Raw genomic sequence first — 56,740 nt, 5'->3', positions numbered from 1 at the left:
GGTCGACCATCATCCACGGCGTCTTGTGCTTGGTCACGGCGCTCCAGCCCCGGTGGTAGATGCCTCGGTTTCCGAACATCTCGAAGTACTGGAGGTCATGGCGCTCGGGCTCGTCCGCGGCGTTGAAGCTGTACATCATGCTGGTGCCCTCGATGGGCGCCTGCAGCACGCCGTTGACGATCGTGGGCATCGGGAGCCCGGCAGCCTCGAGGATCGTCGGGGCGACGTCGATCACGTGCGTGAACTGCGAGCGCAAGCCGCCACGCTCCTCGATGCCGTGGGGCCAGTGCACGATGGTGCCGTTGCGGGTGCCGCCCCAGTGTGAGGCGACCTGCTTGGTCCACTGGAGCGGCGAGTTCATCGCCCAGGCCCAACCCACCGAGTAGTGGTTGTAGGAGTCGGGGGAGCCGAAGTCTGCCATCTTGCTCACCATGAACTCGGGGGTCTCGACGGCGGCCATGCCGTTGAAGTTGGCCATCTCGTTGAAGGCCCCGTTCATGGTGCCCTCGGCGGACGCCCCGTTGTCGCCGATGATGTAGTAGACGAGCGTGTCGTCGAGGATCTCGAGGTCGGCAAGCGCGTCGATGAGCCGGCCCACGTGATGGTCGGTCTGCTCGAGGAACCCGGCGTACACCTCCATCTGACGGGCGAGCACCGGCTTGAGCTCGTCCGGCATGTCGTCCCAGGCAGTGATCTCGCTGTGCCGCGCCGTGAGCTCGGTGTCGTCGGGTACGACGCCGAGCTCCTTCTGCCGCGCCAGCGTGCGCTCGCGGAGCACGTCCCAGCCGTCGTCGAACCGGCCGGCGTACTTGTCCGCCCACTCCAAGGGGACGTGGTGCGGAGCGTGTGTGGCTCCCGGGGCGAAGTAGACGAAGAACGGCTTGTCCGGCATCAGCGCCTTCTGCTGCCGCACCCAGCCGATCGCGTGGTCGGTGAGGTCATCGGTGAGGTGGTAGCCCTCCTCGGCGGTCGCGGGGGGCTCGACGGCCGTGGTGCCGTTGTAGAGCGAGGGATCCCACTGGTTGTTCTCACCGCCGATGAAGCCGTAGAACGTCTCGAAGCCTCCGCCACCGGAGGGCCAGGCGTCGAACGGCCCCATCGGGGAGGACTGCCAGACCGGCACCTCGTGGCACTTGCCGAACTGTGCGGTCGAGTACCCGTTGAGCTTCAGTGTGGTCGCGACCGGCGCCATGGTGTTCGGTCGGAGCGAGCTCATGCCCGGCGCGGACGTGGCGGTCTCGGTGATGCTGCCCATCCCGGCCGAGTGGTGGTTCCGCCCGGTCAGCAGCGCCTGCCGTGTCGGTGCGCACAGGGCGGTCGTGTGGAACCGGTTGTAGCGCAGCCCCCCGGTCGCAAGCCGCTCGGCGGTGGGGGTCTGGCAGGGCCCGCCGAAGGCGGACGAAGCCCCGAAGCCCACGTCGTCCAGCAGCACCACCAGGACGTTGGGCGCACCCTCGGGCGGAAGCAGCGGCTCGATCGGAGGGAAGGCCGTGTCCGGGTCCTTCGCGTCGTACGTCGTCAGACCTGCCGCAGGGCGGTGAGGAATGGGCAGAACTCCGCGGGTGTGCCGGTCTACGCTCATGTGCTGCCCTTCCGATCGTGGGACATGTGCCCGTTCCGCGCGCGTCCGGGACGCTTTTCGACGCTAGGGCGGCACCTGTGCGTCGGGCATCACCCGTCTCGGACGAGGCGGCTCCTCCGTTACACAGCGGAGGTCGACGTCCGAGACGCATGACCTCTGGTGACCACCAGGGCGAGCGTGTTCAGCACACTGATCAGGAACGCGGCCACGATCGTCTGAATCAGACCACCGACGTCCAGGAACGTCGTGAGGCCGGCGGTGAGCGCCAACAGGATTCCGTTCACGACCAGGGAGAAGAGCCCGAACGTCATCACGGTCAGCGGAAGCGTCAGCAATCGCAGAAGCGGGCCGACCAGCACGTTGACCAGCCCGAAGACCGCTGCCGCGACCAACAGTCCGAACACGCCACCACTGATGTCGACGTCCGGCACGATCCACGCTACGACCGCCAGGACGACCGCCAGCAGGGCCCATCGGATGACGAGCCTCATGTCCGCTTCCCGGCCGGGGTGTGCCGGCCTGAGGCTCGCAGCTCCGCGGCGTAGAAGTCCAAGGCGGTCCTGGTCTTGGTCTGTTGCTGACCCGACGTGTCGACTCCCTTGTCCTCGAGGAACCGCCGGATGTCGACGGCGACCATGAGAGCCTCCTCCGGCGTCGCCTTCGTGGAGAGCTCCAGGATGCGCGCGCCGTCCGGGTACAGCCACATCTCCACCACGATGCGGCGGGAGTACGTCGCCGGCGGAAGCTTGAGCTTGAGCACGAAGATCGGCCCCAGGACGGACAGGTCATCGATCCGCAGCCCGCTCGGTGCGTGAGCCTCGAAGAAGCTCTGCTGGCCCGCCGAGAACAGCTTGCTCAGCCGCTTCGCACCGGACACGCTCTTCAGGACAGCATCAGCCTTGACCGTGGACTTCAGGGATGCGGAGCACACGTAGCCCCCGGGCATCGCGTCCACCTCGACCCCGAACATCGGCGAGCGACGTAGGTCCTGAGGGATCTTCTCGGCCACGACCGGTCGCAGCTTGACCACCGAGTCGGCATCGCGGCCCTGGATCCTCCGGACGCGTGCGACGACACCCGCCTCGTTGAGGGCCAGGTCCGGGGTGTCGAAGAAGAACACCTGCCGGATCTGAGCCTGCAGCGGGTCCATCCCCAAGGCCCCGACCGTCGATCTGTGGGACTCCTCGGGCACGGTCAGCTTCAGCTCCACGCTGTCGGCGCCCTTCATCAGCTCCAACAACCGGACCAGGTCGTCACCGACGATTCGCTCGCTCATGCGGTCGACCTTGCGTCAGACACCGGATTCCCCTTCCAGGCCGGGACGCGAGCAGTCAATGCTTCGAACACCGGACCTGCATCATCCCCACAGGGTGACCGGGCTCGGGTTCACCCGCATCGGAGGATGCTCCCGACACGCAACGCGGGAAACGTGGCGGCATGGTGCATCCCCGCTCCGCCTGGTCCCTCACCGCTGCGGTCGTCCTGATGGCGTCGTTCACGGTCTCGGGGTGTGGTGGGAACAGCAAGCCGGCGATCTGCTCCGATGTCGACTCGCTCAAGTCCTCCATCACCGAGCTGAGGGACGTGAAGCTCGAGGCCGGCGCACTGGCGACCCTCCAGTCCGACCTCACCAACGTGCAGACCGACCTGAGCAAGGTCAAGAGCGAGGCCAAGACCCAGTACGCAGCCGAGATCAGCTCGGTCGACCAAGCGGCCGCGTCGCTCAGCGCCAGCCTCAAGACCGCGTCGACGACCCCGTCGGTGGCGGCCCTGGCAGCGGTTGCTACCGACGTCAGCGCGCTCGGGGCCTCACTCTCGGCCCTTCAGGACGCCGTCAGCAGCACCTGTTGAGGTCGGCATCCATCGCGTTCTGCTACCGGTTCGTGACCGGGTCCGCCCAGGCGGTGGGAACGTCGCCACCGCCCTCGTGAGAGATCCGCGAGCCGAACTCGACGTAGCCCGCGTGGGAGAAGAACTTCCCGGCGACCAGGGTCTCCCCCATGCGAAAGGTGGTCGCCCGCTGGATGAGGCCCGGCGGCACGAAGGAGAAGACGTCACCGAGATAGTCGAGATCGGCCTCGGAGTTCATCCGCATGAGGAGCAGGTTGTCGCACTGGGACAGCACCTCCTCGTTGACCTTCTGCGGACGCTGTGTCGACGTCAGCAGGTAGAGACCGAACTTTCGTCCTTCCGCGGCGATCAGCGCAGCATGGTCCGTTGCCAGAGCCGTCATCGCGTCTCCCGGTGTCCGCGGGCAGACATTGTGCGCTTCGTCGATGACGACCAGGCACGGTTCACGTCGTGTGCGGGTCCGCCACAGAGTCGAGAGAACGGTCTCGGCGATGAGTCGCTGCTCCATGATGCTGTCCAGCGAGCCCAGGTCGACCACGAGGCATCGCGAGGTCGGTTCCTCCAACTCCTCGACCAGCGACCTCCCCTGCCCGCCGCTCCAGATCGACCAGTTCATCACGCCCAGGTTGGCTGCCCGCAACCCGAGTTGGCGCACATCGGGATTGGCCGAAGACACCAGCTCGTCGAGGCCGGTGATCAGCGGCCGGTCCTCGTGGCCCGCGGCCAACAAGGCCGAGAGTGCCGCGTGCTCCTCGCGGTCGAGGATCGGGTCGAGGCCGAGAAGGGCTGCCTGGGCGGCTGCCTCGACCTCCGCGAACCGCAGGCGAAGAGGCTGCGCCGCGTCCGGGTGGTTCTGCCACACCGCTACGTCGCCGGCGGCGGAGGCGTAGCGGGCCGCGAGGTTCGCGTCTTGGTGGTCTCGCACGTCCGACAGTCGGACATAGTCGGAATTGGGGTCGAGAATCACCATGCGCAGACTCGTCTCCATCAGGAGTTGCTCCAGCACGAGCCCCAGGGAGTACGTCTTGCCGGAGCCGGACTGTCCGCACATGAAGGTGTGCCGGTTGAATCCCCCAGCATCGAGCGCTGCGGTGACCCCGGGAGCGAGCAGCAGCTCACCGATCGTCAAAGCGGAGCGAGCAGGTCGCACGCGCACCATCCAGGCGTCGACCTCCTCATGGGTCGCCGGCCGGACCGACGCGTCGTGGAAGGTCCGGTTCGGCCCGTCCAGGACGATCCCCTCACCCCGTGCGCCCCGGACCTGGGTGACCGTGGAGCCGCGTGAGAGGAAGTCGGGAGCCGGCATGGAGTCGGGACGCAGCGTCAGGACCTGGCCCAGGCACGTGGGTCCGTCGCCCTCGATGACGACGTAGCCACCCGCCTGCAAGGCGAGCCCGTGCAGGGAGGCCTGGAGCGTGAAGCGGCGACCGTCCACCGACGTGGCCAACGGGAGCACCCCCCGTTCCAGCTCCTCGCGACGGGCCCGGTACTCGCTCAGGCGGTCGGTCAGGGACCCGGCCCCCGATTCAGGGCCGGCCACAGAACCTGATGATCCAGCGGACACCTGCACGCTCCTGGCATGTCTGGCGCACCGACGCCTCGAGATTCACGCTCAGGCGACCGGGGACACGACGGATGAAGACCGTCGACATCCTCGGCCGACCGGTTTCATCGCACGTCGTCCGGGCCGGGTGAAGTGCGCTCCCCCGTGCCCCGACTACGGCTTGGCCGCCCGTACGTCGTGGATCTCCTTGGTCCGCATGATGCGCCAGACGAGATAGGCGATGGCGCCGGTGATCAGCGGTAGGCCCCAGGTCAGTGCTCGGTACACCAGCACTCCGGCGAAGACCGTGTCGTGGGACGCCTCGCCGAGCACCGCCACGTAGATCGCGGTGTAGACCACCTCGGCGACGCCGACCGCACCGGGAGTGATCGGCACGATCGTGAGCACGCGGCCGACGGAGTACAAGAACAGGCCCAAGGACACCGGCATGAGCGCCTCCTCGACCCCACAGGCCCACAGGCAGCCGACCAGCAGGAATCCGTTGAGGAGGTAGCCGCCGCCGATACAGCTGCCGATGACTCCGGCATTCCCGCGGAGCTGGGTCAGGGTGGCGGCCCGGAGCGTGCGGGTCTGCTCGGGCCAGGTGGTGATCTGCTCCTTGCCGAGCGCACGTCGTACCGGGTTGACGCATCGCTCGCCCGCGCGGCCGAACCAGCCGGCCAGTCGTTCACTACGGGCCACGGCAGAGACCAGGATCACCGTCACGGCGCTGATCACCAAGGTCACCACCCCGATCAGCCACACATGGTCGCTGTCCTGCTTGGCCGGCTGGCCGAGGGCCACCCAGACCAGGAGCAGAAGGCCGGGAGCAGCGAAGACCAACGCATCCGTGATCACGCTGACACTGACCGTGGCGGCGGCGAACCGCTCGGTGCTGACGCCCCAGCTGCGGAGTACGACGTACTGGGTCGCGGTGCCGGAAGGACCGGGAATGACGTTGCTCACCGCCGACGACGACTCGCGCGCGATCAGCGAGCGGAAGAAGGAGAGGCCCGGGATGACGGGCGGGTACGCCGCGGCCAGCAGCACCCTGATGACGAGAGCAGCGAGGAGGAGCAGCAGGAACGTGGCGATCGACATCGATCGGATCGCCTCCCACACGCCGTCGAGGCTGCCCAACGCGGGGATGATCACAAGGAACAGCAGGACCAGCAGCCCGCCGGACAGCGCAGCGCTGAGCACCTTCATCAGCACGGACCTGGGTCCGGGGGCGGCCCCCAGCGCCTCGGCCGGCAGAGCCGCAGAGGCGCTCGTCTTCGGGTGCCGGTCGTCGTCGGTCATGGTCGCAGGCTAAACGGCGTTCTGTGGGTCACGCCTCACTCGTCCGGGATGGTCACGATCTCCACGACCTTGATGCCGAGCGAGTTGAGGAGGTTCAGGACTCCCTGCAGCTCCTCCTGATCGGTCAGGTCGCCGGTGAGCGTCGTCGTCGCACGTTGCGTCTTGGGCGTCAGGTGCGGGAACGCTGCGACGAGATCGTCGGAGAGCTCGGCGTCGACCCGGATCATCATCCGTGTCATCACGGTGTCACCTGCGCACGTCGTACACGCGCGTGACGTGTTCGATCTGCCGTGTGCGCACGGACGAGGTTGCCGTCCACCGATCACTCCCAGCACCACTCTTGCGGTCACGGCACACTAGGCGGTGCCTCGCTCGGCGTGCTCACCGGAAACGGGGGAACCCCCTTCCGGCCCGACGTTCCTAGGGTGCGCGAGACGCGATCCGGAGGTGGTGTCGGTGGCGAGACGCCCGTTCACCGTTTCCGGGTGAGTACGTCGTCCCGCCCAGGTGGGATCGTGGCTGTCGGGAGGTCTTCACGGCCTGCGCAACCGCCGGGCCGAACGCGTCCGTCAGGAGAGAGCCATGCCCTCGGTAACCGTCTGGCTCTTCCCGACGGCGTTCGGTGCGGAGACCGGTGAGGTCCACCTGACCGGGCTCGTGCAGCGCGGGGCACTCGTCGTGCACGACGCGGCGGCGATCAGCTGGGTGCCGAGCGACCCCGAGCCACGGGTACGCCAGCTCAAGCACCTCACGGCGCGGGCGGCTGGGAAGGGCGCGATGTTGGGTGCGGCCGTCGGCCTCCTGCTGCTCAACCCGGTCGCCGGGGCGGCTGTGGGCGCGGCCGCCGGGGCCGGGGCCCGACGACTGCGCGACGCCGGGATCAGTGACGACTTCGTCGCCGAGGTCCGCGCGGCCGTGAAACCGGGTACCTCGGCCCTGTTCGTGATGTCGAGCGGGGCCGATGCGACGCAGCTCGCTCCGATCCTCGACCGGTCCGAGGGCGTCCTGATCCGCGCTGAGCTCTCCGACGAGGGCAAGGCGGTCCTGGAGGAGCTGGGTCGGTCCTTGCCCGAGGACGCCGACTGACGCCCCCGGGTCTCAACAGACCTGGCCTTCATCCGTTCCGGGTGACCCGCGCACCGGCGGACGGCCTTAGCGTTGCACGGTGCGACGAGACGACGCCGGGGTCCATTTCCTCCCGGACGCCGGCGACACGAGTGGAGGGAACACATGAGCAACACCTCACCCGGAACGGGCTACCGCGACACCCCAGGCGTGTTCGCGTACGGGATCACCACCTTCGCCGGGATCCTGCTGGCGATCACCTCCGTCTTCCAGATCCTCGAGGGCATTGCCGCAGCGGCCAACGACACGGTCTACGTCCGGGGGTTGGACTACACCTACAAGTTCGATGTGACGGCCTGGGGCTGGTTCCACATCATCATCGGAGCCATCGGCCTCGCCACCGGTATCGGCGTGGTGGTGGGCCAGACCTGGGCCCGGCTGGTCGGCATCGCGATCGCCGGACTGGCCATGATCACCAACTTCATGTTCATCCCGTACTACCCCTTCTGGTCGATCGCCATCATCGCCTTCGACGTGTTCGTGATCTGGGCGCTGTGCTCGCAGATCAAGTACGACGACTAGGACGACGACCCGGACGCCACCGTCTCGAGGGCCTCGTGAACCTCACCCGTCACGGGTGAGGTAGATCGACGCTGTCCGCTTCTACAGTCGGAGACGGAGACGGACACGGGGGACGGACCTCGGTCGAGGACGCGCCCAGAGACCAGGTGTCCGCACGGAGGTAGAACGGGCTCGGTCTGGCCCGTCCACCCGTGCGCCCTGGCGAACGGGGAGGGTGACGTGACGGGTCCGAGAACAGCCCGACCGGGCCTGGTCGGGCTGGAGCACGAGGCACTGCTGGACGTCCCCCGGCTGCCCCGTGTGTACGTGCCGCGGACCCAGCTGTGGCAGCGGCTCGACGAGGCGACAGACAACCCGTTGACCCTGCTCGTCGGGCCGATGGGCTCGGGGAAGACGCTCGGTGTCAGTGGGTGGGTCCGGCTCGGACGAACGCCTCTGGATCCGGACGACAGGGATGACGCGGTCTGGCTCCACGCTGAGCAGGACCTGGGTCCGGACGATCTCGGCCGGGTGCTCGACCGCGCCGACGGGCGCCGGACTCCGCCCCTGGTCATCGTCGATGACGCCCACCTCCTGCCGGCGGCCACGCTGCGCTACGTCGACAGCCGGCTCGACGCACAGCCCGAGACCATGCGGCTGCTGCTCGTCTCGCGGTGGGATCTCCCGGTCACCCGGCTCGGTCCCGAGCTGCTCGGACATCTCACGGTCCTCCGGGGCGAGATCCTGCGCCTGACCGAGCCGGAGTCAGCGGTCCTCGTCGCCGAGCACTCACGCAGCGACTCGGCCGAGGTGGCCCGCATCATCATGGCCCGGACCGAGGGCTGGTGCGGGGCCACGGTGCTCGCGGCCCGCGCGGTGGGGAACTCCTCGGACCGTCTCGCCGCGGCGAGGCAGTTCGAGACGCAGGATCTGGTCGCGACCGACCGGGTGGCGTCCGAGGTGTTTGCGGCCTTGCAGCCTCGCGAGCGGCATCTGCTGCTCACCGTGGCCGGCAACGACGTCGTGACCGTGGAGACGGCCGCCCACCTCTCGCACGACGCGGGCGCCGGCCAGGTGCTCTCCGGGCTCGAGACCACCGGACTGCTCGTGACCCACCTCGGCGCCTCGCCCCACCAGCGCGACGAGGACGAGATCGAGATCGCCGGATCGCGAGACCGCTATCGCATCCATCCGCTGATGGCAGAGGTGGTACGTCGCCGCATTCTCGCCGGTGGGATCGAGGTGGACCGGGCGAAGTCGGCCGTCCTGCGGGCGGTCCGGCTGGACATCGCGCGAGGCGAGGCACGGCCCGCCTTCCGCCGGCTGATCGCGCTGAACCTTCCGGAGCACGCGGCGGCCCTGGTCGCCAGCGACGGACACTCGCTCCTCATGCACGGCGACCACGCGGCCCTGCGCGGGTTCGCCCGGCGGTTCCCTCAGACGGTCGACGCCCATCCGGGCGTGTGGTTCTGCCTGGCCCTCGAGAGATGGTTCAACTCCGACATCGAGGGCGCCATCACCTGGCTCGACCGCCTGCTGCGTGACCTGCCGAACGAGGCCCGGAGCGGCGGTGAGTTCGAGGCCCAGATCGCCTGCGTCCGGATGATGCGAGGGAGGCTCGGCCTCGAGTCGCTCGACGCCGCCGTCGATGACGCCGAGGGTGTCGTGAGTGGCGAGGTCGGCCTGGGTCCGCCACGCCTGGCCCTCCTCCACCTGCTCCATGAGCTCGGGCTGAACCAGACCTGGCTGGGCAGGCTCGATGCGGCCGAGGAGAGCCTGACCGACGCCGTACGGCTCAGCCAGGCGTGGAACATGCCCGTGCACGCGATCACGGCGATGTCCCACCTGGCCCTGGTTTTCTTCCTCCAGGGCAAGGAGTCGCAGAGCCTGCGGCTGGCCACCACGGCGCTGGAGGAAGTCGAGCAGGGTGTCCCGTGGCGGCCCGTGCTGGCCGAGCACCGGGCCCTTCTCGTCGGTCAGCTCGCGAGGTTCTCCGCACTCCCCTTCCCCCAGACGATCGAGGACCTGCCGCACACCACCGAGCAGGTGCACCCGTCCGACCTCAGCGTGAAGTTCTGGACCCGGATGCGCGACGCACGCCTCGCCCTGATGGACGGAGCGGTGATGGCGGCCGAGCGGATCATCTCAGAACCCGTCGAGACGCCGCACCCCCCGCCGTACCTGCGCGCCGTCCTGTATGTCGAGCGCGGTTTCCTCACGGCTCTGGCCGGCGACCACCACGGTCTTCTGGGCCTGGCCACGTCCCTCGACGACCTCGGGTGGCCCGGCGAAGGGGAGCTGCTTCGTGGGCTCGCTGCCGACCTGGGCGGTGACCAACGCACAGCAGCCCAGCACTTCGCCGACGCGGCCGCGCACGTCCGACTGGTCCAGCCGCCCTGCCGGGCGCTGGCTCTCGTCTGCGAGGCGCAGCTGCGCGACGCGCTCGGGGAACACGCCGCGGCCCTGGACCTCCTCCGGACTGCGGTCGTGGTCACGGAGGTGCGCGGCAACGCGGTGCCGTTCCTGGGCTGGACCCGGCAGGGCACGTCGATGCACGTCCTGCTCGAAGGACTGCAGAAGGAGAGCGCCGACCCGTGGGTCGACCAGCTGGTCGAAGCCACCCGCGGCCTGCCGGGCATGAGCGAGGTCCTCGGGCCGTGGACGGCGACGGTCGAGGAACGCCAGGTCGTCCCCGACACCGCCGTGCGCCCGGCGCTGAGTCCCCGCGAGCGCGACGTCCTCCGCGGGCTGGCGCGCGGGGCGACGTACGCCGACATCGCGGCCGCGTTGTACCTGTCGGAGAACACGGTCAAGACCCACGTCTCCAGCCTGTACGGGAAGCTCGGAGTCAGGCGTCGCAGCGACGCCCTTGCCGTGGCGCGCACCCTCGACCTGCTCTGAGGGGAGGGGGGTCGACCCTAGTGGTGCTCACGGCGGCTCGCGGCCCTCGACGCGGCCGTTCTCTTGACTCGTGCGGTGAGCGTGCTGGCCGCGGCGGTGACCACCACGACGTCGAACACCATCTGCACGAGCACGACTCCCCGGGCCAGCTGCCCTTCCGCGTGCACGTCGCCGTACCCGATCGTCAGCATGGTGGACATGGTGAAGTAGAGCGCGTCCAACCTGGTGTGGAGCCCCGAGATCTCACCGGGTTCATGCAGTTCGAGCGCGTAGAAGCCGAGCGCGAAGACCAGGACGCCGACCGCCAGAGCCAGCACCAACCCGTCGACGCGGTGGTCGTCCACGAAGAGCTGGAGGCGGATCTGGACCGCGACGGCGTAGGACAGCGCGGCCAGCACCACCACGCTGACCACGACGCGGACAAGCGTGTCGCGTGCCGGGCCGGACTGGACCGGCACGGCGAAGTAGAGGATGACGACGAGCGCAAGTCCCGTCACAAGACGACCCCATCGCCACCACGCGTTCACGTCGAGAACCTGGCCTGCGCCGCCGCTGGATGCGTCACCCACAACGGGTGAGTATCCCGGGCGCCGGGACGTCGACGCTGTCGGACATGCGAAATGGACGTGGTGCTGCCGGTGTTGGGGGTCGTCATCTTCGGCAACGGCTCGGTGGGCTGTGAGGCGAGTTGCCGGGAAGGTTCATCCGAAGAGGGTGAGACCGGTGCGCCCCAACAGATGTATTCATGAGACCTCACGGCCTCGAACCCCGAAGGAGAAGCAGCCCCGATGAGTTTCTGGGACATCATCTGGTTCATCATCGTCAGCTTCGCGTTCATCGCGTACCTGATGGTGATGTTCAACATTCTCGGCGACATCTTCCGCGACAAGGGCATGTCCGGGGGTCTGAAGGCGGTCTGGGTGATCTGCCTGATCTTCCTGCCGTTCCTGACCGCGCTGGTCTACCTGGTCTCCCGCGGTCAGGGGATGGCCGAGCGTCAGGCCGAGTCGGTGGGCCGGATGCGTGAGGCGCAGGACGCCTACATCAAGTCCGTCGCGACGAGTACGTCTCCGTCAGACCAGATCGCGCAGGCGAAGGCACTGCTCGACGCGGGCACCATCGACCAGACGGAGTACGACGCGCTGAAGGCCAAGGCACTGGCCTGACCGCCCGCACCGGTCACCTCGCGGGCAGCGGACCTCCCCCGACTCACCCGAGTCGGGGGAGGCGAGGCGCGCCCACGTGGGGCAAGCGTCGACCCGCGACGTGATCCGACCGACGAAGGAGGGCGCCGTGCCTGACGGGAAGCCGAACATCCTGGTCATCTGGGGTGACGACATCGGGATCAGCAACCTCAGCTGCTACAGCCACGGCGTCATGGGCTACCAGACACCGAACATCGACCGGGTCGCCCGCGAGGGCATGATGTTCACCGACTCGTACGGCGAGCAGTCCTGCACCGCCGGGCGCTCGTCGTTCATCACCGGGCAGAGCGTCTTCCGCACCGGCCTGAGCAAGGTCGGGATCCCCGGTGCCGACATCGGGCTCAGGGCCGAGGACCCGACCATCGCCGAGCTCCTCAAGCCGCTCGGCTACGCCACCGGCCAGTTCGGCAAGAACCACCTCGGCGACAAGAACGAGTTCCTGCCGACCGTGCACGGGTTCGACGAGTTCTTCGGCAACCTCTACCACCTCAACGCCGAGGAGGAGCCGGAGCGACCCAACTGGCCGTCGACCGAGGATTTCCCCCGGTTCAACGAGATGGCGCGGCCACGCGGGGTGATCCACTCGTGGGCGACCGACGAGGACGACGACACCGAGCAGGGCAGGTACGGCCGCGTGGGGAAGCAGCGCATCGAGGACACCGGCGCCCTGACCAAGAAGCGGATGGAGACCATCGACGACGAGACGATCGCCGGCTGCCAGGACTTCATCCAGCGGGCCCATGCCGCCGAGACGCCGTTCTTCGTGTGGATGAACACCACGCACATGCACGCCTTCACCCATACCAAGCCCGAGAGCGTGGGTCAGGCAGGTCGCTGGCAGTCGACCTACCACGACACGATGATCGACCACGACAAGCATGTGGGCCTGCTGCTCGACCAGCTCGACGAGCTGGGCATCGCCGACGACACGATCGTGGTCTACTCCACCGACAACGGCCCGCACATGAACACCTGGCCGGACGGCGGGATGACGCCGTTCCGAAGTGAGAAGAACACGAACTGGGAGGGCGCGTTCCGCGTGCCGCAGCTGATCAGGTGGCCCGGACACATCGAGCCCGGCGTGGTCTCCAACGAGATCGTCCAGCACCACGACTGGCTACCCACGTTCCTGGCGGCGGCCGGCGACGACCATGTGATGGACGACCTGAAGTCCGGCAAGTCCATCGGTGACATGACCTACCGGGTGCACATCGACGGCTTCAACCTGCTGCCCTACCTGACCGGGCAGGAGGAGAAGAGTCCGCGCATGGGCATGGTCTACTTCTCCGACGACGGCGACTGCCTCGCGCTCCGGTTCGACAACTGGAAGGTCGTGTTCATGGAGCAGCGGGTCGAAGGGACGCTCCAGGTGTGGGCCGAGCCGTTCGTGCCGCTGCGCGTGCCGTTGCTCTTCAACCTGCGCACCGATCCGTACGAACGCGCGCGGATGACCTCGAACACCTACTACGAGTTCGTCCTCGAGAACGCCTACCTGGTGTTCGCGGCGCAGATCGTGATGACCCAGTTCCTGGCCACCTTCCAGGAGTTCCCACCCCGCCAGAAGGCGGCAAGCTTCACCATCGACCAGGCGATGGAGAAGCTGGAGGCGATGCTGACCAGCGGTCACTGACGCGGGCCATGCACCGGCGCTGCTGGCCGCGCTCCACCCTCACCGTCGAACCTTCTTCCACGTACGTCGGAACGTGCCCTCGTGCTCGGCGAGCGCAGCCTCGAGCCGCGTGGTGAGGACGCCGTAGGTGAAGGTGTCGCGTCCGTCGTCGCGCGCAGCGTCCGCGAGCAGGAGGACCTGGTCGACGGCGACGAGCGTGTCGTGGTGTGCGCCCAGGCTGGGCTGGATCCTCTTCGCCGCTTTCGCGATGTCGCGTGCCTCGGTCCCGAGGACCGGCCGCAGAACCTCGGCGGTGTACCGAGCCCTCTTGGCGGCATTGCGGACCTGATGCAGCAGTTCCGGTCGCTCGGTGTCGTCCGCGGTGTCGGCCTTCGCGACCGCCCGCTCGACCCGCTCCCACTCGTGGCGCAACACCTTCGGAAGGCCCTGACGCGCTCGACGATCGCGCCGAGCGGACCAGGGAGGCCCGGCCTGCCACGAGTCCAGGGTGTCGACGAGCGAGAAGTACCGCTCGGTGGCCATGGCCTCGAGCACCTGCTTGTGGGCCGACCGGCGCGCCGGGCGCAGGCGGCCGTCGATCCATGGCCCGGGTCGCCCGCGCACGAGGCGCGGGGGCTGGGCCAGCACGAGTGCGCTGAGCCGCGACTGCAGGACCTCGAGGTCGCGTGGGCGGCCGAGGATGTCGCCGATCCAGCGCAGCTCCTCTCGGACCGGGCCGGTCACGGTCGTGTCGAAGCTCGCGTCGAACGTGGTCAGCGCGGCGCGCAGCCGGCGGAACACCAGACGCAGCTGGTGCACCGCGTCGGGAAGGTCGGCGCGCGCCAACGGGTCGAGTCGGTGGAGGTCGACGGTGAGGGAGGCGACGTACCCGGTGAGGAGCTCGTGCTCGGTGGCGCGGCTGGGCACGCTACGACGGTCGTGGGACGGAGCCTCAGCATCGATCTGCAAGAGGCGACCGAACTTGGACGTCGCGGTCGACACGTGGGCTCCCTGCTTGCGCAGGCGCGTGCGGAGCGCCTTGAGCAGACGCGGTCGCGCCGCGTGCACCTCCACCTCCCACTCGCGCCAGGAGTGCTCCTCGTCGCCGTCGGGTCCGGTGCGCGTCGCCACGACGCGGTCGTCGCAGATCTCGGCGAGGACCGACTCGTCGGCGTCCATGAGGGAAGCCATGGTCCGCTCGGTCACCACGGTGGCGACGGGTGCCAGCGGTCGGTCGCGCACCACGCCCTGGACCACTCGTCGCAACGCCAACGGCGGCGTGCGCGTGCTGCGGCCCAGCGCTGCCTGGATCTCCTGACGGGCGCCGCTCACCGGGAGCTTCAGGTGCCAGCCCTCGTCCTCGCCGCCGGCCCGCCGGCGCAGGGTGATGCCGCGCCGAGCCAGTGCCAGGTCGTCGGTGTCGAAGTAGCGGGCCTCGAGGAGGAACGTGTGCGGACCTTCCACGCGCTCCACACCCGGGAGGTCCGCGACCTCCGGGAGGGCCACGTCGTCGGCCACGTCGTACTTGGTCTCGACCTCACGGTGGCCAGCGGGCATGGCTCCGTTCTAGCGCACCGAGGTGAACACCAGGCGCCGCGAGGACTCTGATCTGGACTGGGTCACCCGCCCACCATCGGCGCCCGGCCTGTCACCGGCCTGTCACCGGCCCGTCACCGGCCCGACGCGCCCCTGACACGACCGGGCAGCTCCACTGTGACCTGCAGCCCGCCGGCGGGTCTGGGGGTGAGGGTGAGGACTCCGCCGTGTGCTTGCGCGATGCTCTGGACGATGGCCAGGCCGAGGCCAACACCCGCCTGGTCGGCGTGTATGCGCTGCGTGCCGCGCTGGAAGGGCTCGGCAAGCGTGGAGACGAGTTGTGGGCTGAGCTTCTCGCCGGTGTTCTCCACGGTGAGCACCACACTCGTGGGGTGAACGCCTGTGGTGACCCACACGGTGCCGTGGTCGGACAGGTTGTGGACGATGGCGTTGTGCATGAGGTTCGTCGTCATCTGCAGCAGTAGCGCGGGTGAGCCCATCGTGGAGGCCATCACGCCGCAGGTCTCGATGGTGACGCCATGCTTCTCGGCGAGGTGGAGGAGCGTCTCGGTGGCTTCCTCTGCTGCCAGCGACAGGTCGACCGGTTCCCGGGTGAAGGATCGTTGGCCGGCGCGAGTGAGGAGGAGCAATGCTTCGGTGAGGTCGATCGCTCGGCTGTTGACCGCGTGGAGGCGGTCGACGAGCTCGCCGCCGTCGCGGTTCGGGTCCTGTCGGGCGAGGTCCAGAAGGGTCTGCGTGATCGCCAGCGGGGTGCGGAGCTCGTGAGAGGCGTTGGCCGTGAACCTCTGCTGTTCGGCGTCGTGGGCTTCGAGCCGCGTGAGCATGGCGTCGAAGACGTCGGCGAGCTCGCGGAACTCGTCGTGGGGGCCCTCCATCTCGATCCGGTGGGAGAGCGATCCGTTCGCGGCCATGCGTGTCGCGTCGGTGATGCGAGCCAGGGGGGCGAGCATCTGGCCCGCGAGGATCCAGCCTCCCAGGAGACCGAACACCAGCAGGAACGCCAGCACGATGGCCGCGGTCGGAGCGAAGGCGTGGAGGAGGTCGTCGTGGCTGCGCACCACGAAGATCACACCAGGGTGCACACCACGCGAAAGCGAGAAGTACCCGACCGCGAGCAGCACCATCCCGGCGAGCATGAGGAACCCGGCATAGCTGAGGGTGAGCTTGAGGCGAACACTCAACCCGGGCGCTCTAGCCATCGTCGCCCCCCACGCCTCCGGCGTCCGGTCCGGAGTCGATGCGGTATCCGACCCCGGGCACCGTGGCGATCAGCCAGGGTTCGCCGAGCCGTTTGCGCAGCGCGGAGACCGTGATCCGTACGGCGTTGGTGAACGGGTCGGCGTTCTCGTCCCATGCCCGCTCCAGTAGCTCTTCGGCGCTGACGACGCCGCCTTCGGCGGCGACGAGGACTTCGAGCACCGCGAACTGTTTGCGGGTGAGCGCGACGTAATGGCCGTCGCGGTAGACCTCGCGGCGGAACGGATCCAGCCGTAGACCCGCGATCTCTCGCACGGGTGGCCGGTGGTGGGCGCGCCTGCGGTCGAGTGCTCGGAGTCGGAGCACGAGCTCTCGGAGCTCGAACGGCTTGGTGAGGTAGTCGTCGGCGCCGAGCTCGAAACCGGATGCCTTGTCGTCGAGCCGGTCGGCGGCGGTGAGCATGAGGATCGGCATGCCGCTGCCGGAGTCGACGATGCGTTGGGCGATCTCGTCGCCGGAAGGGCCGGGGATGTCGCGGTCGAGAACGGCGATGTCGTAGGTGTTGACGGCCAGCAGCTCCAGCGCCGTGTCACCGTCACCGCCGATGTCGGCGGCGATCGCCTCCAGGCGCAAGCAGTCGCGGATGGCCTCCGCCAGAAAGGGCTCGTCCTCCACGATCAACACCCGCACTACTAGATGCTACGAGGCTCCGCATTTCGTCGGCATATCGGAAACCGCATACGTGCTGGCAACACCAGGCTGCCTTCACTGGGGTTCGTGACCTGCACCGAACCAGCACACGTGGCTGCCCCCGGCATCACCGTCTACGGGTGCGCGCGGGACGAGGCCGAGCTGTTCTGTGAGCTGGCGCCTCGCTTCGGAGTCATGCCGACCCTCACCGAGGCGGCGGTGACCGAAGCCAACGTGGAGCTGGCACTCGGAGACCGATGCATCAGCGTCGGCCACAAGACGCCGATCACGAACCCCACTCTCCGTGCGCTCGGCCGAGCCGGCGTGAGGTACCTCTCCACCAGGAGCATCGGCAACGACCACATCGACGTCAGGTACGCCGAGAGCCTCGGCATCTGTGTCGAGGGTGTCACCTACTCGCCCGACAGCGTCGCGGACTACACGCTGATGTTGATGCTGATGGCGGTACGGCACGCCAAGTCCGTCATCGGCCGGGCCGACACCCATGACTTCAGGTTGAACGACGTACGCGGCAAGGAGCTGCGCGATCTCACCGTCGGGGTGGTCGGAACGGGTCGCATCGGCTCCGCCGTCGTGGACCGGCTGCGAGGTTTCGGCGGCCGGGTGCTGACCCATGACAACCGTCCCCAGGACCTGGCAGGACACGTTCGTCTCGATGAGCTGCTGGAGCAGAGCGACATCGTGACGCTCCACACCCCGCTCACCGCGGACACCCACCATCTCCTCGACCGCCGTCGGATCGAGCAGATGAAGCAGGGCGCGGTCATCGTCAACACCGGACGCGGTGCACTCCTGGACACCGAGGCCCTCGTGTCAGCACTGGAGAACGGCAGCTTGGGGGGTGCGGCGCTGGACGTCCTCGAGGGGGAGGAAGGGGTCTTCTACGCCGACCTCCGGAACAGACCCGTCGTCAGCACACCGCTCCTGCGGCTCCAGGGGATGCCGAACGTGCTGATCAGCCCGCACACGGCCTACTACACCGACCACGCCGTGCGCGACATGGTCGAGAACACCCTCACCAACTGCCTGAGATACGAAAGCAGGAACCGGCGTGGATAGGTTGAAGATCGGAGTCGTGTTCGGAGGAAGCTCTGAAGAACACCCCATCTCCGTCAAGTCCGCGCACGAGGTCGCCATCAGCCTCGACACGGAGAAGTACGAACCGTTCTGGATCGGGATCACGAACGACGGAGCGTGGAAGCTGTGTGACGGCCCGGGCACGAGCTGGGAGAACGGCAACGGCCGTCCGGTTGTGCTGTCACCGGACAGAAGCGCACCCGGCTTGCTCGTCCTGGACAACGGGCAGTACGAGACGATCGGCCTCGACCTGGTGTTCCCCGTCCTGCATGGCAAGCTCGGCGAGGACGGCGCGATCCAGGGTCTGTTGGAGCTGTCCGGCATCCCCTACATCGGCTGCGATGTCCAGAGCTCCGCGGTGTGCATGGACAAGTCCCTGGCCTATGTCGTCGCTCGAAGCGCGGGCATCGCCACGCCGAACTTCTGGACCGTGACGGCGAGTGAGCAGGTCGTGCCCGACCAGTTCACCTATCCGGTCTTCGTCAAGCCGGCTCGCTCGGGCTCGTCGTTCGGCGTCAGCAAGGTGACTCGAGAAGAGGAGCTGCTCGCTGCGGTCCAGGCAGCACGGAAGTACGACTCGAAGGTGCTGGTCGAAGAGGCTGTCGTCGGAAGCGAGGTCGGGTGCGCCATCCTGAGCGAACGATTCGGGCTGGTGGCCGGCGAGGTCGACCGGATCGCTCTCACGCACGGCTTCTTCAAGATCCACCAGGAGAAGGAACCAGAAAGCGGTTCCGACAACTCCACCTTCATCGTTCCCGCGGACATCTCGGCCGAGTCTCGCCTGCTCGTCCAGGAGACGGCCAAGACCCTGTACCGGGCCCTGGGCTGCAGAGGCCTGGCCCGGGTGGACCTGTTCCTCCAGGAGGACGGGACGGTGGTGCTCAACGAGGTGAACACGCTGCCCGGCATGACCTCCTACAGCCGCTACCCGCGGATGATGGCGGCCGCAGGGCTGCCGCTCTCCGAGGTGGTCGACCGCCTGGTGTCGCAGACACTGTGCGGGAAGCAGCGATGAACGCCGACTTCGTCTTCGTCGACGAGGTCGTGCCCGGCATCCGGTGGGATGCCAAGTACGCGACGTGGGACAACTTCACCGGCAAGCCGGTGGACGGGTACCTGGCCAATCGCGTCATCGGTACGCAGGCGTTGTGCGCAGCCCTGGACCGGGCGCAAGCGGAGGCCGCACGCCGTGGCTTCGGCCTGCTCCTCTGGGACGGCTACCGCCCGCAACGCGCCGTGGACCGCTTCCTTCAGTGGGCACACGAACCGGAGGACGGCCGCACGAAGCAGCGCCACTACCCCAACATCGACCGGGCCGCGATGTTCGAGCAGGGATACGTCGCCACCAGGTCGGGCCACAGTCGGGGCAGCACCATCGACCTCACGCTGTACCACCTGGCCACCGGTGAGCTCGCCCAGATGGGCGGTGACCATGACCTGATGGACACCATCTCGCATCACGGAGCACGGGGAATCACAGAGGTCGAGGCCAGAAACCGTGCGCACCTTCGTTCAGTGATGGAGGCGTGTGGTTTCAGTGCCTACGACTCCGAGTGGTGGCACTACACCTTGAAGGACGAACCTCACCGGGACACCTACTTCGATTTCCCGGTCGCGTAGGCAGCGGGACGCTGGAGCGAGTCCCTGGCGATGGCGTCGGCCGCTTCGTCGAACGTCGTGAAGCCGCGTACCGCCTCGCGCACGGACCGGTCGGACATGCGGTCGAGCACGCGCCGGATCTCGGTCCGCCGGGCATCACGAACGGCCTCGACCTGTCGCCGGCCGGCAGGGGTGAGTTGTACGTCGACCGCCCGGCCGTCGTGCCGTGCCCGGGTGCGCGTGACCAGACCCAGTCCGGCCAGGCGTGAGCAGTGGCGGCTCGCGTTGGACTGGTCGACTCCGAGCTGCTCCGCCACGTCGTTGACCGAGAGAACCTCGTGGCTCTCCACGAGGACGAGGACCCGGTGCTGGGCGACGGTCAGGTCCACCGGACCGGCGGCAACCGAGCGGACGGCGATGGCCAGGAGAGCGCCACTGGCCGCCGTCAGGGCTTCGGCCGACGTCGCGCGCTCGTCGCGATCCATGACCCGAAGGTTACATGCGCACACGCATATACAGGGCAACGGTGGGTACGACGGCGGTGTTCGGGTACGGGTCGGCCGGGAGGAGGGTGATGGCGCTGTCACGCACAGATCTCGCGACGACGGTCCCGGGGGTCGTCGCGGCGTTGCGCGAACGCATCGACGGTGAGGTGCGGTTCGACGACGGGTCACGCGCGGCGTACTCCACGGACGCCTCGAACTTCCGGCAGGTCCCGATCGGCGTCGTGGTGCCGCGCACCATCGAGGCCGCGGTCGAAGCAGTCGGGGTCTGCCGCGAGCACGACCTGCCGATCGTCAACCGTGGCGGGGGGACCAGCCTGGCCGGACAGTGCACGAACGAGGCGGTCGTGCTCGACTTCACCAAGTACTGCCACCACGTCGTGTCGGTCGACGAGGAGAGCCGGCGGTGCGTTGTCGAGCCAGGCATCGTTCTCGACGTCCTGAACCGACACCTGGCGCCGACCGGGCTCCGGTTCGGCCCGGAGCCGGCGACCCACCAGAACTGCACGCTCGGCGGGATGATCGGCAACAACTCCTGCGGCGCGACCGCACAGCGCACCGGCAAGGTGGTCGACAACATCGCCTCGCTCGACGTGCTGCTGTACGACGGCACGCGGTTCACCGCACGGCGTACCGACGACCGTGACTACGAGGTCATCGAGCGGACGGGAGACCGCCGCTCCCAGATCTACCGGACCCTTCGTCGGATGCGCGAGGAGCACGCTGACCTGATCCGCGAGCGCTATCCGGACATCCCGCGCCGGGTGTCGGGCTACAACCTCGACTCTCTGCTCCCCGAGCACGGTTTCGACCTGGCCGGCTTCCTCGTCGGGAGCGAGTCCACGTTGGTGACGATCCTGCACGCCGAGCTGGAGCTGGTGCCGGTCGTCAAGGAACGCACCCTCGTCGTCCTGGGGTTCGACAACATCGCCGCCGCCGCCGACGCCGTGCCCGACATCGTCGAGCACGACCCGATCGCCCTCGAGGGTGTCGACCACTACCTGATCCACGACGAGCAGCTGAAGGGGATGAACCACCAGGCCCTGGAGGAGCTGCCGAAGGGGGACGGCTACCTCATGGTCCAGTTCGGCGGTGACACGACCGAGGAGGCGGACCGCAGGGCACACGCGATGCTCGACGCGCTCGGTGAGACCGAGCACGACCCGGACGTCGCCCTCATGGACGACCCGACCCGCGAGGACGAGCTCTGGCAGGTGCGTGAGGCGGGGCTGGGCGCGACCGCGCACGTGCCCGACCGCCCCGACACGTGGGAGGGCTGGGAGGACTCCGCCGTGCCGGTCGACCGGCTCGGCGACTATCTGCGCGACCTCCGGGCGCTCTACGAGGAGTTCGGCTACGCCTCCGACGTGGGGCCCAGCCTGTACGGCCACTTCGGTCAGGGTTGCGTGCACACCCGGATCCCCTTCGACCTCTACACAACCGAAGGAGTCGCGACGTACCGCCGCTTCCTGGAGCGTGCGGCGGACCTGGTCGCGTCGTACGGCGGTTCGCTGTCCGGCGAGCACGGCGACGGTCAGACCCGCGGAGAGCTGCTCCCGCGGATGTTCGGCCAGGAGGTCGTCGAGCTCTTCGAGGACGTGAAGGCCCTCTTCGACCCCCAGGACCGGATGAACCCGGGCAAGGTCGTCCACCCGGCTCCGCTGGACCGGCACCTGCGGTTCGGCGGGCACTGGGCTCCGCGCGACCTGACGCCGCTGTTCTTCGCCTATCCCGACGACGGGCACTCGTTCGGGCAAGCCGCCAGCCGCTGTGTCGGGGTGGGCAAGTGCCGCAAGCACGAGAACGACGGCGGGACGGTGATGTGCCCGTCGTACCAGGTGACCCACGAGGAGGAGCACTCCACGCGGGGCCGCGCCCGGCTCCTCTTCGAGATGCTGGACGGACATCCCGACGGCACCGTGACCGACGGCTGGAGGTCCCAGGAGGTCAAGGAGGCGCTCGACCTCTGTCTGGCCTGCAAGGGCTGCAAGAGCGACTGCCCCGCCAACGTCGACATGGCGACGTACAAGGCGGAGTTCCTCGCCCAGCACTACCGACACCGGCTGCGCCCGCGGGCCGACTACACCACGGGCTGGCTGCCCGCAGCCGCTGCGCTCGTGGCCCGGACCGGGACGGCCACGGCGATCAACGCCGTCACCTCCCAACGGCTCGCGGCGCGGGCTCTCACCCGGGCCGCCGGCCTCGAGCCACGACCGATCCCCGCGTTCGCGCCGGAGACCCTCCAGCAGTGGTGGCGCCGTCGCGGTCGCGTGGCGGCAGACGCCCACCGGCCGGCGACGCGAGGCAGGGTCCTGCTCTGGCCGGACACGTTCACCAACCACTTCCATCCCCAGGTCGGCCGGGCCGCCGTCGAGGTGCTCGAGTCGGCCGGCTGGGACGTCGTCGTGCCGACGGAGAGCCTGTGCTGCGGACTCACCTGGATCTCGACGGGACAGCTCGGTGTGGCTCGCCGCGTCCTGCGGCGGACGATCCGCCGGCTCGCGCCGCACGTCCGCTCCGGTGGTCTCGTCCTCGGCCTCGAGCCCAGCTGTACTGCGGTCTTCCGGTCGGACATGCACGAGCTCTTCCCCGATGACCAGGACGCGAACCGGCTGAAGGACCACACGGTCACGCTCGCCGAGCTGCTCACCCAGCACACCGACGGCTGGGCGCCGCCGCGCGCGACGTACGACGCACGGGCGATCGCCCAGGTCCACTGCCACCAGCACGCGATCATGAAGTGGGACGCCGATCGCGACCTGCTCGAGAGGGCCGGTGTCGACGTCGAGCGGCTCGACTCCGGCTGCTGCGGCCTGGCTGGCAACTTCGGCTTCACGGCCGGTCACGGCGACGTCAGCCGCGCTCTGGCCGAGCAGACGCTGCTGCCGCGGATCCGCCAGGCGAGCGACGACACCGTCGTGCTCGCCGACGGGTTCTCGTGCCGCACCCAGATCCACGACCTCGACAGCGGGGGCCGGGAGGGCGTGCACCTCGCCGAGCTCCTCGCCGACCTGCTGCGGGTCGGTCAGGACGTCACATCCCCACCCCGAGGAGGAACACCATGAGCACCACCGTCGCCGACCGTCTGCTCGAGCGTCTTCGCGAGTGGGGGGTGGAGCAGGTCTTCGGCTACCCCGGAGACGGCATCAACGGCCTCCTTGGCGCGTTCTCCCGGGCCGACGACCAGCCCCGGTTCATCCAGGCACGGCACGAGGAGATGGCGGCGTTCGAGGCCGTCGGCTACGCCAAGTTCGGCGGCGGGCCTGCGATCTGCATGGCGACCTCGGGCCCGGGGGCCATCCACCTGCTCAACGGCCTGTACGACGCGAAGCTCGACCACGTCCCGGTGGTCGCGATCGTCGGCCAGACGAACCGGACCGCGATGGGCGGGAGCTACCAGCAGGAGGTCGACCTGCTCAGCCTGTTCAAGGACGTCGCCAGCGACTACGTGCAGATGGTCACGGTCCCCGAGCAGCTCCCCAACGTGCTGGACCGCGCCATCCGGGTGGCGACCAGCCGGCGTGCTCCGACGGCCGTCATCATCCCGAACGACGTGCAGGAGCTGGAGTACGAACCACCCACGCACGCCTTCAAGATGGTGCCGTCGAGCGTGGGCACGAGCTGGCCCACCGTCGACGCCGACGACGCGGCCGTCCGGGCCGCGGCCGACATCCTCAACGCAGGCTCGAAGGTCGCCCTGCTGATCGGGCAGGGTGCACGCGGCGCGGCCGACGAGGTCGTGCAGGTCGCCGAGCTGCTGGGCGCCGGCGTCGCCAAGGCGCTGCTCGGCAAGGACGTGCTCTCCGACGAGCTGCCGTTCGTGACCGGCTCCATCGGGCTGCTGGGCACCCGGCCGAGCTACGAGATGATGCAGGACTGCGACACCCTGCTGACCGTCGGGTCGAACTTCCCCTACACGCAGTTCATGCCCGAGCTCGACCAGGCGCGCGCCGTCCAGATCGACATCGACGGCACCCTGATCGGGATGCGCTACCCCTACGAGGTCAACCTCGTCGGCGATGCGCGAGCGACTCTGCAGGCGCTGATCCCCAGGCTGGAGCGGAAGGAGGACCGGGGCTGGCGCGAGGGGATCGAGAAGAAGGTCACCCGCTGGTGGGAGGTGATGGACGCCGAGGCGCACGTCGCCGCCAAGCCGATCAACCCGATGCGCATCTTCAGCGAGTTCTCCGAGCAGGCTCCCGAGAACTGCCTGATCGCGGCCGACAGCGGCTCGGCCGCCAACTGGTACGCCCGGCAGGTGCGGATGCGCGGCACGATGCGCGGCACGCTCTCGGGCACCCTGGCCACGATGGGTCCGGCCGTGCCCTACGCCATCGGCGCCAAGTTCGCCCACCCGGACCGGCCGGCGATCGCCTTCGAGGGTGACGGCGCGATGCAGATGAACGGCCTCGCGGAGCTGCTCACGATCGCGCGCTACCACCGGGAGTGGAGCGACCCGCGGCTCGTCGTCGCGGTCCTCCACAACAACGACCTGAACCAGGTCACCTGGGAGCTTCGAGCCATGGGCGGCACCCCGCGGTTCGTCGAGTCGCAGGCGCTCCCCGACACGTCGTACGCCGACTTCGCCGCCTCGATCGGGCTCGGAGCACTGACGATCACCGACCCGGAACAGCTGGCGGACGCCTGGCGGCAGGCACTGACCGCCGACCGGCCGTTCGTGCTCGACGTGCACTGCGACCCCGACGTCCCGCCCATCCCGCCGCACGCGACCCTCGAGCAGATGACCGACATGGCCGCCGCGTTGATCAAGGGCGACACGTCGAGGTGGGGAGTGATCAAGGAGGGGCTCAAGACCAAGGCCCAGGAGCTCCTGCCGAACGCCCATGCCGACACCTGAGCGAGCGGCGGGTCCCGACGTCCCGATCACCTCGGTCGAGGCGTCGGCGTACACGATCCCCACGGACCGCCCCGAGGGCGACGGAACGCTCACCTGGGACGCCACGACCTGGGTCCTGGTGACGGTGCGCGTCGGCGATCCCGCGCTGCCGAGCGGACTGGGCTGGAGCTACGCACCGGCTCCCGCCGCCGCGGTCGTGCGCGACCTCCTGGCCGACGTGGTGGTCGGACGGTCGGCCCTCGACGTCCGCGGCACCTGGGAGGCCGTGGTGCGCGCCGTACGGAACGCCGGTCGGCCAGGGCTGGTGTCGATGGCGATCTCGGCGGTCGACACGGCTCTGTGGGACCTCGAGGCACGGCTGCTCGGGCTGCCGCTGCACCGTCTGCTCGGCTCGGTCCGCGACGACGTACCGATCTACGGCAGCGGCGGCTTCACCACCGATCCCGAGGACCTGCTGCGTGAGCAGGTCGACGGCTGGGTCTCGCAGGGCATCCCGCGGGTGAAGATCAAGATCGGGGAGTCGTGGGGAGGCAACGCGCGGCGCGACCTCGAGCGGGTGCGGCTGGTGCGGCAGACCGTGGGCCCCGACGTCGAGGTGTACGTCGACGCCAACGGCGGCTACACGGCCCAGCAGGCAGTGCGGCTGGGACGATCCCTGGACGAGCACGGGGTGACCTGGTTCGAGGAACCGGTCAGCTCCGACGATCACACGGGACTCAGACGGGTACGAGAAGGTGTGACACCCGACGTCGCCGCCGGCGAGTACGGCGACAGCCTTGCGTACTTCGCCCACCTGCTGGCCGGCGAGACCGTCGACTGCGTGCAGGTGGACGTCACTCGGTGTGGTGGCTACACCGAGTGGCTCCGCATCGTCGCGCTGGCCGCGGCGTACGGCCTCGAGGTGTCCGGGCACTGCTCCCCCGCACTGCACGCGCCGGTGGCGATGGCCACGCCGAACCTGCGACACCTCGAGTGGTTCGAGGACCACGTACGCATCGAGGAGCGGTTCCTCGACGGCTTCCCGACACCCGAGGACGGCGCGATCATGCCGCCCGACTCGCCGGGACACGGCCTGGCCGTCCGGACACCCGACCTCGCGGCGTACGGCGGTCGCTGTGGCTGAGCCCCGGCTGACCACGAGCCCGGAGACCCTGCGCCAGTACGCACTTCTGGCCGACGGCGAGCGCGGGGCGCTGATCGGACCGCGCGGCGACGTGGCTTTCCTCTGCGCACCGAGATGGCACGACGACGCCGTCTTCAGCGACCTCCTCGGGGGTCGTGGCACGTACGTCGTGCGTCCTGCCGGCCGGCGCTTCACCTGGGGTGGGAGCTATGAGGCCGGGAGCCTGATCTGGCGCAGCCGTTGGACCACCGGGGCGGAGGTCGTCGAGTCCCGGGAAGCCCTCGTCTTCCCGGGGGAGCGCCGCCGGCTGACGTTGCTGCGCCGGGTCGAGGCGGCGCGGGGGCCGACCCGGGTCGCGGTCCTCCTCGACTGCCGGGCGGGGTTCGGAGCCGAGCGGATGCGACTGCGCCGAGGAGATGACGGGATCTGGACCGGCCGGACGGGCGCGCTGCACCTGCGCTGGAGCGGCGTACCCGGCGGCGGTGCCGTGGACGTCGCCCGTGACGGCTCGACGTACCTCGAGCTGGACGTGGCTGCCGACGAGCACCACGACCTGGTCCTCGAGGTCTCCGACGGAGCCTTCGACGACGACCCGCCCGACCCGGACCGCGCGTGGCACCTGACCGAGGAGGCGTGGCGCAGGGCCGTGCCGCGTGGCGACGACTCGCTCGCCCCCCGCGACGTCGCCCACTCCTGGGCGGTCCTGCGCGGCCTGACGAGCCGCGACGGCGCGATGGTCGCGGCGGCCACCACGTCGTTGCCCGAGCGTGCGGAGCAGGGTCGTGACTACGACTACCGCTATGCCTGGATCCGCGACCAGTGCTTCACCGGACAGGCCGTCGCCGTCGCCGGCGGTGGCGGCCTTCTGGACAGCGCAGTCGGTTTCGTCCGCGACCGGTTGCTGGACGACGGACCGCAGCTGGTTCCGGCGTACACCACCGACGGGGACCCGGTCCCGGAGCAGCGCCCCCTCGACCTCCCGGGCTACCCGGGCGCGCCGGACGTCCGAGCGGGCAACCAGGTGCGTGGCCAGTTCCAGCTCGACGCCTTCGGCGAGGCGCTCCTGCTCTTCTCTTCCGCGGACCGCCTGGACGCCCTCGACGCGGAGGGCTGGAAGGCGGCCGAGGTGGCGGCCGACGCGATCGCCCAACGGTACGACGAGCCGGACGCCGGCATCTGGGAGCTCGCGCCGCGACGGTGGGCCCACTCCCGCCTGGCCTGCGTGGCCGGGCTGCGGTCCGTCGCGGCCCGGCGTCCGGACCGGTCCGCCGACTGGGCGGGGCTCGCCGACCGCATCCTGGCCGACGTCTCGCAGGACTCCCTCCACCCCGACGGACGGTGGCAACGCGCTCCGGACGATCCGGAGGTCGACGCCTCGCTGCTGCTCCCCGCGCTTCGAGGGGCCGTCCCCGCAGACGACCCACGCACCGTCGCGACGTGGAAGGCCGTGGTCGACGAGCTGGCCTGGGACGGTTACGTCTACCGGTTCCGCCAGCAACCAGGGCCGCTGCACGAGGCCGAGGGTGCGTTCCTGCTCTGCGGCTTCCACCTGGCGCTGACCTCGCATCAGCAGGGCGACGTGCGCGGCGCCCTCCGCTGGTTCGAGCGCACCCGCGGGGCGCTCGGACCGCCCGGCCTGTTCACCGAGGAGTTCGACGTCGTGCAGCGCCAGCTGCGCGGCAACCTGCCGCAGGCATTCGTCCACGCCCTCCTGATCGAGAGCGCCCACACCCTGACCACCGACACAGCCGGGAGCACCCATGAGCAAGGATTCTGACGCGTCGCGCGTCGTCGTCGTCACCGGCGCGTCCGGCGGCATCGGCCGCGCCACCGCCAAGCTGTTCGCCGAGCGAGAGGCGACCGTGGCCCTGCTGGCTCGTGGCGAGCGTGGACTCGACGGCGCCCGGGCCGACGTCGAGGCGCTCGGCGGCACCGCGGGTGTCTACGCGGTCGACACCGCGGACGCGCAGGCCGTCGACAAGGTCGCGGCCCAGGTCGAGGAGGATCTCGGCGAGATCGACGTCTGGGTCAACGTCGCGTTCACCTCGGTGTTCTCGCGCTTCGTCGACATCGAGCCCGAGGAGTTCGAACGGGTCACCAAGGTGACCTACCTCGGCTTCGTGAACGGAACTCGCGCCGCGTTGCGTCGGATGATGCCTCGAGACCGCGGCACGATCGTGCAGGTCGGGTCCACCCTCGCCTACCGCGGCATCCCGTTGCAGAGCGCCTACTGCGGCGCCAAGCACGCCACCCAGGGTTTCCACGAAGCTCTTCGCACCGAGCTGCTGCACGACGGCAGCAACGTCCACGTCACGATGGTGCAGATGCCCGCGGTCAACACCCCGCAGTTCTCGTGGGTCCTCTCCCGGCTGCCGCACCAGGCGCAGCCGGTGCCGCCGATCTACCAGCCCGAGGTCGCCGCCCGGGCTGTCGTGTACGCGGCCGACCACCCGCGGCGGCGCGAGTACTGGGTCGGCGAGACCACCGCCGCGACCCTCCTCGTCAACGCCGTCGCTCCGGGCCTGCTCGACCGCTACCTCGCCCGCACCGGCTTCGGCGCCCAGCAGACCGGCCAGCCCAAGCCTCCGGACCAGCCGGCGAACCTCTGGGAGCCGGCGGACGGCGCGGACGGGCGAGACTTCGGTGCCCACGGGCTCTTCGACGAGCAGGCCCACAGCCGCTCGCCGCAGGTCTGGGCCTCCCAGCACCACCGCACGGTGTACGCCGCAGGGCTGGCGCTCCTGGCCGGGGCGACCGCCGCGATGGTCCGGGCGGCACGTCGGTGAGGCCGGCCACCGCGGCCCGGCTGGTGCTGGGAGGCCTGTGCCTCGCCGCCCCGGGCCGGCTGCTCGACGCCATCGGCGCACCGGACCGTGGCGACCCCCGGACCTGGATCATCGTGCGGGTCCTCGGCGGCCGACTCCTCGCCCAGGGAGTGGCCGACCTGGCCCTCGGAGCCCGCACCCGCGTCCCGGACATCGTCATCGACGCGACGCACGCGGCGACCATGGTCGCCGCGGCAGCTCGTAGGCCGGACCACCGGCGGTCCGCGATGGTGAGCGCGGCCCTGGCTACCGGGACCGCAGGGCTCGATCTCGTCGCTCAGCCTGCGCCGTAAGTGGCGGCGAACGCCGATCATGCGGAGCGGAAGAGCCCCTCAGCGAGAGCCGCGTCGGCCGTGATCGCGAGCACCTCGTCGCCTGGTTCGAGCACGGTGGCCCCGTTGACGCGCACCATGCTGCCGGCTCGGCTGACGACGCTGACCCAGACGTCCTCGTCGAGTGGGAGGTCCCGCAGGGTTGTGCCGGCCGCAGGCGACCCCGGCTCGACGACGTACCGCTGGAGCCCCTCGGGTCTGTCGCGGAACCGCATTCCCATCGCCCACGGCTCGGGATCTACCACGCGCATCGGGATCCGCCACGCTCGGGCGAGCGCCGGCACCAGACCGCCTTGCACCACGACCGAGAGCAGGACAGTGACGAAGATGATCGAGTAGAGACGCTCGGCCCCGGGCTCGCGCTCGGCGACGATGTAGGTGCCGAGCAGGATGGGCACCACGCCCTTGAGGCCGGCCCAGAGTACGAACGCACGCTCGCCGAGGTGCAGCTTGACCGGCCACAGCACCAGGCCCACGAGCACGGGGCGGACGATCAGAGCGAGCAGTGCTGCGATACCGAGAGCAGTCCATCCTCGGCCGTGCCCGATCGCCGTTGTCAGCGGGATGGAGAGTCCCAGGATGGTGAAGGCCACGATCTCCGCGAGGCTCGCCAGCCCGGAGGCGAAGTGCTCGATCTCCCGCTTGTACGGCGCTCGGGTGTCACCGACCATGATGCCGGCGAGCAGGACGGCCAGGAAGCCGGACCCGTGCGCCAGGGTGGTGACGCCGTAGATGAGGAGCGCGAACGCAATGGTCCGCAACGGGTACAGCGCCTCGTTCGGCAGGGGGAGATGTCGAAGGAGCCAGCGCAGGACGTGACCACCGGCGAAGCCCCCGAGGAGCCCGATGCCCATCTGCAGCGCGAACTCCACGCTGCCGTGTGCGATCGCTCCTGGCCCACCGCCACTCGCGCTGAGGATGGCGACCATCAGGGCGATCCCGACCGGATCGTTGGTCCCTGCCTCGCCCTCCAGCAGGGTGCCCGTCGTGCCGGTGACCTCGCGCCGGCCCAGCACCGAGAAGACGGTGGCCGGGTCGGTGGGCGCGAGGGCGGTCCCGAGCAGAAGGCTCGCTCTCCATCCGAACCCGAAGAGGGCGTGCGCGCCGACGGCGAGCCCGAGGCCGGTCACGAGCGTTCCTGCCACGCCCAGCCACAACACCCGGTCGGCCACGGGGCGGAAGCGGGACAGCCCGATGTGCATCCCACCGTCGAACAGGAGCACGACCAGGGCAACAGTGACGATCCGTTGGTCGACCTTGATGCTCAGGGACCCGAGGTCGGGGAACATGTCGGCCGACACCGAGGCTGCGAGTAGGAACAGCGCAGGGCTCGGAATCTGGGTCAGAGCCGTGATCCTGCTGGAGCCCACCGCGAGCAGCAGTGCGACCGCTGCCACCACGACCACCAGCGCGAATGAAGTGACATCGTGCATCCGGGCTCCTGGGGTCGGACGGTCAACGCCGACCAGACTTCCCGGCACACCAGAGAATCACTGTAGTGCGGGCGCCCACCCAGGTGTGTGGTTCCGAGACCTGCCGACCCTACGGTTTCAGCTCCACGAAGAGGACGTGCGTCTCGGTGTCGCCGATGTTGTGCCCCGCGTGCTGCTGCGCCGAAAGCCACATCGCCTGACCGGCCTCGAGCTCCACCTCGCGTTCCTGATCGCCCGAGATCAGCCGACGGCGGAAGCCGGACAACGTGTACATGACGCTGTCCGGGTGGGCGTGCGGCGTGGTGCGGTGTCCCGGCCGGTCCCGGTACTCGAGCACGCGGACCCGGTCGTTCTCGAAGATGACCTGGTAGGACTCGGGATTGCTCACTGCGGGGTCCATGCTCACAAGACGGATTCTGGTGGCGCGGTCGTCATGGCGCAACGGAGGCGGCGCAGCGTCCGCATCTGCCCCACGACAGGTCGACGCCGCCGACACGTGGATCTCGACACCGATGCCAGGAGCCTCTCGCGCCGTCAGAACTCCTTGACCGGGCGGATCTCCACGACGGGGTGAGCTCGGACGAGGACCTGTGCGGTCTCCACGAGTACGTCGTACTCGTCGCAGCTGACGATGAAGAAGCCGGAGAGCTGCTCGGCGGACTCCGCGAACGGGCCGTCGGTGACCAAGGCGTTCGAGTGTGGTCCGCGCCTGATCGTCCGTGCCTGGCTGCTGTCGGTGAGCCCGGCTCCGCCGGTCACAGCGCCACCACGCGCCGCGAGCAGCTGACCGAACTCGAAGTCGATGTCGAAGGTGGCCTGACGGTCGGCCTCGGTGCGGGACACCCGCTCTGCCTCGTTGTCGGCGGGGAACATGACGACGTACTCGGTCATGACGCTTCCTTTCGGTGATGGTCTGGCACCGGGGTGACGAGCAGAGCGGGCTCACTTCGACGTTCGGGGCGCGGAAACTCTACGGCCATCTCCGACCAGGGCTCGTCCGGTGCGATGGCGACGCGGGTCGGCTGCGTCGAGTCGTTCGGCGCGGAGACGTTCCACGGACGCGTCGTCGAAGGCGGGCAGGTCGCCCAACACCTGGCTGAGCAGGAGGTCTGCGAGGGCCGGGTTCCGGATCAGCACGGGGCCGTGCAGGTAGGTCGCCACGATGCTTGCCTGGATGACTCCCTCGGACCGGTGATCGCCGTTGCCGACACCGGTGACGATCCGGGCGAGCGGCCGCGCCTCGGGGCCGAACACGGCGGTGCCTGCGTGGTTCTCGAAGCCGGTGAGCGTCGGGACTCCGGGCAGGTCCTGCGGCTCGGCCACGACCTCGCCGACCGCTCGGCGGGAGAGTCGGCGGCAGGTCACGTCGAGAAGCCCCAGACCAGGGTGCGGGCACCCCTTCGCGTCATCGAACCGGTGCGCCAGCAGCTGGAGCCCGGCGCAGACGGCGAGGCACGGCCGCGATCCGAGCACCGTGACCGCCCGGTGGTCGGCGAGCAGGGAGCGTGCCGCCAGGAGCTGTGCGGAGTCCTCGCCCCCGCCGAGCAGATAGATGTCGCCGTGGCTCGGAAGAGGATCGTCGATCCCGACGTCGATGATCCGGCCGACGACACCGCGGCCGGCGGCACGATGCACCAGAGCCAGCGCGTTCCCCCGGTCTCCGTAGGTGCCGAGGAGCTCCGGATAGACGTGGACGATGCCGATCTCCTCACGCACGACGTACCTCCCGGACGGCGCGGCGGAAGGCCGTGTAGTTGCCGACGACGTCGACAGGACCCGCCGGCAACGTCTCCAGGGCGGCACCGAGCGAGCCGGGCACGTGGGTAGCTGCGACTCCGTCGTGCTGGAGGCGAACGAGGAGATCGGTTGCTCGACGGCCCTGCACGATCACGGTGCGCCCGCCGAGCCCTGCGAAGGACACGTCGTAGATCCACGAAGGATCGCGACCGTCGACCCCCTCGGCGTTGAGGATCAGCACCAGCGGATACGGGTCCCTGCCGATGAGGTCGAGCAGCTCGAGCCACCCGGCCGGGTTCTTGGCCAGCAGGACTCGTACGTCGTGACCGCGCACGCGGTGGTGCTCGAAGCGCCCGGCAACCGACCGCACGGTGCTGAGCCGGGCGGCCGCGTCGCAGGTCGAGAGGAAGCGCACGTGGTGCGCGGCGGCCACGGCGAGGGCCGCGTTCGCGAGGTTGAAGCGTCCAGGCAGCCCCAGCACGAGCGGGATCGCGCTGCCGGCCGTGCGGAGCACGTCGCCGTCGAGCCACCAGTCGGGTTCCGGTCTGCTCAGATCGCACGAGCGGCATCGCCAGTCGGAACCCGACCGCAGGCAGCGGTCGCCGCAGGCCGGGCACACCCACGAGTCGGTCGCCCACGCGGCTCCAGCAGCCACCCAGACCTGCCGGCAGGCGGCGAGTGCCGTCCACACGACGGCAGGATCGTCGGCGTTGGCGATCACGAGTGGCACATCGGTCAGCGCCTTCCGCCAGGCGGAGGACACCGCGGCCACCTCGTGGTGGCGGCTCAGCTGGTCACGCGAGAGATTGGTGAGGACAACAGCCCTTGGCGATGTCTGCCCGACCCCCCACGGAAGCCAGTCCTCGTCCACTTCCAGCACCACCTGGCGGGCGCTGGTGGACCCGAGGACACCGGCGACGGCGACCGCCGTGTTGGCGCCGTCGCGATTGGTCGCCACCGTGGCGTCGTGACCGAGCGCGGCGACGACAAGGGCCGTCGTCGTGCTCTTCCCGTTGGTGCCGCTGACGAGCACGACGCTGCGACCTCGGCTCAGCTCGGCAACGGCGTGGGGCTCGATCGCCAACAGGACGCGGCCCCCGATCACCAGGCCGGATCCGCCACGCAGCCGGCGTGAGAGCACTCCGGCTGCGAGCGCGGCATATCGAGCCACGGCCACCCGGCCGCGGAGCCGCAGCTGGGGGGCGTGCCTCATGACGTCAGTGGTAGTCACCGGATCCTGCCTGCCACCTGACGGATCGTTGTCACCGAAGGGTCACCTCGGTCACCCGATCCGTGACGGCCGGTGTCTCCCCACCGAGCAGCCAGACGTGTCGCCGGTACGACGCGACGGCGGCGTCGCTGACCGGATCGGGCAGGCGACCGGCACTCCGGAAGCGACGCGTGGTCGGGTCGTACCACCACATCCGCCCGGTCTGCCGATCAGGAGCGGTCCGCCCTCCCATCAACAGGATTCGGTCACCGACAGTGACAGCCATCGCGTGACCGAGCGGCCGCGGGAGATGCCCGGCCGGTCGCGTGTGACCGGTAGCCAGGTCGACATCCTGCACCGTGCCGAGCTCCCGACCGGCGACCTCTCCGCCGAACACGTAGACGTCGGAGTGGAGTCGTGCCGTGGCGGCGTACCGGACACCACGGAGCAGCGTCGCGATGGGGCGCGGAGCCGCCCCGCGCGAGAGCCGGAGCACAGTCCTCGGGACGGATTTCCCGTCGTAACCCCCGATGACGTACGGCGAGCCCCGCCACTCCTCCACCGCGAGGTCGGAGCGGGTGGTCGGCAAGTTCCCCACTCGGAGCCAGCGACCGCGCACCCGGGACTGCACGACCGACTGCTCGGTGGCGTTCCCGCCTCCCACCACAGTGGGTGCCCCGGCGACCATGCCCCCGGCGGTGTCGTGGACCGGGACGGCCAAACCAGGAAGCTGTTCCACGCGGCCCGACAGCAGTCCGATGCTCAGCACGCGGCTCGTCGACCTGTCACCGTCCAGGAGTCCCCCGGCCAGGATCACCGAGCCGTGACCTGTCCGGACCACCGCGGCCCTCGCCACCGGGTACGGCAGGCGCCAGCTCGCCGCGTCGACCGAGGCGATCCTGGACGGGAGCGGCGACGTGGTAGCAGGCATCCGAGTGGTGCGGACGCCGTCGGAGGATCGGGGTCCTGCGCTGGACGAGTGGTCACCGCACCCTGCCAGCAGGATCGCGAGCAAGGCGATGGAGAGGAGACTGCGGCTCACCGCATGTTCTCCGTGTGGCCGAGGGAGTAGCGGCCAGGTTGTGGCCACACCGCGATGCCGTGCGGACTTCCGCCGACCGGGATCTTCGCGATCAGCCTCCCGGATCGGGTGTCGAAGCCGTAGACGACCCCGTCGTTGCGGCCCGAGAGCCACAGCGTCTTGCCGTCGGCGGAGACACCCCCCATGTCCGGACTGCCGCCACCCGGGATCGTCCAGGTGTCGACGATCCGGTTCGTCGCGAAGGAGAGCACACTCACTCGTCCGGCACCACGGTCGGAGATGTACAGATCCTTCCCGTTGCGACTGGGATACAGCCCGTGCGGCATCTGCGGCAGCCCGATGGTGCGGCGTTGCCGGAACGTGCGGGCGTCGATGAGTCGCAGCTCGTTGGTGCCCATGTCCGCGACGTAGAAGGTCCGCCCGTCCGGAGAGAGCCGGACGTCCTGAGGCATGCTGCGGCCCATGGTCATCGGTGCCGCGGCCCGCGCGGTCGGATGCGGGTCGAGCTTGAGGACGCCGACGACACGGCGTCCGAGCGTGCTCACCTTGAGCAGCTCCCCCGAGAACTCGCACGACACCACGAAGAAGCGCCCGTTGCCCGAGAAATCGGCGTGGTTGGGGCCGAGGCACCCGGGGTTCTGCACGTCCTTGATCGTGTGGAAGGTGCGGGGGTCTGCGAACCGGATCGTGTTGTGCTGCTCGACCATCACCACTGCCGTCTTGCCGTCGGGGGTGAAGTAGAGGTTGTACGGCCGCGTCATCGAGACCGTGCGCGTGCGGCGACCGGTGCGCGGGTTGATCTCGACCAGCTCGTTGGCGTAGCTGGAGTTCGTGATCAGCGTGCGTAGGTCGTAGGAGGGAACGACGTGCTGACTGAGGTAGCCCGTCGGGATCACGCGCACGATCCGGTGAGTCCGCTGGCTGATCACGGTGACGGTCGACCCTTGCGAGTCGGGCACGTAGAGAAGGCGGGGGTCGTGGCGCACCCGCGGAGCCAGCATCCCCGCACGGGTCCGGGAGTACACGTCGTTGCGGATCACGGGAGGCATGCCTGGGATCCGATGGCGGAACGGCGGGTCCGGCCGTACGTGACGCGGGGCACCCGTACCCGCATTCGTCACCGTGCTGGGGGCGGTGGAGGGGTGGTGAGTCGAGGGCGCCCCGTCGCAGCCGGAGAGCAAGGAGCCCACCAGCGCGAGGATCACGACAGCAGCACGGTGCGGCAGCCGAGCCGCAGAGCATTCCGGACTGACCGCACCTGAACCTCGCGCCGTCACAGAGCCAGCATGCGAGCCCTCGCCTGCCAGGCGCCTGACCACGCCGTTGCCGGCCGGATACGTCGCGCGCTGCCCCTCTTCAGTCAGGTCGATGGCAGATCTCCCAACCATCCTTGGTTGCATGACGACGACAGCCCCTTCCATGAGTGCTCGCCGGATCATGCTCAACAAGGTGCCCGAGGTCACCGTGTACTTCTGGATCATCAAGATCCTGTGTACAACGGTGGGTGAGAGCTTCGCCGACTACATCAACGAGACCCTCGGCGTCGGCCTCACCAAGACCACCCTGCTGTTCTCGGCGGGTCTGATCATCGCCATGGTCGCGCAGTTCCGCCTGAACCGTTACGTGCCCGGCATCTACTGGCTGTCGGTCGTCCTGATCAGCGTGGTCGGGACCCTGCTCACCGACAACCTCACCGACGCGCACGGCGTACCTCTCTGGATCAGCTCCACGGTGTTTGCCGTGCTCCTCGCCGCGGTCTTCTCGATCTGGTACGCCCGGGAGCACACCCTGTCGATCCACACCATCGTCACCACCCCCCGCGAGGCGTTCTACTGGCTGACCGTGCTGGTGACCTTCGCCCTCGGTACGGCGGTCGGCGACTGGACCCTCGAGCTCACCGGCTGGCCCCCGGGCAAGTCGGTGCTCCTCCCGCTGGCGCTGATCCTGGCCGTCCTGGCCGCCTGGAAGCTCGGCATGGGACCGGTGCTCTCCTTCTGGCTCGCCTACATCCTGACCCGCCCGCTCGGCGCCAACATCGGCGACTACCTCGCCTCCCCGCGCGCCGACGGCGGCCTCGGCCTCGGCACCCTCGGCACCAGCGTGCTGTTCCTGGGCACGATCCTGGCGGTCGTGGTCTACCTGACCGTGACCGACAAGGACCGCACCGAGGCCATCGAACAGCGCCAGCAGCGGACCCCCGTCACCGACGAGGTCTGAGGAGCACACCATGGCTGAGATCCGAACCTTCCGCGTGCTGGTCGTGACCGACACCGTCGAGCCCACCAAGTCGCTGCGCGACGCCATCCGGCACCGCGCCGAGAAGGGCGACGTGCAGTTCCGCCTGATCGTGCTCAACCCCGCCCGCGCCGAGCTGCACCCCCTCCATCCGGAGCGCCACGACAAGGCGACCGAGGCCGAGACCAGCCTCCGCTCCGCGCTGGCCCAGCTGGAGCGCGCCGTGCACGCACCCGTCATCGGCTCGGTGTCGGTGCGTCACGACCCGATGGATGCGATCGAGGAGACCCTGTTCGCCGAACCCATCGACGAAATCATCCTCGACGTACCGCCCCACCACTTCTCGTCGTGGCTGCACCAGGATCTCGAGCACCGGTTGGCCCACTTCCAGATCCCGGTGACGACCATCCGGCACGACATTCAGGTGCTTGGCAGGGAGCCCGGGTGACAGTGCCGGTGTGACGTCGCCAAGCCTTCCGACCTCCCTGCTCGACATCTCCGGTGGCAGACGTCGCGTGGCGATCGTCTCGGGCAGCTACGGCGCCGGACATGACGCAGTGGCCCGCGAGGTGGAGGAACGGCTCCGGCTCCTCGGCTGCCCCATCACGCAGTACGACGTAGCCGAGCTGTTGCCTGGCCGGTCCGGGCGGTTGCTCAAGCGCGCCTACTACGCACAGCTCCGCACGGTTCCGGCGACGTGGGGGGCCACGCTGTCTCTGAGCGAGCCGGGCCGCCCCCTCCACCGGGCCGCTATCGGGGCCTTCGGACTCGGCGCACCGCGCGTCAGCCGAGCGGTGGCCGGCGCCGACCTGGTGATCGCCACTCACCCGTTCGCGGCACTGACGCTTGGCCGGGCCCGCGACGCCGGCCTGCTGTCAGCGCCCGTCGTGACCTACCTGACCGACGCCTCGGTCCACTCGATGTGGGTCCACCGCGGGGTGGACCTCCACCTGGCGATCCATGAGGTCGCGGCACGACAGGCTCGGCACTGGGGCGGTCGAACCGTCACCATCTCGCCGGTCGTCCCCACGCAGCCGCCCACCCGTCCTTCCACCAGCGGGGACCCTCTTGCCGGCATCGGCGTGATCGGGCCCCGGGCCCTCGTGACCGGAGGTTCACTGGGCATCGGCGACCTCGCCCGGACTGCCCGCGACATCGCCGGGACCGGGGTGATGTCCCCCGTTGTCGCCTGTGGGACGAACGCTGGACTCGCCCGTCGCCTCCAGCGGGCCGGCATCGCGGCCCTCTCGTGGCGCCACGACATGCCCGAGGTGATCGACGCATGCCAGTGCGTCGTCCAGAACGCGGGTGGTTTCACCTGCCTCGAGGCGCTGTCGTCGGGCACGCCGGTACTGACCTACCTGCCGATTCCCGGCCACGGCATCACCAACGCCGCCGGCCTCGAGCAGGCCGGGCTCGTTCCATGGCCGCGAACACCGGAGGACCTGCGCTCCGCTCTCGAGCTGGCCTTGCTCGTCGGCGGCACGCCGTTGGTCAGTGAGGCACCGTCCGTCGTAGACGTCCTCACCCGCCCGGACTGGCGGGCCCTCGCCGAACCCATCTCCGACACCGCCGTTCAACCCGAGTCGACGAGTCACGAGTCTGTCGCGTGAGCCTGGCCGAGGCTGTCGCGCTCGGCGGGGTGATCGCCGTGGCAACGCCGGCCCTGACCGCGGTCCATCCGCTTCGCCGAGCAGTGACGTCACGGGTGCTTCCTCGTCTGCATGGCGTTGCCCCCGGGGGGCACATCGCCCTCACCTACGACGACGGGCCCGACCCGGCGTCCACCCCGCGGTTCCTCGATCTGCTCGCCGAGCACTCGACGCGAGCCACCTTCTTCCTGCTCGGAGAGCACGTAGTCCGTGAGCCGGCCCTGGTACGGCGGATGGCCGACGAGGGACACGAGCTGGGCGTCCACGGCTGGAGCCACCGTTGCGCGGCGTTCATCGGGCCGCGCCGACTCGCGACCGAGCTGAACCGGACCAAGGACGCGATCGAGCAGGCCGGCGGCCTTCCCGTCCGGTGGTACCGGCCGCCGTACGGCGTGTCCACGACGCCGACCCTGCTCGCCGCCCGGTATGTCGGCCTGACCACGGTGCTGTGGACCGCCTGGGGGGTCGACTGGCGACGTGGCCGTACCGCAGAACAGGTGGTCGATGCCGTCACCCGAGACCTCAGACCCGGCGGGACGGTCCTGCTGCATGACACGGACCGAGCCTCGACACCCGGCTCCTGGCGGACGACGCTGGCCGCGAGCCGGGTCCTGCTCGACCGCTTCACCGCGGCCGGCGCCCACGTCGGCCCCTTGGCGGATCATTGGCCGACCGCAGCCACCGCGCCGGCCGCCTGACCGGACTGGACTCCTTCCTGTCGTGCTGGGGACCAGGTCCCAGAGGGTCAGGACTGGCGGTCGGCGTACCTAACCGTTACTGTCTGAACAGGCTAACGGTTAGGGGTGCTCGGATGCAGCAGGAAGTGGTGTTGGCGCTTCTGGCGAAGGAGCCGTCGCACGGCTACGAGCTTCGCGCTCGGATCGAGCGAGGCCTCGGTCCGCTTGCGGCGGGGTTCAACGCGGGCCAGATGTATGTGACTCTGGGCCGGCTCGAACAGGCAGGCATGGTGACCTCGACTCGTGAGGCGTCGGTGGAGCGCCCGGAACGCCGTACCTACGAGCTCACGGCCGCGGGTCGAGAGCGGGTCGAGGAATGGCTCACCGACGTCACGTGGCCGCGGCCCGATCTGACAAACTTCCACCTCAAGCTGGTCGTGGCCGCCGCGGGTCGGCTGGCCGATCCGGTCGAGGTCATCGCATCCCAGCGGCGTGAGCTGGTACGACGCCTTCGCGAGGCCCAACGGGCGGCCTTGGCCGAACCTGACGGCTCGGACGCCTCGCTGCTGCTCGAGGGAGTGGTGTTGAGGATCGGGGCTGACCTCACGTGGCTCGACGCCTGCGAGCGTTCCTGGGGAGCGGCCCGGTGACCGCCGCCGTACGCGTGCTGGCGCTCGCCAAGCACTACGGCGAGGACGAGGCTTTGATCCGGGCCGTCGACGACGTCGACCTCGAGGTGCCCGCCGGTGAGTCGGTGGTGGTCGTGGGCCCGAGCGGGTGCGGTAAGTCCACCCTCCTTCAGCTCATGGGCGGACTTGACCGACCGACGTCCGGAGAGGTCTGGGTCGAGGGTCGCCGGGTCGACGGGGCCTCGGAGCGGATGCGGGCGCGACTGCGCCGCGACCACGTCGGCTTCGTCTTCCAGGACTTCCACCTGATGGACGAGCTGACGGCGGTGGAGAACGTGGAGCTGCCCGCCCTGCTCGCCGGTACGCCGTCGCGCCAGGCGCGCCGGGGTGCGATCGCACTCTTGGAGGACGTGGGTATGGCCGACCGCGAACGGCACCGCCCCGCCGAGCTGTCCGGCGGGCAGAAACAGCGGGTCGCCATCGCCCGGGCTTTGGTCAACCGGCCCACCGTTCTCCTCGCCGACGAACCAACGGGCAACCTGGACAGCACGGCAACGACCGGGATCCTCCGGCTCTTCGACCGCCTCCGCGCCGGGGGTCAGACCTTGATCGTGGTCACCCACGACCAGAGGACGGCGGCCACGGCCGACCGCATGGTCTCCATGCGCGACGGCGCACTCGTCGAGGATGTCGCACTCCCCTCCACCGCGACGTCCGCCGCCGACATCTTGTCTGTCGGGACGCGAGAGTGAGCCGGCTGCGGTTGTGTCTCCGCCTGGCCGCGCGCGACGTACGTCGCCGGGCCGGGGAGACCGCGCTCCTGTTCACCGCTCTTGCCGTGGCGGCCACCACGCTGACGATCGGGCTGGTGCTCCATGGGCAGACGGCAGCGCCGTACGACCAGACGCGACAACGCACGAACGGTCCGGACGTGGTCGCCGCGCTCTTCCCCGCCCCGAACCAGACCGTCACCCCCACCGACCGGGCACGTCTGAGAGAGGTCGCCGCGCATCCCGAGGTGAGCGCCAGCAGCCGGGCATTCCCGACGACGTGGACCTCGATCGAAGCCCACGGCATCTCCGGGGTCGCCGAGGTGCAGGGCCGCGACACGAGCTCGTCGCCGGTCGACCGGCCCCAGGTCGTCAGTGGTCGGTGGGTCGGTCGCGATGGTGTGGTGCTCGAGCGTGCCTTCGCCCGGGCGATGGGGGTCTCGGTGGGCGACTCCGTCCAGCTCGGTGGACGGGCCGTGCCCGTGGTGGGTATCGCGGTCTCGGCCGCTCTCCCGCCGTACCCCCAGCTCTGCACCATCGGGTGCATCCTGGACCAACCCGGCTGGTTCTCCGCCGAACCGGGCTTGGTGTGGGCGACCCGGCACCGTGTCACCGGACTGGACACTCCCCAGCAGCCGCTCGTCTGGTTCCAGTACCTCGCCCTCCACGACCCGAGCGCCGCACCTGGCTTCGTGCAGCGGTACGACAACGGCGGCCCACCCGCAGGTCGCCCCGAGCTCACCGCCTGGCAGGACATCGCGGCCCGTCAGGCGGAGCAGCTCGCCAACGAGCGCATTGCGGTGGCCTTCGGCGGCACCCTCCTCGTGATGCTCGCGCTCGCAACCCTGGTCGTGCTCGTCGGCGGCCGGATGAGTGACGAGGTACGACGAGTAGGGATGCTCAAGGCCGCCGGTGCGAGCCCTGGGTTCGTCACCGGCCTCCTGCTGACGTCCTACCTGGCGATCGGAGCCGGAGCCGCCATGGTCGGTCTGGCGGTGGGCCGCCTTCTCAGTCCGCTACTCGTCGGCATCAGCGCCGGCCTTCTCGGCCATGTCGGTGGCACGTCCGTGACGTTCACCAATGCCGCTGTCGTGTTCGGCGCGGTGCTCGGCATTGTCGTCCTTGCCGCGGCCGTCCCCGCCTGGCGAGCTGCCCGGACCAGCACCGTGCGCGCACTGACAGACAGCGGACACAGACCCCGACGGCACCGGCTTCTCGTGGCCCTGTCCGCCCGGCTCCCGGGACCAGCGCTTCTCGGTCTGCGACTGACAGCCCGGCGGCTGCGACGTGCCGCGCTCACCGGGTTCTCAGTCGCGGTGGCTGTCTGCGCCGGCACGGTCGTGCTCTTCGCTCAGTCCAGCCTGCACGCCGAGCGAGGGAACGCCGGCGGACCGGCGGACCCACAGGTCGCGCAGCTGCACACGGTGACCACCGCCCTGACCCTGTTGCTGGCGGTGATGGCGATGGTCAACTTGGTGTTCGTGACGCGTTCGACCGCCGTCGACGCACGTCGTGTGCTGGCTGTCGCGCGTACGGTCGGGGTCTCGCCAGCAGAGGCCGCCGTCGCGCTCGGAGTCTCCCAGCTCGTCCCGGCCCTGATCGGCATCGCTGCAGGCTTCCTCGCCGGCGCCGCCCTCTTCCACGCACTGTCGTCCTCACACCCAACGACGCCCGCCACCGCTCAGATCGTCGGCCTTGGCCTGCTCACGGTCGGCATCACGGTGGCTCTGACCGCGATCCCGGCCCGCTGGGAGGCGCGCCGCCCGATCGCCGAGATCCTCCGTGAGAACTGATGGTCCGCGGCCCCGCACGACCAGGCCCCTGGAAGACCGTCGAGGACGTCGAGCTCGCCACCCTCGGCTGGATCCACCGGCACAACCACGACCGCCTGCACTGGGGATCAACCGGTGACTCGGCGGGACGGATGGAAGCCGAAGGGTTCCAGCTCTGGTGGTTTGCGCCCGGTCATGACGTACTCGGCGAGTGTGGAGGCTGTCGTCGGTGCGAGAGTCACCCCCAGCATTCCGTGCGCTGTGGCGACGTAGGCGTTGTTGAAACCCGGCACCCGATCGATCAGGGGCAGCCCGTCGGGGACCATGGGCCGGCTGCCGACCCAGGGTTCCGCGATCTGGCCGATGAGCTCGTCGTTGCTGTGGAACCAGTCCCCCAGGTAGTGCCTGCTCGCCCGCGCGATCGCCTCGATCCGACGCTGCGCATCGAGCCGTCGATCGGGACGCTGAACAAGGTGAGCGCGCCGCGCACCACCAGAAGTGTTCCCACGAACACAACCAGGTCGTCCACGTTCCAGTCGACGAAGAAGATGATGGCGCCGTACCGCAGCAGGACCCACCATGCCTTGCTCACGACCTCCGTCTGCGCCCGGGTCCAGCGGCGCAGGTCGTCGAGGGGGCTCGTCACGATCATGATGCGCTCCTCTGATCGGCTGGCTGCTCGGCAACCAGGGTGTCGTACTCCATCTGCGCCAGGGTGGCGTCGAGCACGGCGTACTCCGCTTCCTGGACGGCCGCGTAGCAGTAGTCGATGACGTATGACGCGTAGGCGGAGGCGTCCTCGCGTTGCGCTTGGCCGCACCGAGGTCGTGCTCGGCCTTCTTCCGGTCGAGCTTCTCGCGCATCTTCGCCACGTGCTCGTCCCACGTCCGACTCACGTCGATCCACCAGGCCGAGATCTCGGCCGCGCTGGCGTCGACGGACTCCTGGAGCGCCTCGGCGTTCGCCTCTGACGCGTCCCGGGCCGCCGCGACGTCCTTCTGCAGGTCGTCGCGTGCCTTGTCGTGGGCCGCTGCGGCGCAGTCCTCGAGCTTCTTGGTGCGAGCCGACAGCTTGCTGAGCTGATCTGAGAGTGCCATTTCAGTTTCCTTTTCTCTGAGGGTGTGCGGTTGCTCCGTCAGAGAAACGGTCGTCCACCTGGCCGCGTCGTGACACCAGGGAGTCTCCGTGGGCCACTCGCGGGCCGTTCGCCGTCTCGGGCACCGGGGCCCACTGGCGGACGAGCCAGGAATGCCGCAGGCTGTCCGGGTGTCCGGTCTCACCGAGGAAGTCGCACGCGCGCCTTCGACGATCGAGGCACGGCTCATCGTCGGCATGCTCGAGGCCAACGGGATCACCGCCAGGGCGTCCGCGGACGACGCGGGTGGGCTCGAGCCCCAGTGGCAGCTGACCGAAGGTGTCCGGGTCCTGGTGACGCCCGAGGATGCCGAAAAGGCCCGGAGGCTCGTGGCCGAGGCCGGCTCCGCACCGGAGTAGCCGACCGGCGGCTCGCCCCCGGTCGCTGACTCGCCTCCCAGGAGGAGTGCTCGACCTGGTCCCAGCCCTGTCCGTCCATGCCCGGGCCGGGGGTCGGACGAGGGTCATGCACGGGGGCGATGCACGCGTGGTGGAGACACCGTGGAGACAGATGCCTTCTAGAAAGCCGGAAACGATGAACGACAAGCACCCGACCCGATCCACTCTCCGCCTCGCCCCTGCCCCCGGAACGTCGCCGGACGACGCCGAGGACCTCGCCTCTCGGCTGGCCACAGCACCCGGGCTCGTGCGTGCCGGTGCCGCTCACTGGGACAACGAGCGGACTCCCCTCCAGCCCCTGTCGCTGGAGAACGCCTTCGCGGACCCGGAGCTCCTGCGGGACCTCGGCACCAGGGGTGCGCGATTCGCCCACGAGCTCGGCGTTGATGTTGTCGTCGGGGCCGAGACCGCAGGCGTCCCGCTCGCGGCCTCGATCGCCCTGGCGGCTGGGATTCGATTCGCGTTCGTCCGCAAGCCGGGCTACCGCGGCCACGAGGACCATGAGCCCTCGGTGCGTGGAGCGGCAGTCGCCGGGAAGCGGGTCCTGCTGGTGGACGACGCGATCTGGACAGGGGCTTTGGTCGGACGCTTCGCCGGCGAGCTGGTCGAGGCGGGGGCCGAGGTCGCCGGCGTCTTCACGCTGGTCGACATGCGTGACGTCGCGCCCACGGTGACGAGCGTCGCGGCGGCGCTGCGCACCGAGTCGGTCGCCTCCTACCTGTAGGTACTCGACCTGGCTGCCGAGAACGGAGTCCTGGACCTTGCTGTGCACAAGCTCGCCGTGGACGCCACCCTGAACCACTGGACTGCAGACGACTCCAGATGGGACCTACTCCCACAGGCTTCGTAACAAGAGCCGTAGGTTCGCTGGCGCCAGGACGGTCGTCCCACCCGACCACGAGGATGCGACTCGACGGGAGGCGGGCCGCCGATCAATGGTGCGACGGAGGGGGCCAGGCCGGGGCGCCGAGCTCTCGGGACAACGCTCGTGCGGTCTCCCGCACCTGCCCCGCGGAGTCGCTCTCCGATGCCCCGGACATGACGACCCCGATCGCCCCGACCACGTCGCCCCACGAGTCGAACACCGGCGACGCGACGGCGGACTCGCCGAGGACCGCTTCGTCCTGCTCGCGGGCGGTGGCGGTGGTGCGGATCTTCTCGAGCTGCCGGCGTACGTCGTCGGGCGAGGTGAGTGTCTCGCCGGTCATGCTGCGCAGCTCGCCCTCCGTGAGGAGGCGCTCGGTCTCGTCGGGGAGAAAGGCCAGCATCGCCTTGCCCAGAGCGCTGGCATGTGCGGGGATCACGATGCCGACCTCGGGCATCTGGCGGCTGCCGTCGGGCCGCGGTTCGTGATGGATGATCACGACGTCGTCGATCAGCAGCACCCCCGTGCGGACCGCCAGGCCGGTGCGCCGGGCCAGGTCCTCGGCCCACGGGATCGCCTTGGAGCGCAGCTCGAGGGTGTCGAGGTAGACGTTGCCGAGACGGAGCACCGCCGGCCCGAGCTGGTAGCGGCTGGATCCGCGTTCCTGGACGACCATCCCGTGCTCGACCAACGTGCGCACGATGCCGTGCGTCGTGGACGGCGCGAGGTCGAGCCGAGCGGACAGCTCGGACAGGCTCATCCGGCGCGCACCCTGCAGCGCCGTGAGCACGCGGATCGCGCGGTCTACGGACTGGATCACGGTCGGAACCTCCGAGAGGAAGGGTCGGGCGAGCACAAAGTATGCCGAAGGGTCTTGCTGTGACCCCAATCACAGGCGTATGGTCCGTGCATCGTTCGACTATATCGAACGGTCTTCGTAAATCGAGCAGGAAAGGAGCTGGACATGCTCGACGAGACCACCACGGTCCAGAAGCTGGCCGCCGAATTCATCGGAACCGCGTTCTTGGTGTTCATCGGAGTCGGCTCGGTGCCGGCCACCCTCATCGTCAACGGCAACGCGCCGTTCACGATGGCCGACCTCGGCATGATCTCCCTGGCCTTCGGGACAGTGGTGATCGCGACCGTCTACGCACTCGGGCACGTAGGCGGCAACCACATCAACCCGGCCGTCACGCTGGGGCTCGCCGTCTCCGGCAAGTTCCCGTGGTCGCAGGTGCCGGGCTACATCGCGGCCCAGGCGCTCGGTGCGATCGTCGGCGCGGCCGCGATCATCGGTGTCCTCGGCCAGAAGGCCAGTGACGTCGGCCTCGGAGTCGCGTCGTACGGCGACATCAGCTGGGTGCAGGCCTTCACCGCCGAGTTCGTCGGCACGTTCATCCTGGTCTTCACGATCTTCGGCGTGATCTATCGCAAGGCCGCGGCGGGCTTCGCCGGCGTCGCGATCGGCTTGGTGGTGTTCGCCGCGATCATCCCGGTCGCTCCGGCCACGGGCGCCTCGATCAACCCCGCCCGCACCTTCGGCCCGATGCTGGTGCAGCAGATCGCCGGCGGCGACGTGAAATGGGAACAGCTGCCGGTCTACCTGTTCGCCGAGTTCCTCGCCGGTGCGGCCGCCGCGCTCTGCTACGCGTTCATCGCCCACACACCTGCCGACAAGGCGACCAGTGCGGCCGGCGTCGATCTGGCGGATCCTGAAGACGCGACCTTGACCCAGGCCCCGGCCTGACCAGCCCGAGAACCCTTAGAGAGCCAAATAGAGAGCCCATAGAGAGGGAGTCATGAAGAAGCTCATCAACGACCCGAACGACGTCGTCTCCGAGGCCCTGCTCGGGATCGAGGCCGCCCACTCCGACCTCCAGGTGGACCACGCGAACAAGATCATCTACCGCGGAGACACCCCCAAGCCGGGCAAGGTCGGGATCATCTCCGGGGGCGGCTCCGGACACGAGCCCCTGCACGGCGGCTTCGTCGGGCTCGGCATGCTCGATGCCGCATGTGCCGGCGAGGTGTTCACCTCACCCGTGCCGGACCAGATGCTCGCCGCGACCAAGCTGGTCGACGGAGGGGTCGGCGTACTCCACGTCGTGAAGAACTACACCGGCGATGTCATGAACTTCGAGATGGCCGCCGAGATGGCAGCCGCCGAGACGGGCGCCCGCGTCGTATCCGTCGTCACCGACGACGACGTCGCCGTCCAGGACTCGACCTGGACCGCAGGCCGTCGCGGTGTGGGGGTCACCGTCCTGCTCGAGAAGATCGCCGGCGCAGCCGCGGAGGAAGGTCGCGATCTCGACGCGGTCGCCGACGTGGCCCGCAGGGTCAACGCCCAGGGTCGCAGCATGGGCGTCGCCCTGACGTCCTGCACCGTCCCGGCTGCCGGAGCACCGACGTTCGAGCTCGGCGAGGACGAGATGGAGCTCGGCGTCGGCATCCACGGCGAGCCCGGTCGGCGGCGGGTGCCGCTCGCGCCCGCCAAGGAGATCGCCGAGGCGCTCGTCGAGCCGATCCTGGCCGACCTGCCCTTCGGCTCCGGCGAAAAGGTGATCGCGTTCGTCAACGGTCTGGGTGGCACGCCGCTGATCGAGCTGTACGTGATGTACAACGAGGTCAACAAGATCCTGTCGAAGCACGGCGTGAGCGTGGCCCGGTCGCTGGTCGGCTCCTACATCACGTCGCTGGAGATGGCGGGCTCGTCGGTCACCTTGCTCAAGGCCGACGACGAGCTGCTGCGGCTCTGGGACGCTCCGGTCAGGACTCCGGCCCTGAGGTGGGGGATCTGACGCGATGACCGACCACGTGACCACGGCGGCTTTCGACGCATGGGTACGGCGCTTCGCCGAGCTCATCGCGCAGGAGCGTGACCACCTCACCGAGCTTGACTCCGCCATCGGCGACGCCGACCACGGAGCCAACATGGACCGAGGGATGAAGGCCGCCGTGGTCGCGCTGGACGACACCTCGCCCTCGGGGGCCGGCCCGCTGCTGAGCAAGGTCGGCATGACCCTCGTCTCCACCATCGGTGGGGCCAGCGGCCCGCTCTACGGCACCCTCTTCCTGCGACTGGGCAGCACGCTCGGCGACGTCGCCGAGGTGACATCGGAGCAGGTGGCCGCGGCGTTCCGCGCCGGGCTCGACGGTGTCGTCGCACGCGGCAAGGCGGTCGCCGACGACAAGACAATGTACGACGCGCTGGCTCCGGCTGTCGACGCGCTCGAGGCAGGCCTCAAGGACGGGCTGGACCTCGCGTCGGCACTGGGACGCGCCCGCGAAGCGGCCGACGCCGGCCGCGACGCCACGGTCCCGATGCTTGCGCGCAAGGGCCGGGCCAGCTACCTCGGCGAGCGCAGCGTCGGCCACCAGGACCCGGGCGCCACCAGCGTGGCGCTGCTGGTGTCGGCCGCCGCAGACACGCTCGCCTGAACACGCCAGAGCGGAGAAGACCATGACTTCCGGGAAGGGCGTCGGCATCGTCGTCGTCTCCCACAGCCGGCCTCTCGCCAGAGCGGCCCTCGCGCTCGCCGCCGAGATGCTGCACGGCCGGCCGGTCCAGATCGAGCTCGCCGCCGGACTGGACGAGACGACCTTCGGCACCGACGCCGTACAGGTCAAGCAGGCCATCGAGAAGGTCGACGGGCCGGACGGCGTCGTCGTCCTCATGGACCTCGGCAGCGCTGTGCTCAGCGCCGAGCTCGCACTCGACCTCCTCGACGACCCGACTGCTCGAGACCGGGTCGTCCTCTCCTCGGCGCCGATCGTCGAGGGCTTGGTCGTCGCGGCGGTCGCGGCCTCCGGCGGCGCCAGCCGCGCAGAGGTGGCAGCCGAGGCGCGGGCGGCGCTGATGGGCAAGACCGCGCACCTCTCGACACCCGACGAGACCGCTCCGCTGGAGGAGACCGCCGTACCCGCGGCCGCCGTCGTCGGCACCTTCACCGTCACCAACCAGCACGGCCTCCACGCTCGCCCGGCCGCTCGCCTCGTGAGCGAGGTCGGTGGCCTCGACGCGACCGTCACCCTCACCAACCTCACGACCGGTACCGGCCCCGTGCCGGCGGGCAGTCTGAGCCGGGTCGCGACCCTGGGTGCCCAACGCGGCCACGAGGTCGAGGTCCGGGCATCCGGCCCGCAGGCCCAGGAGGCCGTCGAGCACCTGGTGGCCCTCGCCGCTCGACAGTTCGACGAGCCCACCGCACCGATCGCCGAGCCGGCTCCCGCCACGGTGGGTCCCGTGGCGGCGTCCCCGGGCATCGCGATCGGCCCCGTCGTCCGGCTCACCGCGCCCCCGGTCACCGACGATGAGCCAGGTTCTGGCAACCCTGCGACCGAGTGGCGGCGTATCGCCGAGGCCGTCGCAGCGGTACGCCGCGACATCGAGCACCTGCGCGCCCTCACCCTCCGCGAGGTGGGGGAGGCCGAGGCCGGGATCTTCGATGCTCACCTGACCCTGCTCGCCGACGCGGAGATGCTCGCCGACGTCAAGAATCGCATCGGGGCGGGGCTCGGGGCCTCCGCGGCGTGGACGGCCTCACTCTCCGACATCGAGCAGCAGTGGTCGGAGCTTCCAGACGCCTACCTCCGTGAGCGTGCCGCTGACGTCCGCGCCGTGCGCGACCAGGTACGACGCGTGCTCGCGGGGGTGGGCCACCATCAGACCGTGGAGGAGGGCGTCCTGGTTGCCCGCGATCTCACCCCCGCGCAGACAGCGGGCCTCGACACCAGCCGGATCCGGGGCATCGTGCTCGCCGCCGGCAGTCCGACCTCGCACGCCGCGATCCTGGCCCGCTCGAGGGCGGTCCCCCTGGTGGTGGCCGCCGGTCGCGACGTGCTGGCGGTGCCCGAGGGCACGCCGATCGTGGTGGACGGGGCGACCGGGGAGATCCATCTCGACCCGGCTCCTGCGGTGGTCGACATCTACCGTGCCCGCGCGGCCGACCTGGCGGCACGCCGTACCCGCGACCTGGCGGCGGCCAGCGAACCGGCCGTCACCAACGACGGCACCCGGATCGTCGTCGCGGCCAACCTCGGCTCGGTCGCCGACGCGCGGGCCGCGTTCGCCGCGGGTGCGGACGAGGCAGGGTTGATCCGCACCGAGTTCCTCTTCCTCGGACGCGAGGCGGCGCCATCGGTCTCGGAGCAGGAGGAGGAGTACGCCGAGATCGCGTCGGCGCTCGGCGGGCGGCGCGCGACGCTGCGGACGCTGGACGTCGGTGGCGACAAGCCGCTGCCCTACCTGCCCATGCCGGCGGAGGACAACCCGTTCCTCGGCGTACGCGGGGTGCGGCTCGCGCTGGACCGGCCCGGGCTGTTGCACGACCAGCTCACCGCGGTCTGTGCGGTCGCTCGTCGTACCCCGGTGTCGCTGATGTTCCCGATGGTCTCGACGGTTGCGGAGCTCACTGCGGCCCGCGCGGTCCTGCTCGAGGCAGCCGGCCCGTCCGGTCTACCCGAGGGTCTGCGCGTGGGGATGATGGTCGAGGTGCCGGCAGCAGCGCTGAAGATCGAGTCCTTCCTGTCCCAACTCGACTTCGTCAGCATCGGCACCAACGACCTGACCCAGTACACGCTTGCGGCCGAGCGCGGGAATCCCGGCGTCGCCGGGCTCTCCGACGCCCTTGACCCGGGCGTTCTGCAGCTGATCGACCGAGTGTGCCAGGCCGCACGCGAGCGAGCAGACGTCGCGGTGTGTGGCGAGATCGCCTCGGACGAGATCGCCATACCTCTCCTCGTCGGACTCGGCGTCCGCGAGCTCAGCGTCGGGCCCCACGCCGTACCAGCCGTGAAGGCGCGCGTGCGTGAGCTCGACCTCGGTCAATGCGAGCTCTTGGCCAAGCAGACGTTGCGGCTCGAGAGCGCTGCACAGGCGCGCGACTACGTGGCCACGGTGCTCGCCTGACAGCGAGGTCACCTAATCCCCGCGGAGCGACGCGGGTGCCGGGCCTGACGACGAAAAGCGGTTATCCGCTGACTCTGCGGATAACCGCAGGTCAGCGGGCCCTTCCTCTGGTAGCGGGGGCAGGATTTGAACCTGCGACCTCTGGACGAGATCGACCGCTACGGACGAGCTTGGACGATCACGGATCTCCTCGGGTTTACGCGGGAAGACCGCACGGTCACCTACGGAGTGTAGTGGGGTGACACGGGATGGTGGCCGGCTGTAAGTGGCCGGTTTCTGGCCGCCAGTCGAATCGCGCGCACGGCTCGTGTCGACCCAAGCTGACCCAGAAGGGATTGGCATGCGAAGCGCTACCTGAGAAGGTCACAGGAGCGGCTCGGCGCCGCACCCGGGGCCGCGCTCCCGTGGCATCGGAGCGGATCTCTTCCTCCGGGTCAGTCCAGCTGCCCCGAGACCGCCGGCACCAGCACCGTGAACTTGCTGCACGTTCTCGTGGAACCGGATCATCATCTGGACAGCAGCGCGGCAACCACGACGATGCTCGCAATGAGTAGCTGGTGTTGGAGGGCTCGATCACGGAAAACTGGCGTTGACAGGCGAACATCGGGATGTACAACGGCACCCAACTCACCGCACACGCGATGCGCGGCTGGTGCCGCATGTCCTTGACGAGACTGCGTTCATCGAATCCTGCTTGCTTGGCGGAACGGCTCTCCGAGTCCTTGCACGGCGGCTTCAGTCCCCCACCCGGCCGGTGTCGTAGGCCCACATCGCGATCTCAACCCTGTTGCGGGCGCCGATCTTGGTCAACAGGCTCGCGACGTGGGTCTTGGCGGTCGTCAGGCCGATGAAGAGATCGGCGGCGATCTCGGCGTTCGTGCGGCCACGGGCGACCAGCGCCAGCACCTCCTCCTCGCGATCGGTGAGCGGCTCGATCGGTTGGGTACGTCGGCTCGACGGTTCCCCGGCGGCCAGGGTGGCCAGCAACCGCCGCGTGATGTTCGGCGCGATCAGGGCATCGCCGACGGCGGCGGCATGCACGGCCTGGACGAGCAGCTCCGGCCCGGCGTCCTTGAGTAGAAAGCCTCGGGCGCCGGCCCGAAGCGCGCCGTGAACGTACTCGTCGAGGTCGAAGGTCGTGATCACCACCACCGCGATCGGGTCCGGGACGCCCCGCCCGGCGAGGAGCTCGGTCACCTCGATGCCGTCGAGCCCGGGCATCCGGATGTCGACCAGGCACACATCGGGGGTGAGCCGACGCGCCAGCTCGACCGCGGCGTGGCCGTCGGCGGCCTGACCGACGACCTCGATGTCGGGCTGGGCGTCAAGGATCATGGAGAGGCCGGTACGCACCAGATCCTGGTCGTCGGCCACCAGCACGCGCACCGTCATCTGCCTACCTCCGTCGGCAGCTCGGCGTCCACCGTCCACCCGCCCTCGGGCGCCGGCCCGGCACGCAGCGTGCCGCCTAGCAGTTGCACGCGTTCGGTCATCCCCAGCAGCCCGAAGCCGCGGCTCGCCGGCCGCGCCGGGTCGATCCGACCGTCGTCGGTCACGCGTAGCCGCAGCCTTCCTGCACCCTCGACGACCCGGATCTCCACACGCGTGGCGTTGCGGGCGTGCCGCAGGGCGTTGGTCAGCGCCTCTTGCGCCAGCCGGTAGACCGCCGTGTCGACCTGGAGCGGGAGTTGGTCCAGGTCCTCCGGCAGCTCCACGTCAACGACCGGGGCCGAGTCACGGCGGGCGAGGGACATCAGGTCGGCAACGCCGGGCTGGGGGGCGTACTCCGCAGGCGCTCCGTCGCGCAGCACCCGGACCATCGCCCGCATCTCCGCGAGAGTCCGCGATGCTTCCCCTTCGATGGCCGCCAGCGCCTCGAGCCCCGCCTCGGGTCGCTGCCTGGCCATCGCCCGGCCCGCCTGCGCCTGCACAGCGATCGCCGAGACGTGATGGGCGACTATGTCGTGCAGCTCACGCGCGAGGCCGACCCGCTCCTGGCTGCGGATCTGGTCCAACGCCCGGCGACGGCTCTCGGCGCGGTAGCGGAACGCCGCTCCGCCCGCCGCCGCAGCCACCAGAACGCCGAACCCACCGAAGAGCTCGGCCGGCCCGGAGTAGTCGGTCGCAATGCTGACCACCGCAGCGACCAGCACCACCGCCAGCCCGATCACGATCTCGCGCCCTGAGCCCCAGCGGACCAGCGCGTAGGCGAGCACCAGGATGTAGATCATCGTGTTGAGGCCCACACCCGGGATCCCGGCCAGCTGACTCGCCAGTCCCAACGCCATGCCGGTGCCGAAGCCCACCACGACGCAGACCAACGGGTGGGTACGCCGCCACAGGAGCACCGGCGCAAGCCCGACCGCCACGATCGTCACGAACGGCCGCCAGGCGACGTCGTCCCGGAAGACTCCCTCGAGCAGCGCCGTCACCATCAACGCCCCGACCAGCACCCAGTCGCGCGACACCCGTTCGGGAACGGCGGCTGCTCGGGGCTCGGCCCACAGCGAGCGCAGGGCGTTGGTGATCACACACCCAGCCTAGGGACCGCCAAGGCGCCGGGGACCGACCGAAAGAACGAGACCCCGCTCCTCCCGACGGCCGAGGAGGGTCCGGCCTCGACGCCGATGTGCGCACGCCGCGACGCGGCGAGGGTTCTCACATGATCACTGTTGAGTCACTGACCCGGAGGTACGCCGGCTTCGCCGCCGTCGACAACGTCTCCTTCACCGCCAAGTCCGGTCGCGTCACCGGCTTCCTCGGCCCGAACGGCGCCGGCAAGTCCACCACGATGCGCGTGATGGTCGGCCTGACCGCCCCGACGTCCGGCACCGCGACCATCAACGGAGAACGGTTCGCAGACCTACCCAACCCCGGCCTCGAGGTGGGCGTCCTCCTGGACGCCTCTGCCCAGCACGCCGGCCGCACCGGACGCGAAATCCTCACGATCGCCGCCGACACCATCGGTCTGCCCCGCCGCCGCGTCGACGAGATGCTCGAGCTCGTCAGCCTGACATCTTCGGAGGCCAAGCGCCGGGTTCGCAACTACTCCCTCGGCATGCGTCAGCGACTGGGTATCGGCACCGCACTGCTCGGGGACCCCCGGGTGCTGATCCTCGACGAACCGGCCAACGGGCTCGACCCTGCCGGGATCCGGTGGATGCGCGACCTGCTGACGAGCTTTGCCAGCCAGGGCGGCACCGTCCTGTTGTCCTCGCACCTGCTGCACGAGATCGAGGTCATCGCCGACGACCTGGTCGTGATCGGGAACGGCAAGATCGTCGCGTCCGGCAGCAAGGAGGAGCTGCTGGCGGCAGCGGGGACGCTCGTGCGGTCGACGTCACCGCGCGACCTCGCGCACGCCCTCGAACGGGCCGGGATCCCCAGCACGCTTGCAGGGGACGGCTCGGTCCGCACCGATGCCGACCCTGCTCGGGTGGGGGCCGTGGCCCTGACCGCCGGCATCGCCCTCACCGAGCTCCGGTCCGCCGAAGGCACCGGGCTCGAAGACATGTTCCTGTCGCTCACTGCCGACACCCAACGCGAAGGAGTTGCGGCATGATCGCCACGATCGTCCCTCCCGACACCATCGAGGCCGAGCCGGCCCGACGGACCGCCCAGCCCATCCCGACCAGCCGACTCGTCAAGGTCGAGCTGCGCAAGATGTTCAACACCCGCTCGGGATTCTGGATGCTGGTCTGCATCGGCGTCCTGTCGCCCATCTCAGCCGGGTCGCTTCTCGTCTTCGGCCTCAACAGCGACGTCACCTACCAGAACTTCGTGAGGGCGAGCGGGTTCCCGATGTCGGTGATCTTGCCGATCATCGCGATCCTGGCCGTCACGGGTGAGTGGAACCAGCGAAGTGGGCTCACGACGTTCACGCTGGTGCCGAGCCGCGGCCGCGTGATCGGCGCGAAGGCAATCGCGACCGTCCTGGTGGGCATCGGCGCCGTCTCTGTCGCCTTTCTGGTTGGCGCCCTCGGCAACGTGGCCGGTGCCGCACTCTCAGGCCTCGACACCGCGTGGGACATTTCGTTGTCCATGGCACTCCAGATGGTGCTCTACAACTTGGCTGGCATGGCCTTCGGCTTCGCCCTCGGCGTCGTGCTGCGCAACTCCGCGGCCGCGATCGTGGGCTACTTCGTGGCTTCACTGGTCATGCCGGGCATCCTCGCGCTCCTGGCCCAGGTGCGCTCGTGGTTCGAGGACCTGCAGCCGTGGATCGACTGGCACTACGCGCAGGTGGCGCTCCTCAATGGCGCCACGAACACTGTCAAGGAGTGGGCGATGCTCGGCTCGACCACGATGATCTGGATCGTCATTCCCCTCGTCGTCGGGCTGCTCTCCCTGCGCCGCTCCGAGGTCAAGTAGCCACACACGCGGAGGGCCCTATCCGGAACTCATTGCGCGTTCCGGATGCCGCCGTTTCGTGGTGGATCGGCTCAGCGCCCCGGCCATGACGTCGCCTGGCGACGAGAAGGGAGATCACAACCATGGCCACCTACACCCCACCAGCTGGACCAGGCCGCACCGCCTCGCGCAGGAACCGCCCGGTCCCCCTCATCATCGGCATCCTGTTCGCGCTCGTGGGCTTCCCGCTGCTGCTCGCAGGCCTCGGCCTTGGCTGGGCGATGGCCACCCAGCGCGACGACGACGGGTTCTTCAGCACCCCGACCGAGCAGCTCACCACCGAGACGGTGGCCCTCTCCAGCAAGGTCGTAAACCTCGGTGAGGCCGGCCCCGACGACTGGTGGGCCGACCGTGACCTCGCCACCGTGCGGCTGAGCGCCCGGTCCGCAGACGCAGCGGCCGTCTTCATCGGGATCGCACCGAGCGCCGACGTTGCGCGGTATCTGGGCAGGGCGTCGTACGACGAGATCAGCGACCTGCGCACCGACCCGTTCGACTACTCGCTGACCCGGCGTGGCACCGGCGGTGACCTGAGCGCGGCTCCCACGGACCAGGGGTTCTGGACCGCGCAGAGCAGCGGCCCCGGCACCCAGGCGCCGACCTGGGACCTCCAGCCCGGGACCTACACCGCCGTGGTCATGAACATCGACGGCTCCCCGGGGGTCGCGGTCGACCTGTCCGCGGGCGGACGTCTCGGCTGGCTCACACCGCTGGCATGGAGCCTCGGCCTACTGGGCGGCGCCCTGATCCTCGGCGGCGCACTGCTCGTCGTGTACGGCGCCCGGCCCCCGGGACCGCGGGTCCCCCGCCAGGTCGCGCCCGGTCAGCCTCCCGAAGCCGTCTGGCCCGACACCCCGGTGACCCTGTTCGGCGCGAAAGACCCACAGCTGAACCGGGGGCTCTGGCTGGTCAAGTGGTTTCTGGCGATCCCGCACTTCGTCGTGCTCGCGCTGCTGTGGCTGGCCTTCGTGGCTCTCACCGTGGTGGCATTCTTCGCGATCCTGGTCACCGGCCGCTACCCGCGTGGCCTCTTCAACCTCAACGTCGGCATCCTGCGGTGGACCTGGCGAGTGCAGTTCTACGCGACGGCTGCGATCGGCACCGACTACCCGCCGTTCACCATCGACCACACCGACTACCCGGCCGACCTCGACATCGCCTACCCCGAGCGGCTCTCGCGCGGGCTGGTGCTGGTCAAGTCGTGGCTACTGGCGCTGCCGCACCTGATCGTGCTGGGCGTGCTCGCGGGCACGTGGCAGTTCGGTGACGCGCACGGCTTCCAGTTCGCCGTCGGCGGTCTGATCGGTGCGCTGACGTTGGCTGCCGGACTGCTGTTGCTGTTTACCGGCCGCTACCCGGCGTCGTTGTTCGACCTGCTGGTCGGCCTGAATCGGTGGGTCTACCGAGTGACCGCGTACGTCGCCCTGATGACCGACACCTACCCGCCGTTCCGGCTGGACCAG

Annotated in this window: 53 protein-coding genes and 1 pseudogene (1 of these 54 cut by a window edge); 32 read left to right on the top strand and 22 right to left on the bottom strand. The window is 69.6% G+C overall.

All coding sequences use genetic code 11. The features are described 5' to 3' along the window. The 3 genes from VGJ24_RS11115 to VGJ24_RS11105 all read right to left on the bottom strand — a co-directional run. On the bottom strand, positions 1–1,582 hold the 5' portion of the coding sequence (locus tag VGJ24_RS11115; RefSeq protein ID WP_331500649.1) for an arylsulfatase. 785 nt of this gene lie to the left of the window's left edge; 1,582 of the gene's 2,367 nt are visible here — the first part of the coding sequence; the start codon lies at positions 1,580–1,582; the stop codon falls past the left edge of the window. Positions 1,583–1,701: 119 nt separating this feature from the next. Beyond that, positions 1,702–2,073, bottom strand: coding sequence for a phage holin family protein (locus VGJ24_RS11110; RefSeq protein WP_331500648.1), 372 nt, complete (start codon positions 2,071–2,073; stop codon positions 1,702–1,704). Then, entirely contained in the window at positions 2,070–2,858 is a 789-nt protein-coding gene (locus VGJ24_RS11105; protein WP_331500647.1) for a hypothetical protein, read from the bottom strand. Before VGJ24_RS11105 ends, VGJ24_RS11110 begins: the two co-directional genes overlap by 4 nt. A 161-nt stretch (positions 2,859–3,019) precedes the next feature. On the opposite strand from VGJ24_RS11105, the gene VGJ24_RS11100 reads away from it, so the two are divergent. Next, positions 3,020–3,433: a hypothetical protein gene (locus tag VGJ24_RS11100; RefSeq protein ID WP_331500646.1), complete on the top strand. Its 414-nt coding sequence runs from the start codon at positions 3,020–3,022 to the stop codon at positions 3,431–3,433. Positions 3,434–3,455: 22 nt separating this feature from the next. Here VGJ24_RS11100 and VGJ24_RS11095 read toward each other — a convergent pair whose 3' ends face one another. From VGJ24_RS11095 to VGJ24_RS11085, 3 genes are all read right to left on the bottom strand, one after another. Beyond that, positions 3,456–4,973: an ATP-binding protein gene (locus VGJ24_RS11095; protein ID WP_331500645.1), complete on the bottom strand. Its 1,518-nt coding sequence runs from the start codon at positions 4,971–4,973 to the stop codon at positions 3,456–3,458. A gap of 177 nt (positions 4,974–5,150) precedes the next feature. Further along, positions 5,151–6,278 (bottom strand): YbhN family protein, encoded by a 1,128-nt coding sequence (locus VGJ24_RS11090; RefSeq protein ID WP_331500644.1) that lies wholly within the window; start codon positions 6,276–6,278, stop codon positions 5,151–5,153. Positions 6,279–6,313: 35 nt separating this feature from the next. After that, on the bottom strand, positions 6,314–6,520 hold the full coding sequence (locus VGJ24_RS11085; RefSeq protein ID WP_331500643.1) for a hypothetical protein: 207 nt from the start codon (positions 6,518–6,520) through the stop codon (positions 6,314–6,316). Positions 6,521–6,860: 340 nt separating this feature from the next. Here VGJ24_RS11085 and VGJ24_RS11080 point away from each other — a divergent pair, with 340 nt between their 5' ends. The 3 genes from VGJ24_RS11080 to VGJ24_RS11070 all read left to right on the top strand — a co-directional run bounded on the left by VGJ24_RS11080 (position 6,861) and on the right by VGJ24_RS11070 (position 10,805). Then, positions 6,861–7,364: a DUF1269 domain-containing protein gene (locus tag VGJ24_RS11080; RefSeq protein WP_331500642.1), complete on the top strand. Its 504-nt coding sequence runs from the start codon at positions 6,861–6,863 to the stop codon at positions 7,362–7,364. 144 nt (positions 7,365–7,508) lie between these two features. Beyond that, a complete protein-coding gene (locus VGJ24_RS11075) occupies positions 7,509–7,925 on the top strand; it encodes a DUF7144 family membrane protein (RefSeq protein ID WP_331500641.1) in 417 nt (138 codons plus the stop codon). Between the two features lie 219 nt (positions 7,926–8,144). After that, complete coding sequence (locus tag VGJ24_RS11070; protein WP_331500640.1) at positions 8,145–10,805, top strand: LuxR C-terminal-related transcriptional regulator; 2,661 nt, start codon at positions 8,145–8,147, stop codon at positions 10,803–10,805. Between the two features lie 17 nt (positions 10,806–10,822). On the opposite strand, the gene VGJ24_RS11065 is transcribed toward VGJ24_RS11070, so the two are convergent. After that, positions 10,823–11,302 (bottom strand): potassium channel family protein, encoded by a 480-nt coding sequence (locus tag VGJ24_RS11065; RefSeq protein ID WP_331500639.1) that lies wholly within the window; start codon positions 11,300–11,302, stop codon positions 10,823–10,825. Between the two features lie 291 nt (positions 11,303–11,593). Between VGJ24_RS11065 and VGJ24_RS11060 the strand changes: the two genes are divergently transcribed. After that, a complete protein-coding gene (locus VGJ24_RS11060; RefSeq protein WP_331500638.1) occupies positions 11,594–11,971 on the top strand; it encodes an SHOCT domain-containing protein in 378 nt (125 codons plus the stop codon). 127 nt (positions 11,972–12,098) lie between these two features. Then, the gene (locus VGJ24_RS11055) at positions 12,099–13,640 is read left to right on the top strand and encodes an arylsulfatase (RefSeq protein WP_331500637.1); all 1,542 of its coding nucleotides are present in this window, start codon (positions 12,099–12,101) and stop codon (positions 13,638–13,640) included. A 39-nt stretch (positions 13,641–13,679) separates the two neighbouring features. Here the strand turns inward: VGJ24_RS11055 and VGJ24_RS11050 are convergent, their stop codons facing one another. The 3 genes from VGJ24_RS11050 to VGJ24_RS11040 form a co-directional block, all read right to left on the bottom strand. Then, a complete protein-coding gene (locus VGJ24_RS11050) occupies positions 13,680–15,176 on the bottom strand; it encodes a CYTH and CHAD domain-containing protein (protein ID WP_331500636.1) in 1,497 nt (498 codons plus the stop codon). A gap of 113 nt (positions 15,177–15,289) precedes the next feature. Continuing rightward, entirely contained in the window at positions 15,290–16,375 is a 1,086-nt protein-coding gene (locus VGJ24_RS11045) for a sensor histidine kinase (protein ID WP_414691056.1), read from the bottom strand. Beyond that, entirely contained in the window at positions 16,368–17,063 is a 696-nt protein-coding gene (locus VGJ24_RS11040; protein ID WP_331500634.1) for a response regulator transcription factor, read from the bottom strand. The genes VGJ24_RS11045 and VGJ24_RS11040 overlap by 8 nt, the downstream gene beginning before the upstream one ends. Positions 17,064–17,174: 111 nt before the next feature. Here VGJ24_RS11040 and VGJ24_RS11035 point away from each other — a divergent pair, with 111 nt between their 5' ends. From VGJ24_RS11035 to vanX, 3 genes are read left to right on the top strand one after another with little or no spacing between them, the layout of a single operon-like run. Then, a complete protein-coding gene (locus tag VGJ24_RS11035) occupies positions 17,175–18,143 on the top strand; it encodes a D-isomer specific 2-hydroxyacid dehydrogenase family protein (RefSeq protein ID WP_331500727.1) in 969 nt (322 codons plus the stop codon). Continuing rightward, positions 18,136–19,176 (top strand): D-alanine--(R)-lactate ligase, encoded by a 1,041-nt coding sequence (gene vanA / locus VGJ24_RS11030; RefSeq protein ID WP_331500633.1) that lies wholly within the window; start codon positions 18,136–18,138, stop codon positions 19,174–19,176. Before VGJ24_RS11035 ends, vanA begins: the two co-directional genes overlap by 8 nt. After that, positions 19,173–19,781: a D-Ala-D-Ala dipeptidase VanX gene (gene vanX / locus VGJ24_RS11025; protein ID WP_331500632.1), complete on the top strand. Its 609-nt coding sequence runs from the start codon at positions 19,173–19,175 to the stop codon at positions 19,779–19,781. Before vanA ends, vanX begins: the two co-directional genes overlap by 4 nt. On the opposite strand, the gene VGJ24_RS11020 is transcribed toward vanX, so the two are convergent. Further along, the gene (locus VGJ24_RS11020) at positions 19,757–20,245 is read right to left on the bottom strand and encodes a MarR family transcriptional regulator (protein ID WP_331500631.1); all 489 of its coding nucleotides are present in this window, start codon (positions 20,243–20,245) and stop codon (positions 19,757–19,759) included. The genes vanX and VGJ24_RS11020 overlap by 25 nt on opposite strands. A gap of 89 nt (positions 20,246–20,334) precedes the next feature. Here VGJ24_RS11020 and VGJ24_RS11015 point away from each other — a divergent pair, with 89 nt between their 5' ends. From VGJ24_RS11015 to VGJ24_RS10990, 6 genes are read left to right on the top strand one after another with little or no spacing between them, the layout of a single operon-like run. Beyond that, positions 20,335–23,328 carry an FAD-binding and (Fe-S)-binding domain-containing protein gene (locus tag VGJ24_RS11015; RefSeq protein WP_331500630.1) on the top strand — a complete coding sequence of 998 codons (2,994 nt, stop codon included), beginning with the start codon at positions 20,335–20,337 and terminating at the stop codon, positions 23,326–23,328. Next, entirely contained in the window at positions 23,325–25,121 is a 1,797-nt protein-coding gene (locus VGJ24_RS11010; RefSeq protein ID WP_331500629.1) for a thiamine pyrophosphate-requiring protein, read from the top strand. Before VGJ24_RS11015 ends, VGJ24_RS11010 begins: the two co-directional genes overlap by 4 nt. Continuing rightward, the gene (locus tag VGJ24_RS11005) at positions 25,108–26,244 is read left to right on the top strand and encodes an enolase C-terminal domain-like protein (protein ID WP_331500628.1); all 1,137 of its coding nucleotides are present in this window, start codon (positions 25,108–25,110) and stop codon (positions 26,242–26,244) included. The genes VGJ24_RS11010 and VGJ24_RS11005 overlap by 14 nt, the downstream gene beginning before the upstream one ends. Further along, positions 26,237–28,021, top strand: a complete 1,785-nt coding sequence (locus VGJ24_RS11000; protein WP_331500627.1) for a glycoside hydrolase family 15 protein — start codon at positions 26,237–26,239, stop codon at positions 28,019–28,021. Before VGJ24_RS11005 ends, VGJ24_RS11000 begins: the two co-directional genes overlap by 8 nt. Beyond that, a complete protein-coding gene (locus VGJ24_RS10995; RefSeq protein ID WP_331500625.1) occupies positions 28,005–29,030 on the top strand; it encodes an SDR family oxidoreductase in 1,026 nt (341 codons plus the stop codon). Before VGJ24_RS11000 ends, VGJ24_RS10995 begins: the two co-directional genes overlap by 17 nt. Next, positions 29,027–29,362, top strand: a complete 336-nt coding sequence (locus tag VGJ24_RS10990; RefSeq protein ID WP_331500623.1) for a hypothetical protein — start codon at positions 29,027–29,029, stop codon at positions 29,360–29,362. The genes VGJ24_RS10995 and VGJ24_RS10990 overlap by 4 nt, the downstream gene beginning before the upstream one ends. A 17-nt stretch (positions 29,363–29,379) precedes the next feature. On the opposite strand, the gene VGJ24_RS10985 is transcribed toward VGJ24_RS10990, so the two are convergent. The 7 genes from VGJ24_RS10985 to VGJ24_RS10955 all read right to left on the bottom strand — a co-directional run bounded on the left by VGJ24_RS10985 (position 29,380) and on the right by VGJ24_RS10955 (position 35,872). Then, positions 29,380–30,834: a cation:proton antiporter gene (locus VGJ24_RS10985; RefSeq protein WP_331500622.1), complete on the bottom strand. Its 1,455-nt coding sequence runs from the start codon at positions 30,832–30,834 to the stop codon at positions 29,380–29,382. A 109-nt stretch (positions 30,835–30,943) separates the two neighbouring features. Then, the gene (locus tag VGJ24_RS10980; protein WP_331500621.1) at positions 30,944–31,240 is read right to left on the bottom strand and encodes a hypothetical protein; all 297 of its coding nucleotides are present in this window, start codon (positions 31,238–31,240) and stop codon (positions 30,944–30,946) included. A gap of 128 nt (positions 31,241–31,368) precedes the next feature. Beyond that, positions 31,369–31,725 (bottom strand): YciI family protein, encoded by a 357-nt coding sequence (locus tag VGJ24_RS10975; protein WP_331500620.1) that lies wholly within the window; start codon positions 31,723–31,725, stop codon positions 31,369–31,371. A 51-nt stretch (positions 31,726–31,776) separates the two neighbouring features. After that, positions 31,777–32,550, bottom strand: coding sequence for a glutamine amidotransferase (locus VGJ24_RS10970; protein ID WP_331500619.1), 774 nt, complete (start codon positions 32,548–32,550; stop codon positions 31,777–31,779). Beyond that, on the bottom strand, positions 32,543–33,784 hold the full coding sequence (locus VGJ24_RS10965) for a MurT ligase domain-containing protein (protein WP_331500617.1): 1,242 nt from the start codon (positions 33,782–33,784) through the stop codon (positions 32,543–32,545). Before VGJ24_RS10965 ends, VGJ24_RS10970 begins: the two co-directional genes overlap by 8 nt. A gap of 49 nt (positions 33,785–33,833) precedes the next feature. Next, positions 33,834–34,823: a kelch repeat-containing protein gene (locus VGJ24_RS10960; RefSeq protein WP_331500616.1), complete on the bottom strand. Its 990-nt coding sequence runs from the start codon at positions 34,821–34,823 to the stop codon at positions 33,834–33,836. Beyond that, positions 34,820–35,872: a YncE family protein gene (locus tag VGJ24_RS10955; RefSeq protein WP_331500615.1), complete on the bottom strand. Its 1,053-nt coding sequence runs from the start codon at positions 35,870–35,872 to the stop codon at positions 34,820–34,822. Before VGJ24_RS10955 ends, VGJ24_RS10960 begins: the two co-directional genes overlap by 4 nt. Positions 35,873–36,221: 349 nt before the next feature. Here VGJ24_RS10955 and VGJ24_RS10950 point away from each other — a divergent pair, with 349 nt between their 5' ends. From VGJ24_RS10950 to VGJ24_RS10920, 7 genes are all read left to right on the top strand, one after another. Beyond that, entirely contained in the window at positions 36,222–37,040 is an 819-nt protein-coding gene (locus VGJ24_RS10950) for a hypothetical protein (RefSeq protein ID WP_331500614.1), read from the top strand. 10 nt (positions 37,041–37,050) lie between these two features. Next, positions 37,051–37,506, top strand: coding sequence for a hypothetical protein (locus VGJ24_RS10945; protein ID WP_331500613.1), 456 nt, complete (start codon positions 37,051–37,053; stop codon positions 37,504–37,506). A gap of 10 nt (positions 37,507–37,516) precedes the next feature. Further along, entirely contained in the window at positions 37,517–38,671 is a 1,155-nt protein-coding gene (locus VGJ24_RS10940) for an MGDG synthase family glycosyltransferase (protein ID WP_331500612.1), read from the top strand. Beyond that, a complete protein-coding gene (locus tag VGJ24_RS10935; protein ID WP_331500611.1) occupies positions 38,668–39,408 on the top strand; it encodes a polysaccharide deacetylase family protein in 741 nt (246 codons plus the stop codon). The genes VGJ24_RS10940 and VGJ24_RS10935 overlap by 4 nt, the downstream gene beginning before the upstream one ends. Before the next feature lie 113 nt (positions 39,409–39,521). Beyond that, on the top strand, positions 39,522–40,037 hold the full coding sequence (locus tag VGJ24_RS10930) for a PadR family transcriptional regulator (RefSeq protein ID WP_331500610.1): 516 nt from the start codon (positions 39,522–39,524) through the stop codon (positions 40,035–40,037). After that, complete coding sequence (locus VGJ24_RS10925) at positions 39,995–40,768, top strand: ABC transporter ATP-binding protein (RefSeq protein WP_331500609.1); 774 nt, start codon at positions 39,995–39,997, stop codon at positions 40,766–40,768. Before VGJ24_RS10930 ends, VGJ24_RS10925 begins: the two co-directional genes overlap by 43 nt. After that, positions 40,765–42,579, top strand: coding sequence for an ABC transporter permease (locus VGJ24_RS10920; protein WP_331500608.1), 1,815 nt, complete (start codon positions 40,765–40,767; stop codon positions 42,577–42,579). Before VGJ24_RS10925 ends, VGJ24_RS10920 begins: the two co-directional genes overlap by 4 nt. Before the next feature lie 107 nt (positions 42,580–42,686). On the opposite strand, the gene VGJ24_RS10915 is transcribed toward VGJ24_RS10920, so the two are convergent. Beyond that, positions 42,687–43,139, bottom strand: coding sequence for an NAD(P)/FAD-dependent oxidoreductase (locus tag VGJ24_RS10915; protein ID WP_331500726.1), 453 nt, complete (start codon positions 43,137–43,139; stop codon positions 42,687–42,689). A 667-nt stretch (positions 43,140–43,806) separates the two neighbouring features. Here VGJ24_RS10915 and VGJ24_RS10910 point away from each other — a divergent pair. Both VGJ24_RS10910 and VGJ24_RS10905 read left to right on the top strand, forming a co-directional pair. Next, on the top strand, positions 43,807–44,052 hold the full coding sequence (locus VGJ24_RS10910) for a putative signal transducing protein (RefSeq protein WP_331500607.1): 246 nt from the start codon (positions 43,807–43,809) through the stop codon (positions 44,050–44,052). Between the two features lie 175 nt (positions 44,053–44,227). Next, positions 44,228–44,815 (top strand): phosphoribosyltransferase family protein, encoded by a 588-nt coding sequence (locus VGJ24_RS10905; protein ID WP_331500606.1) that lies wholly within the window; start codon positions 44,228–44,230, stop codon positions 44,813–44,815. Positions 44,816–45,023: 208 nt separating this feature from the next. Here VGJ24_RS10905 and VGJ24_RS10900 read toward each other — a convergent pair whose 3' ends face one another. Continuing rightward, a complete protein-coding gene (locus VGJ24_RS10900) occupies positions 45,024–45,776 on the bottom strand; it encodes an IclR family transcriptional regulator (RefSeq protein WP_331500605.1) in 753 nt (250 codons plus the stop codon). A 144-nt stretch (positions 45,777–45,920) separates the two neighbouring features. On the opposite strand from VGJ24_RS10900, the gene VGJ24_RS10895 reads away from it, so the two are divergent. The 5 genes and pseudogenes from VGJ24_RS10895 (at position 45,921) to ptsP (ending at position 50,867) form a co-directional block, all read left to right on the top strand. Then, on the top strand, positions 45,921–46,703 hold the full coding sequence (locus VGJ24_RS10895) for an MIP/aquaporin family protein (protein ID WP_331500604.1): 783 nt from the start codon (positions 45,921–45,923) through the stop codon (positions 46,701–46,703). Positions 46,704–46,755: 52 nt separating this feature from the next. Further along, positions 46,756–47,757: a dihydroxyacetone kinase subunit DhaK gene (gene dhaK, locus VGJ24_RS10890; RefSeq protein ID WP_331500603.1), complete on the top strand. Its 1,002-nt coding sequence runs from the start codon at positions 46,756–46,758 to the stop codon at positions 47,755–47,757. Between the two features lie 4 nt (positions 47,758–47,761). Beyond that, positions 47,762–48,397 carry a dihydroxyacetone kinase subunit DhaL gene (dhaL, locus tag VGJ24_RS10885; RefSeq protein ID WP_331500602.1) on the top strand — a complete coding sequence of 212 codons (636 nt, stop codon included), beginning with the start codon at positions 47,762–47,764 and terminating at the stop codon, positions 48,395–48,397. Between the two features lie 22 nt (positions 48,398–48,419). After that, positions 48,420–48,839, top strand: a pseudogene (gene dhaM / locus VGJ24_RS10880) (dihydroxyacetone kinase phosphoryl donor subunit DhaM); the annotation flags it as partial. Further along, the gene (gene ptsP, locus VGJ24_RS10875; protein WP_331500725.1) at positions 48,816–50,867 is read left to right on the top strand and encodes a phosphoenolpyruvate--protein phosphotransferase; all 2,052 of its coding nucleotides are present in this window, start codon (positions 48,816–48,818) and stop codon (positions 50,865–50,867) included. The pseudogene dhaM and the gene ptsP, both read left to right, overlap by 24 nt. A gap of 735 nt (positions 50,868–51,602) precedes the next feature. Here ptsP and VGJ24_RS10870 read toward each other — a convergent pair. After that, positions 51,603–52,259, bottom strand: a complete 657-nt coding sequence (locus VGJ24_RS10870) for a response regulator transcription factor (protein ID WP_331500601.1) — start codon at positions 52,257–52,259, stop codon at positions 51,603–51,605. After that, entirely contained in the window at positions 52,256–53,398 is a 1,143-nt protein-coding gene (locus tag VGJ24_RS10865; RefSeq protein WP_331500600.1) for a sensor histidine kinase, read from the bottom strand. The genes VGJ24_RS10870 and VGJ24_RS10865 overlap by 4 nt, the downstream gene beginning before the upstream one ends. 131 nt (positions 53,399–53,529) lie before the next feature. On the opposite strand from VGJ24_RS10865, the gene VGJ24_RS10860 reads away from it, so the two are divergent. The 3 genes from VGJ24_RS10860 to VGJ24_RS10850 all read left to right on the top strand — a co-directional run. Beyond that, positions 53,530–54,429, top strand: a complete 900-nt coding sequence (locus VGJ24_RS10860; RefSeq protein ID WP_331500599.1) for an ABC transporter ATP-binding protein — start codon at positions 53,530–53,532, stop codon at positions 54,427–54,429. Next, a complete protein-coding gene (locus VGJ24_RS10855) occupies positions 54,426–55,238 on the top strand; it encodes an ABC transporter permease subunit (protein WP_331500598.1) in 813 nt (270 codons plus the stop codon). The genes VGJ24_RS10860 and VGJ24_RS10855 overlap by 4 nt, the downstream gene beginning before the upstream one ends. A 122-nt stretch (positions 55,239–55,360) precedes the next feature. After that, on the top strand, positions 55,361–56,740 hold a 1,380-nt coding region (locus VGJ24_RS10850; RefSeq protein WP_331500597.1), incomplete at its 3' end, for a DUF4389 domain-containing protein.

It is taken from the genome of Nocardioides sp., assembly GCF_036493135.1.
GTDB lineage: Bacteria > Actinomycetota > Actinomycetes > Propionibacteriales > Nocardioidaceae > Nocardioides.
Note: the sequence above shows the minus strand (reverse complement) of the source record. Positions and strands in the feature narration are given on the sequence as shown.

Bases quoted from the DNA above. Each gene is read 5' to 3' on its own strand.
- vanX (WP_331500632.1), top strand. From the start codon at position 19,173: ATGAACGCCGACTTCGTCTTCGTCGACGAGGTCGTGCCCGGCATCCGG.
- VGJ24_RS10855 (WP_331500598.1), top strand. From the start codon at position 54,426: ATGATCGCCACGATCGTCCCTCCCGACACCATCGAGGCCGAGCCGGCC.
- VGJ24_RS10945 (WP_331500613.1), top strand. From the start codon at position 37,051: ATGGCTGAGATCCGAACCTTCCGCGTGCTGGTCGTGACCGACACCGTC.
- ptsP (WP_331500725.1), top strand. From the start codon at position 48,816: ATGGGCAAGACCGCGCACCTCTCGACACCCGACGAGACCGCTCCGCTG.
- VGJ24_RS10985 (WP_331500622.1), bottom strand. From the start codon at position 30,834: ATGCACGATGTCACTTCATTCGCGCTGGTGGTCGTGGTGGCAGCGGTC.
- VGJ24_RS10930 (WP_331500610.1), top strand. From the start codon at position 39,522: ATGCAGCAGGAAGTGGTGTTGGCGCTTCTGGCGAAGGAGCCGTCGCAC.
- VGJ24_RS10975 (WP_331500620.1), bottom strand. From the start codon at position 31,725: ATGACCGAGTACGTCGTCATGTTCCCCGCCGACAACGAGGCAGAGCGG.
- VGJ24_RS10895 (WP_331500604.1), top strand. From the start codon at position 45,921: ATGCTCGACGAGACCACCACGGTCCAGAAGCTGGCCGCCGAATTCATC.
- VGJ24_RS10965 (WP_331500617.1), bottom strand. From the start codon at position 33,784: ATGAGGCACGCCCCCCAGCTGCGGCTCCGCGGCCGGGTGGCCGTGGCT.
- VGJ24_RS10905 (WP_331500606.1), top strand. From the start codon at position 44,228: ATGAACGACAAGCACCCGACCCGATCCACTCTCCGCCTCGCCCCTGCC.
- dhaL (WP_331500602.1), top strand. From the start codon at position 47,762: ATGACCGACCACGTGACCACGGCGGCTTTCGACGCATGGGTACGGCGC.
- VGJ24_RS11020 (WP_331500631.1), bottom strand. From the start codon at position 20,245: ATGGATCGCGACGAGCGCGCGACGTCGGCCGAAGCCCTGACGGCGGCC.
- VGJ24_RS10915 (WP_331500726.1), bottom strand. From the start codon at position 43,139: ATGGTGGGTCCTGCTGCGGTACGGCGCCATCATCTTCTTCGTCGACTG.
- VGJ24_RS11010 (WP_331500629.1), top strand. From the start codon at position 23,325: ATGAGCACCACCGTCGCCGACCGTCTGCTCGAGCGTCTTCGCGAGTGG.
- VGJ24_RS11110 (WP_331500648.1), bottom strand. From the start codon at position 2,073: ATGAGGCTCGTCATCCGATGGGCCCTGCTGGCGGTCGTCCTGGCGGTC.
- VGJ24_RS11080 (WP_331500642.1), top strand. From the start codon at position 6,861: ATGCCCTCGGTAACCGTCTGGCTCTTCCCGACGGCGTTCGGTGCGGAG.
- VGJ24_RS10870 (WP_331500601.1), bottom strand. From the start codon at position 52,259: ATGACGGTGCGCGTGCTGGTGGCCGACGACCAGGATCTGGTGCGTACC.
- VGJ24_RS11015 (WP_331500630.1), top strand. From the start codon at position 20,335: ATGGCGCTGTCACGCACAGATCTCGCGACGACGGTCCCGGGGGTCGTC.
- dhaK (WP_331500603.1), top strand. From the start codon at position 46,756: ATGAAGAAGCTCATCAACGACCCGAACGACGTCGTCTCCGAGGCCCTG.
- VGJ24_RS11090 (WP_331500644.1), bottom strand. From the start codon at position 6,278: ATGACCGACGACGACCGGCACCCGAAGACGAGCGCCTCTGCGGCTCTG.
- VGJ24_RS11045 (WP_414691056.1), bottom strand. From the start codon at position 16,375: ATGGCTAGAGCGCCCGGGTTGAGTGTTCGCCTCAAGCTCACCCTCAGC.
- VGJ24_RS11105 (WP_331500647.1), bottom strand. From the start codon at position 2,858: ATGAGCGAGCGAATCGTCGGTGACGACCTGGTCCGGTTGTTGGAGCTG.
- VGJ24_RS11050 (WP_331500636.1), bottom strand. From the start codon at position 15,176: ATGCCCGCTGGCCACCGTGAGGTCGAGACCAAGTACGACGTGGCCGAC.
- VGJ24_RS11075 (WP_331500641.1), top strand. From the start codon at position 7,509: ATGAGCAACACCTCACCCGGAACGGGCTACCGCGACACCCCAGGCGTG.
- VGJ24_RS10955 (WP_331500615.1), bottom strand. From the start codon at position 35,872: ATGCCTCCCGTGATCCGCAACGACGTGTACTCCCGGACCCGTGCGGGG.
- VGJ24_RS10995 (WP_331500625.1), top strand. From the start codon at position 28,005: ATGAGCAAGGATTCTGACGCGTCGCGCGTCGTCGTCGTCACCGGCGCG.
- VGJ24_RS10950 (WP_331500614.1), top strand. From the start codon at position 36,222: ATGACGACGACAGCCCCTTCCATGAGTGCTCGCCGGATCATGCTCAAC.
- VGJ24_RS11005 (WP_331500628.1), top strand. From the start codon at position 25,108: ATGCCGACACCTGAGCGAGCGGCGGGTCCCGACGTCCCGATCACCTCG.
- VGJ24_RS11060 (WP_331500638.1), top strand. From the start codon at position 11,594: ATGAGTTTCTGGGACATCATCTGGTTCATCATCGTCAGCTTCGCGTTC.
- VGJ24_RS10910 (WP_331500607.1), top strand. From the start codon at position 43,807: ATGCCGCAGGCTGTCCGGGTGTCCGGTCTCACCGAGGAAGTCGCACGC.
- VGJ24_RS10860 (WP_331500599.1), top strand. From the start codon at position 53,530: ATGATCACTGTTGAGTCACTGACCCGGAGGTACGCCGGCTTCGCCGCC.
- VGJ24_RS11100 (WP_331500646.1), top strand. From the start codon at position 3,020: ATGGTGCATCCCCGCTCCGCCTGGTCCCTCACCGCTGCGGTCGTCCTG.